This is a genomic window from Enterococcus devriesei (assembly GCF_001885905.1).
Classification (GTDB): domain Bacteria; phylum Bacillota; class Bacilli; order Lactobacillales; family Enterococcaceae; genus Enterococcus_A; species Enterococcus_A devriesei.
This window is the reverse complement of record NZ_JXKM01000011.1, coordinates 1-57671: the sequence shown is the minus strand read 5'-3', so window position 1 is coordinate 57671 and position 57671 is coordinate 1. Positions and strand designations below refer to the sequence as shown.

Here is a 57671-nt window from a genome sequence, read left to right as displayed (position 1 = left end):
ACGGGGCAACAGCTCCAAAATATAGCCTTCACTATTTTCTTCACTGCTAAATACTACTTCGTCCCCCACTAAGGGCGTCAATTTCTTTTTACGAAAATTTCCTCGTGCCCGTGTTTGATGAATTTTCCCCTCACTAGCAACATAATAAAAACCACTTAAAGCTTTACGAATCTGTCCTTCGATTCGTCTCATCTCCTTTTCTTCCAAAGCTTGTAACTCCTTACAGCTTATCCGTTTGTCTCATTGTAGCATACTTCATTTTTCGTTTCAGTACAAATGACCTAAAAAACCTTTCCTGATCCAAAATCAGGAAAGGTTTTCTTACGGAACAGTGATCGTTTCAGCTCCCGATACGTCACTCTTAGTAATAACTGAGTTGCCATTGCGTTGAACTTCAATGGTGGCTGGCTGATCCCCCTCCGTTGTAACCGACACGGTTCTTTCGGCGGATTGGGTATTTTTATCTACTGTGAAATCTAATTTTTGCGTGGCCGTTTTATTTTTTGCATCTGTCACTAAAACCGTCATCGTATCTTTCTGATCGCCTGAGCCGGTAAAGCTTGCTGCGATCGTGACATCAAAGGTTTTTGTGGTGGGCTCTTCTGACTCTTGCGTTTCTTCTGGACCTTTTGAAACGATAATGGTAACTGTGGAACCTTTTTTTACGGAACCCGCACTTGGATTCGTTGAGATGACTTTTCCAGCAGCAACTTCGCTGGAAAATTCTTGTGTTTCGAGATACTTCAGTCCTAAATTAGTAATCGTCGCTTCCGCATCGGCTTTGTCTTTTCCGGTTTGATCGTCCAGTTGGACATTATCTGAACCAGTACTTACTTTCAAAGTAATGGTATCTTTAGCCGTCAGCTCTGTTCCGCCGACTGGATTTTGACTGATAACTTCTCCTGCCGGAACCACTTCGTCACTCGCCGGAGTTTGATTAATCTGACTGTCTGTAATACCTAACTCCAAGAGTTCCTCTCGTGCGTTCTGATATTCCCAGCCAGTATAATTCCCGATCTTGATGGTTTTTGGTCCATCTGAAACTTGGAAAACCACTTCATCATTTTTCGGATCAACTTTTGTACCGGCTTTCGGTTCTTGACTAATAATTTGATCTTCAGGGATCGTATCGCTATTCACTAGCTCAATCCGAATATTCTTCGATAAAAATCCGATGTCTTGCAAATCATCTTGCGCGTCGCGGATTTTTTCACCTTTATAATCTTTGATAGCGACCTTTTGTGTACCAGAACTGACATACAGCCGAACCTGCTGGCTTTTTTTAATCATATTGCCAGCCGCAGGATTGGTTCGAACGACGCGACCTTTTTTGATCGTATCGCTAGGAACCTCATCTGCTTTACTCTCAACGGATAAGCCCGCGTCTTTTAACGCGCTTCGAGCTGCGGCTTCAGTCATATCCTCCACTTGCGGGATCGAGACTTCCGCCGAACTAGTCAACAGATACGCGGCAGCCCCGCCGATAATCCCTAAAAGTAAAATAAATAGAAAAATAAAACGGCGTTTGCGTTTTTTCTTTTTCGGCTTTTCTTCTAGCATCGGCTCTTCTTTTGTTTCTTCTTGCAGATTCTCCGGCTGGATCGGCGTCAATGCCTTTGTCTCGTCCAGCATCACTGTTGGCTGCCAAGGTAGCTCATCTACTCTGCTTGGCGAAAGGGCCGTAGAGAGATCTGCAGCCATTTCCTCCGCAGTTTTATAGCGATCAGCTGGCTCCTTTGCAGTCGCGTGCATCACAATATTTTCTAAAGCTTGAGGAACTTCCGGATCAAAACTTTTTACGGAAGGCATCTTGTCTTGGAAATGCTTCAAGGCGATCGTTACGGCTGATTCCCCATCAAAGGGCACATTGCCCGTTAACATTTCATACAAGATAATCCCTAATGCATAAATATCTGATTGCTTTGTGGCCATTCCGCCTCGCGCCTGTTCCGGCGATAAGTAGTGGACAGAGCCTAGCATTGAATTGGTTTGGGTCAAAGATGTCTCGGATAAGGCGATTGCGATTCCAAAGTCAGCGATCTTAACCACGTCTTCTTGGTCCATCAAAATATTTTGCGGCTTCAAATCACGGTGAATAATCCCATGAGCGTGAGCCAAACTAACAGCAGATAAAACTTGTTGCATGATATCAACGATCTTACTGTAAGAAATAGGATGTTTCGTTTGAATAAAACGTTTTAGATCCATCCCTTTGACATATTCCATGACCAAATACTGCATGCCGCTTTCTTCATCGACATCATAAACGCCGACGATATTCGGATGCACCAATTCTGTCGCTGCCAGCGCTTCTCGCTGGAAGCGGCGAATTGCCGTTTGATCATTTTGAAAGTCAAAGCGTAATATTTTGATGGCAACATCACGATCCAAAATCAAATCGTGGGCCAAAAAGACGTTTGCCATCCCGCCACTGCCGATACTGGCGATAACTTTATAACGTCCATTGACCAATTTGCCTATTTCGATCATGGACACGCAGCCCCCTCAAAGTGAATCAATAAAACAGTGATATTATCCGCACCACCAGCTTCATTGGCTGCGGAAATCAACTGTTTGGTTTTGCTTTCTAATGTTTGGTCACTAGTCACGACTGACAAAATATCCGCTTCACTCACCATATTGGTCAAGCCATCTGAACACAACAGTAAGTAATCATTCGCTTGGCAATGATGATGTGAAACATCTATTTTCACCTGTCCAGAGACACCCACAGAACGAGTCAAAATGTTTTTTTGCGGATGGGTAGCGGCCATCTCTGCGGTGATCTCGCCTGACTTCAGCAATTCATTTACCAAAGAATGATCATCCGTCAATTGCTTCAACTGATCGTTTTGAATCAAGTATGCTCGGCTATCTCCAACGTGAGCTAAAACAAATGTTTCATTCAGTAAAGCTGCACTGACGATCGTTGTTCCCATTCCTTGCATTTCTGGATGCGTAATTCCTTCTTGATAGATTGCTTCGTTGACTTTTTGGATTTCTTGCAAAAACCATTGGCTGGCTTCCTCTGGTTGTGAAATAGTTGAGGTCGACCAAGCAGCGCCTAAGCCGTCAACCGCCATCTTACTAGCCACATCGCCAGCCAAATGACCGCCCATACCATCTGCTAGTATAGCTAAATACATGTCTGCTTGATTCGTAAAAACATTTGCGTAATCTTGGTTCGTATGACGACGTCTGCCGATGTCTGATTGAAATTGGATCTCCATCTTTTGTCCACCTCATTTATCTATTTTTTTCGCATTGCACAAATAAAGAATCCATCTGTCATAAACATTTCAGGATATAAAATCAGCATTTGATCCTGGATCGCCGACTGTAATTTTATGTCTAGCGTCAGATCGATTTTTTCAAAATCAGGCTGCTCTGCTAAAAAGGCTTCGACCACCGCTTGATTTTCTGCTGATGTGATTGTACATGTACTGTATACCATAATCCCACGCGATTTCAATGTGGGAGCGCAATTTTTTAAAATTTCTAATTGGATTTTTGGCAGCTGAACAAAATCCTGTGGCTGCTTTTGATATTTGATGTCTGGTTTACGCCGCATCAAGCCTAGGCCAGAACAAGGGGCGTCAACTAAAATCCGATCAAAGCTTTCCGCTTCAAAATGTTGCGCGGCTTCCCGTGCGTCCATTTTTTTCGTGACGATTCGATCAGTCACGCGCAAACGTTCCGCATTTTCCTGAACTAATTTTAATTTGTGTTCATGGATATCTAGTGCGGTAACGGAGCCCTCGTCTTCTAATAAGGCAGCGATGTGAGTCGTTTTTCCACCAGGTGCCGCACATGCATCCAACACTTTTTGGCCTGGAGCGATTTGCATCGCTTGCGCCACTAGCATCGAGCTTTCATCTTGGATCGTCAGCCAGCCATTTTGAAATAATTCACTGCCGGCTAAGAAGCCGCGGTCAGCAACGATTCCATAAGGAGACAGCTCACTGACGCGAGCCTCGATCCCATCTTCAGCCAACGCTTCAATGGCTTCTTCACGGCTCAAATAGCGCAAGTCTACCCGAGCGCTGACTCGGCTAGGCTCTAATAAAGACAAGCCCAGCTTACGCGTTTCTTCCTCGCCAATCTCAGCTACAAATTTTTCGGTTAAAAATTTTGGCATACTGATCTCGGTCGCTAAGCGTTCGATTGGGTCTTCAATTAAATCTAATGACGGAACACCTGCCCGTTGGATTGAACGCAAGACACCGTTGACAAATTTCCCTGTTCCCGGATTGCCTTTGGCTTTGGCGATCTCTACCGCTTCATTAATAATCGCATGATCCGGCACCCGATCTAAATAAAGCATTTGATAAAGGGATAATTGCAATAAGCTTCTGACCCACGGATCCACTTTTTTGGCTTTTTTGATGAAGGGTTCGACCTCATATGCCAATAATAATTGTCGACTGATCGTGCCATAAACTAGTTCTGTTAACAACGCAGTATCTTTGCCATCAACTTTATTTTTTTGAATCAGTTCATTTAGTAATAAATTTGAATACGCACCGCCGCGATTGATCCGTTCGATAGCTTCTAAAGCCGTAAAACGCACTGAGTGTAGTAATTTTTTAGGAATTTTTGCCATCTAGCCCACCTGCTGTCCTTCTGTCACGGCTTGACCGCTGCCGTTTAAAAAGGCTTGGACCGCTTGCTTGGCTTTACCCGCCGGCTGCAATTCATCAATTGCCAAGACTGTGCCGCCGCCGCACGCAATGTGTAAGGCTTTTTTAGTCCGCGAAACGATCGTCCCTGGGGCCGCCGTCGTCGTTTCTACTAGTGGGGTCGTGTGGAAAATCTTCCAACGTGCACCTTCATAGGTCGTAAAAGCCACGGGCCACGGGTGCATTCCCCGTACTTGGTTATCAACCTCTTCCGCTGTTTTTTGCCAATCGATCGCTTCTTGCTCTCGACTGATATTCGGTGAAAAAGTCGCTTCCGCTTCATTTTGCGGCGTGGGTTTTAATTCTCCGGAAATAATTTTGGGTAAGGTCGCTAACAATAGTTCTTTACCTACTTGACTTAATTTTTCAAACATCGTGCCTACATCATCTTGCTTCGTGATGGCAATTTTTTGCTGGCTGAAGATACCGCCCGCATCCATCTTCTTGATCATTTCCATAATCGTGACGCCCGTTTCGGCTTCGCCTTCCATGATCGCGTAATGAACCGGCGCACCGCCGCGATATTTTGGTAATAATGAAGCATGGACATTGATGGCACCTAATTTAGGAACCTGTAATAATTTTTCCGGCAAAAATTGGCCGAATGCCGCCGTCACTAATAAATCCGGCGCTAGCTCTTTAATGGTTTCCATTTCTGGTGAGCCACTGATTTTTTCCGGCTGCAAGACTAACAGCTCATGCTTCAAGGCTGCTTCTTTTACTGGTGTTGGGGTAATGATTTTTTTACGTCCCACCGGGCGGTCTGGTTGCGTTACGACCGCGGCGATCTCGTAGCCCGCCGCAATCAAACTTTCTAGAATCGGCACCGAAAAGGCCGGTGTTCCCATAAATACAATTTTAGTCATCGATATGTTCCTCCATATAACGTTCTAAATCTTCTGGGGCAATCTGCTCGATCATTTGATCGATGAACAACTTGCCGTCTAAGTGATCGATCTCGTGTTGAAAGGCTCGAGCCAAATAGCCATAGGCGGTGACTTCCATCTCAGCCCCATCACGATCGTAATAACGTACCGTCACTTCATCGTAACGCTCCACCGTCCCAAAAGTTTCAGGGATCGACAGACAGCCTTCCACATCAATATCGGTTCCTTTACCCTCGATGATCTCAGGATTAATCAGATCAAAACGGTCGCCTTCTTCCACTTCAATCACGGCAATCCGCAAATTTTTACCGATTTGCGGCGCAGCCAGCCCGATTCCATCATGAGCCACCATCGTCTCATACATATCATCTAGCAAGGTAACAATCTCGTCGGAAATATATTCGATTGGCTCTGCCTTTTGCAGCAACCGCTTGTCAGGATGAATAATAATTGGATAACGCATATCCTCGCTCCCATCTCTTTTACTGTTTGAATGATTTAAATAAAATACATTGGTTCATTATCAATGGCAATCAATAGCCCTTGACGTTGATCTTTTTGGCTCACTTGTAAAATTTCTTCTAACGTTCCTTGTAAGTTCGGCTCGTGTTTATATTTAATAATCAGCTGATAGTAATAACGATTTTTGATTCGTAAGATTGCCCCCGGTGTCGGCCCTAACAAAATGCTTTGAGGACTTAATTGCTGCCGCAGCTGCTCCGCTAATTGGAAGGCTTTTTGTGCCGCTTTCATTTCCTCTTGATGAGAGACCGTGACTTTCACCGTGTAATAATACGGCGGATAATCGGTTTGATGACGAATCCGCATCTCCTGATGATAAAAATTTTCGTAATCATGATGCTGAGCTAGCTTGATCGTGTAATGTTCTGGATTAAAGGTCTGGATAACGACTTCCCCTGCCTTTTCTCCGCGACCCGCCCGACCGCTGACCTGAGTCAATAACTGGAAGGTCCGCTCGCTAGAACGAAAGTCTGGCAGATTCAACGCCGTATCGGCATTCAAAACACCTACTAAGGTCACGTTTGGAAAGTCTAAGCCCTTGGCGATCATTTGTGTTCCTAATAAAATATCTGCTTCTTTTTCACCAAAAGCCGTTAAGATTTTTTCATGAGCACCTTTACGGCGAGTCGTATCAACATCCATTCGTAACACTCGGGCTTCGGGAATCAATTGTTCCAATTCTTCTTGGACCTTTTCCGTTCCTGTCCCGAAGTAGCGGATCTTATCCTTGCCGCAGTTTGGACAACGATGCGGAATCCCCTCTTCATGACCGCAATAATGGCAGCGCATCGTTTTCGTATCCATATGCAGCGTCAAAGAAATATCACAGTTGGGACAAGGTAAGACAAAGCCGCAATCCCGACACATGACAAAGGAAGAATAACCACGACGATTCAACAACAGCACACTTTGCTCCCCTTTAGCCAAACGATTCCGCAATTTTTCTTCCAAGCTTTCAGAGAAGGAAGAATTCAAGCGACGCTGCATTTCTTCTCGCATATCAACGATCTCGACGGTGGGCAGTTTCGCCTGACTGTTCGCTCGCTCTGTTAAATGCAATAATTGATAGACACCTTTTTGTCCGCGGGCGCGGGATTCTAATGAAGGCGTAGCACTGCCTAAAACAACTGGACAATGATGGTATTTCCCTCGCCAGATTGCTAAATCTCGTGCATGATAGCGAGGCGACTCTTCTTGTTTATAGCTCGTCTCATGTTCTTCATCAATGATGATAACACCAAGATTTTCTAAGGGCGCGAAGATCGCTGAACGAGCACCAACAACTACGTGGGCTTCGCCACGCTCCAATTTTCGCCATTCATCGTATTTTTCACCTTGAGACAATCCGCTATGTAAAACAGCAACTTCACTGCCAAAGCGTGCTTTAAAGCGGATCGCCATTTGCGGTGTCAAGGAAATCTCTGGTACTAACATCATGGCCGTTTGACCTTTGGCTAAGACGTCTTGGATCACTTGCAAATAGACTTCCGTTTTGCCACTGCCCGTCACGCCTTCCAGTAAGAAAACTTGATGCTCGCCAGCAATATTTTTTTGGCTAATCGCTTCATAAGCTGCCTGCTGTTCTGGATTTAACTCTAAAGCCGCGGTTTGTTGGATCTCACGCTCCGCATAGGGATCACGGTATTTTTCCACTGCGACAAAGGTCAGCCAGCCTTTTGCTTCGGCTTGGTTCAAATTAGCTAAAGAAAAGTCCTCCGCCTTCATTTCTTTCACCGCAACCAGTTTCTCTTCCGCAAGAGCTGCTAAATAATCCAATAACTGTTCCTGTTTGTAGGAATTTTTCCGCAGTCCGGCTTTCAGCTCTGCTAATTTAGCTGGAGAAAAAGTTCGCTTGATGTAACGCTCGGTCTTGACTTTGTTTTTCGTATGGACTTCGTAACGTAACTCGACGATGCCTTGCTCCCGCAAAGCCGCCAATTCTTTCAACCAGCCTTGCGCTTCAGCATCCTCCCAGTCAAGCGAAGAACCACCCGCAAAATAGTTCGCTTGAACAGTGTCGACTTCTTTCAGCAAATAAAAGCTCTTTTGATAATTGGCTTTCATAACACTAGGCAGCATCGTCTGCAGACAAGTTACTTTAAAGGCGAAGGTCGTGGCTTTCATATAATCTGCCAAGGCTAATAATTCCTGATTCAAAACTGGCGCTAAGTCTAACACGCGAATAAGTGGTTTCAAATTATCCGGCAACGGTTCTGGTGCAGTCTCGAAACCAATCACAAAACCTTGCACATGGCGTGGCCCAAAACCAACTTCCACTCGCATGCCGACTTCTACTGCTAATTGAGGCGGGATCAAGTAACTGAAGGGTTGATCCGTCTGCATCGCAGGAACATCCACGATCACTTGTGCTAATTTCATTTCTTCCGCCTCCATTCTTTATTATTGTACTAAATTTCGACGCGGTTGGTCTAAATTAAGAAATGCTCTATGTACTTCGTAACAAAAAAGAAGGGATTGCGCCAAAAGTACTTGGTACAATCCCATTTACATTTGCGTGAAAAAATTCAGCGCTTAGTTTTGGTCGTTACGGATACGTGCTTCTAGATCTCGTTGATCGCGTTCACGTTGAAGATGGCGTTCTTCTTCTTCCATCTTCAAACGTTCCCGTTTGATTTCTGGATGTGGGTCATTGATGACCGCGCCGGCATCGATTTCTTCTAATGCCTGTCCCACACTTTTCACGGATTCAAATGAATCCAGTGTAGGTTGTGCTCCTGCATCTAATTCGTGGGCACGTTTGCTGGCTAAAATAACCAACGAATATTTTGAATTCACATGGTCTAACAACGTATCAATCGAAGGTTTTAACATCATAAGCTTAGATCTCCTTTAACATTTTTATATATTTACCAATCACTCGGTCAACTCGGTAATGCTCGCTAACAATTATATCTTTAATCCGATCAACCGCTTTTAACACTTGATCGTTCACAACTGCATAATCATAAAGAGCCATCATTTCGATTTCTTGACGGGCAACGCGCATCCGCTCATCGATCACTTCTGCACTATCAGTGCCGCGGCCAACGATTCGAGCTTTTAGTTCCGTTAAATCCGGTGGTGTCAGAAAAATAAACACGCCGTCGGGAACTTTATCTTTTACTTGCTGCGCCCCTTGGACTTCGATCTCTAAAAAGACATCTTTGCCTTCATCTAGCGTTTTATTTACATAGGTCAACGGCGTGCCGTAATAATTCCCCACATATTCTGCATATTCCAGCATTTCGCCGGCTTCGATCATCGCCTCGAACTCTTCTTTCGTTCGGAAATAATAATCAACGCCTTCGACTTCACCTTCTCGTTTTGGTCGGGTGGTCATTGAGACAGAATATTGGAATTCATTATCGTCTCGTTCAAAAATGGCTTTTCTAACGGTGCCTTTGCCAACGCCGGAAGGTCCCGACAATACAATCAACAGTCCTCGTTCAGACATACTAACGCCCTTTCATCGTCTTTTTCAGCTAACGCCTATTGTGCACTTTTTTTTTGAATATTTCAAGGGGCAGCGCAAAGCTCCTCCTTAATTCTTATAAAACACATGAACTACTCGACGTTTTGAATCTGTTCGCGAATTTTTTCTAGGATCGTTTTTAACTGAACAACGATGTCTTTGATTTGGATCGGGCTGGATTTTGAGCCGATGGTATTGACCTCACGATTCATTTCCTGCAACAAGAAATCCAATTCACGGCCGACTGGATCTGTCGTCTGCAGCAAGCCACTCATTTTTTCTAAATGAATCCCTAAGCGATCCAACTCTTCATGGATATCGCCCCGCTCTAATAAAATCGCCAGCTCTGTCAGTAAACGGTCGTGATCGACAGTACTACCTAGATACTCTTCCAGCTTCGCTTGGTACCGTTGCTGATAATCCGCTTCATACTCAGTCACAAAACTTGCCAATTCCCCCGTCAACTGTTGGACCTTCTCACTATATTCCGCCAATACCTTTTGGATACCAGCACCTTCTTTTTCACGACTGGTCGCCAGCTGGGTAAAGGCAGCTGCCGCAACTTCTCCCACTAATCCTTCTAACGAGTCATCTGCCGTCTGTTGATCAACGATCGTGACATAATCATCCTGTTCCATCGCTTTCACTAAGACTTGTTCCACCGGTAGATCCACCACACCAAAATGTTCTTTGCCGCCGCGTTGTAATTCTTGGACCAATTGGTTCAGCAATTCCCAATGAACGACTACTTGTTTATTGCCACTTTTCAACGGTGTCAGATTGATAAACACATCGACGCGACCTCGTTGGATCTTTTCTTTCGCGATTTGGCGGATCAATGCCTCATAAGGGTTTAATTCCTTAGGCATGCGAATCTGTAGATCTAAAAAACGATTGTTGACACTTTTTAATTCAATGTTCAATTCATAATTGTCATTGGTGCGCGCTGCTTGCCCATAACCAGTCATACTTTTCATTGCCGTTGTTCCCCTCTTTCGAAAAATAATGGACTACATCTTACTTAACGTTTCTTTTAACACCGCAAATTCTTCATTGCTTAAGGTTACGCCTTTGCCCATTTTTTCATGGTCAGGGGCCCAGTCTCTTAGATCAAACTTAGGTGGCCGTTCATTCCAGCTCACCAGATTCAATTCCTTGCGCCAGCCCTTCGGATTCTCCGATAGCACAGCGATTTCTTCGACGATTTCATAATTAAATTCTGCCATTATAATTCCTCCTGTAAATAACTAAAAAAAAGTGCCAGCAAGGTCTGGATCGGCCAGCGGCGATACCACTGTTCCCACGAGCCGGTTTGCTGATAAATTTGTAAGACTTGATGATAATCAGAAAAAAGATTGTGATGATTGATAAAATCCTCGATCTGTTCCTGTACCGAAATTCCCGGACCGAATTTACTTGGCGCCTCGATTTGACGTCGCAATACGACGATCAATTCTGACGGTGTAAATACTTGGACCGGCGAAATCTTCAGCCAATAAGCAAAAAATTCTAAACAAGCCAGACTCAGTAATTCCACCGGCACACTGCGCCGGAAAAATTTTTTCAATTCGGGATAAAGCTGATCCAGCTCAAGTGGCACCTGTTTTTTGACTTTTTGTAAAAAATCCTTCGTCAACCGTTGAAAATCAGACTGACAACTAAAAAAATAGCGTTCCCCTTGCAACTCACCAAATGCTCGCTTCGTTTCCAAATAGCCTAAATCAATATTGACTGACGCGCGATCACTGTGAAACAGTAATAAATCCCCTAGACTCCAGGGGCTGGCTAGAGAAAGCTCCGCAACCTCCGCCGGCAGACGATATTTTTTATCAAGGCCCGGTCCGTGAACATCCACTACGATGACTTCCGTGACCCCTTGCTGCAAAGCGACGTCCACTGGCAAATTATTCCGATAGCCGCCGTCAACATAAAAATCATTCCCGATCTTCGCCATTGCCATCATCGGGAAAAACGCCGACGATGCCAACAGCCAATCAATAATCTCCCCTTTAGGACATTGATTAAGTGAAACAATGATTTCTTGAAAAGCCGGTACCTTCGTTGTTACAACAGACAGTGGACAAGCCTGTTGAATTTTTTGCGGGTCAAGTCGCTCCTCTAACAAGCGTCTCAAAGGGGCCGAAGAAAGGCCTCGTTGTCGCAAAGATGTTTTAATAAAGGTTCGCAGCTGATCCACCTGAGCCGAAAAATCCAATTCTTCGACCTCCTTAAAGGTGATCTCCAACACTTTATCCGTTTCGATCTCTTCCCACAGCGCAACGGCCTGATCATACTCTCCCTGAGCGATCAAGGCGCCATTCAAGCCACCAACCGACGTGCCGCTGATCACAGCAAAAGAAATATTTTTTTCTAGCAAGGCTTTCCAAACACCGATTTGATACGCGCCACGAGCCCCACCTCCGCCTAAAACCAAGCCGGTTTGATAAACTAACTGTTTTTGCCAAACCTCTCCGACGAAGCGGTAGTCTTGGCTGATCAGCCATTGTTGAATGATCAGATTGGCCTGCAGCTTTAATTTTAACGTGTGCTTGAATTCACGGCGGGCCGCATTTTCTAATAACAAAAAAGCGGTCTTCCAGTTCAGCTCTGCTGTAATCAGCAAGTTATTGATCACCCACGCTTTTTTTTCCACGACTTTATCAACAAACAAGCAATCTGCTTTGTAACGCAACAAAAAACCATGGCCTTTTTTTACCGCTGAAAAATATTCCGTTCGTGCTTGACGATGGGAAGAATAGAAGGGAAAAAGCAAATGCGTCTGCTGAAAAATTGTCCAATCCGCTAATAGCTCAGAGGCGTAAATTCTTTTAAGCTCCATCATCGTCTCCTTCAAATTTTTGATTGAGGTAATTCGTCATACTTGTTTCAAGTATAGCAGAAATCCAAGCGGTTCCCTTAGCCAAAAGGGTCAATTCTTATAAAACAAAAAACTTCAAGGCTAGCCTCGAAGTTTTTTTGATTTTAATAGGTTCTCTGTTCCATCTCAAAAGCTTTCAACATCGTGTCCGTCGCATTTTTCACCGGAGTAACACCAACTAGCTCCCCTTGGACGATGATCCGGGTGATCCCTTCGATCTCGCCGCAGGTAATTAAAGTAAGCTGTTGTTTCCCTGGCTGGACGTCTAGATATTTTACTTCCGTCGGCTGGACACGCACTTTTAAAGTCGTTTTGTAAGTATAAACATTTTGCAGATCGGTTAAATAAATTAGATCATTCTCTCTGATCCCTTCAAGGGGTGTAAATAAAAGACCCGGTCGATCCGCCCGATGGCTCGCTAAGGCGTAATTTCCTTCACCCATTTTTTGATCAGGGGACAAGGTCCCAGCGCCATACAAAAGTACTTCATTGGATAACCCCTTGAATATCGGCAAATTGATTTCTACCGAAGGGATCGCGATGCCGCCGATAACCGGCAATCGCTTGTTGCTTAATTGTGCTTGCAGCACGGCTTCTGTACTAGCGGGCTCCACCGCATCAAAATCAAAAGAAGCCTCTTTGCGCATATTTTTATCGATTTCGCTTTTATCTACCTTCGCCACGGTATAACGCTCACCGTTATACTGCATCAAAAAATATTTGATTTGATTGTTGAAAATCAACGCTAATCCTACGAGCAGCAATAAGAAAAGAAAAATATTAATGAACCAATTCCTTTTTTTCTTCATCACAAGCCTCCTGAGTTTCCATCTAATAGTATCATACTCTGTTCCTTCACATGATACTACTTTCACTTAATAGAAAAAAAATTAAAAAAAGAAATAAACAGATTATCCATTCGTTATTTATTAAAGTGTTTTTAATTGTTAAAAAAGTGCTTTAACATTGCAGTTTTTAAGGCCTTTGTAATCTAATTTTAAAATAAAAGATACGAGCTTTTTTTTTATTATTGCGTTAAAATGATTGTGACAACTATTAGAAAGGGTGAAAATCTGTGCCAGAAACATTATTTACTTATATTGATTCAACAAGTAATGCCGTGCTCTCAAAAGGCCTTTCACCCAACGATTTTGTTGACGGAATCGTCCATCAGCCGAAGCATTTGTTATTACTAGATCCCGCATCCGAGATCGGTGAGTACGAAAATCATACCGGCTTGAAAATTCTTAATACACCAGATCAAATTCAAAATTTCTTTAGCAACAAAACCTTTAACAACTCGAAAGAAAGCAAGTGGATCGATTTTAATGATCTGACGATGTTGAAGGAGTTAACACCATTAGAAATTTCTGAATTGCTTTATTTTGGTCATATGCGGACACACCTGCATTCACCTTTCTTTTACAAACTACAAAACAACTTTGTTTATTTTAATCTAGGGAATGGAACAATGCGCGTCTATTATCGCTATCTCGATGAATTTTATCGGATCTTAGCCAGCAAATTGACTCGGATCGTTTTAGAAAAAGTTAACGATCGTCGTTCCTTTTTCCGCAAAGGTTCCTCCGTCGCTCATTTAGACGGTGAAACATTGAAAGAATTGTATCCGATTTTGCAAGAAGGCGCAATTTTTTGTTTTGGGCATTCCGAATTAATCAATAAAATCTACCATATCCCGATTTATTTATCTGACGAAAAAGGCTGGCGCCGTAGCTCCAAGAGTTATAAAAAGGAACAGCACGTCGCTGAACTTTCTTATGACAGCGCCAAACAAACTTGGCAGTTGAACATCGAAAACGATGATCCTGTCTTCTCATTCCGTTAAAAAAGCATTCGCCTCTGGAAAAGATTTCCAAAAGCCAATGCTTTTTTTGTATGACGGGGATTGCTCTGTCAAAACCTCGATTAATGGCTGTGCTTTTCAATCAAGTTGCCATCTTTAGGCAAATACAGCTGGGGTACTTTTTCTAAGATTAGAACGGCCACAATTGCCGTGATGATCGCTGTCGCCAATCCGCTGGCGCCATTCATGACAAAGGAAAAGATCCACGGATTCATTCCCCACAAGGCATAGCTGCCCCAGAAAACGACACCGGCAACAAAGTGCCAGAAAAATCTTGCTCCCGTTCCCACCAGCGCGCCATAAACGATATTTTTGCGAGCGGACCTCAAATCTTGGTCCATTAATGCTTGTTGAACTTTTTTCGCATAGAGTCCTGCGAAACCGGCGAATGTAAAGGCAATCGGGTATTCAATCAATACTTGAACGACGCTAAGAAAATAAACATCCCCCGCCGGAAAATGTAAAATCCCCCAAATAAAGGCCGATAATAGCGCCGGTTTCACCCCACGGCGCAAAGCGAACAACGTCATAGGAATCATTCCTAATGAAATCGTGAAGCTGCTGCCGATCGTTGTTGGAATCAGCGACAGCATAAAAGCCAATGCCGCTACGATCGTTCCTTCAATCATAATTCTTGTCTTACTCATAAAAAAACTCCTCCTTTTGAACATACAGTCCACAAAGGAGAAGTAATATCATTACTTCATCACAATTCCTACGCTCGAATGACCGAAACAGGTACTAGGGTTTAGAGTAATCTCAATCTCAGCCCGAAGGCTCCCCTTTGTGAAAGTACTATTCTATTTTTAATTACATTGAGAGTATAGCAGATATCTGCCTAGTCGTAAATGTATAAAATACTTTTATCGTGAAATACTTTCTTGATCACCGCTAGGCGACAAGGTCGTGACTTTTTTGATCCGATCGATCGTCAGCATCACTAGTTGATTTTCTTGTGTACGAATCACAATGGAATCATTGGTGACTACTTTCGGCAGCCAACCTGAGATCGTTTCAAATTTTTCTTCATCTTTTTCATCTTGAACTTGAAGGACGACTAAACTATTTTGCAAAGAAGCCATCTTCAACTTGAGAAAAATATTCTCATTAGCTTGCTCTTGCGCACGTTTTTCAGCAGAATCATTCAAAAAATCCGAGATGAAACGATATGATGAATTCGAAAACAGCTTAATTAAATTCTTTTTAGGCTTCTCGCTTTTAGTCATTCGGCTTCCTCCTACCAAGAGCATGTTTATGTAGTATGATTTTACTTAAATTTTTTGGAAAAAACAAGGAAACTAGCCTTTTTCAAAAAAAGTTAACCAATCATTTAATCCTTTTTGAATCAATTCATAAGTTTCCTCAAAATCACCCGTGTACCAGGGATCAGGAATACTTTCTCCCGCATGTCCGGGGACGCGATCCAAATATAAATAAATCTTCTCTTTCGTTTCCGCCGGTGCGATTGCTTTTAGGTCACGAACGTTTTCCTGATCCATGCCGATAATATAATCCGCTTCATAAAAATCAGTCGTACTTACTTGCCGAGCCCGCATCCCTTTCGTCGAGATATGATGTGTGGCCAAGATTTTTTCCGTGCCACGATGCGGCGGATTGCCAATCTCCCATTGACTGGTGGCAGCCGAGTCGACTTGAAAATTTTCTTCTTTCTGCTGTTCAAAAGCATCACGAAATATCGCTTCTGCCATCGGCGAACGGCAAATATTTCCCATACAAACGAATAGAATCTTTTTCATGTTATTCCTCCTGTGCTATAGTCAATTTATCAAATGAAATGAGGGATCGTAAATGAGTAAAATTTATCTTTCCGCCAAACTTCCTGAGCTTGGAACACAGCTATTAAAAGAAGCCGCGCTTGAATACAAGGTGTTTGAAGGCACTGGTTTAATCTCAAAAAAAGAATTGCTGAAAAATGTTGCGGATTGCGAAGTATTGATTTGTCCGCTATCAACCCAAGTGGATCGCGAAGTGATTGACGCAGCGCCAAATTTGAAGCTGATTGCTAACTTCGGTGCAGGCTTTAATAATATTGATGCCGCTTATGCAAAAGAGCAAAAAATCTATGTAACCAACACACCCGTGGTTTCAACAAACGCTACGGCTGAATTGACCGCTGGCTTAATCATCGCATTATCTCGCCGGATCGTTGAAGGTGATCGCTTGATGCATCATGAAGGCTTTGAGGGCTGGGCACCACTATTTTTCTTAGGACACGAATTAAAAGACAAAACCTTAGGGATCATCGGCATGGGCCAAATTGGGCAAGCCTTAGGAAAAATGATGCAGGCCTTTGGAATGAAGCTTATTTACAATCAACGCCACCCACTAGCTTCTGAAGTAGAAGAAAGTTTACAGGCAACCTATCTGTCACAAGCTGAGGTCATTCAGCAGGCCGATGTTCTAAGCTTACATGCACCCTTAACGGAAGCTACTCACCACCTGTTAAGCAGCGAGAGTTTTTCCCAAATGAAAGACAGCGCCTTTTTAATCAACGCCGCTCGTGGACCTTTGATTGACGAAGTCGCACTTGTTGAAGCCTTGAAGAATCATCAGCTTGCCGGTGCTGCTTTAGACGTTTATGAATTCGAACCAAAAGTCACCGAAGCCTTGAAAGACTTCGACAACGTCATTCTGACGCCTCACATCGGTAATGCTAGCGTAGAAGCCCGTGATCAAATGGCCGAGATCGTCGCGAAAAACGCGATTGCCTTATTAAACCAACAGCCAATCAAATACATCGTAAATGGACTGACATGAGCTTAGCTCTCATGCCAGTCTTTTTCGTATAAACGATACGCAAAAAATTCAATGTCTTTCGCAAAACGAAACAACTGCGCTGCGATCGTGATTGGCGGCTGCTCGGCTCCGGCTAATAACCAATCCGTTAAAATTCCGCCGCAGCCATACGCCAAAAAGCGGGCATAAAATTCTTTATCGGTCAAAGACAGCTCGCCTTCTTGATCGACATCATCAAACAAACGTACAAATAAGCTTTTGGCTAGATCAGTAAAATCTTTCGTCAAAACCTCTGACTCAGCCGTGACTGTATTCAAATAAAATTGATGACACTCCTGCATTTGCTTCAGCATCTTCAAGACCGCTTCTTCCCAATTTTCCAGTGACAGCTCACTGGATATCAGGTATTGCATGCCCCGCTGATAATAGGCGTAACGCAATAAATCATTCTTATCTTTAAAATGATAGTAAAACGTTTGGCGGTTCAAGCCGGCCGACTGACTGATGTCCTGAACAGTGATCTTGTCATAATTTTTTGTTTGGCACAAAGCAACTAGCGCCTTGACCAAAATTTCTTTGGTAGCTTTTCCTTCCGCCATCGATTCACCTTCTATGCTTGATAAGGATAATTAAAATGTTCATATGCTAAAGGGGTCGCCATCCGACCGCGAGGCGTCCGTTTAATGAAGCCTTTTTGAATCAAATAAGGCTCGTACATATCCTCCACTGTCTCGCGCTCCTCACCGATGTTGACGGCTAAGGTGCTTAAACCGATTGGTCCACCATGATACAACTCGATCATAGTTTTTAATAATTTCTGATCGATATAGTCCAGTCCCGCTTCATCTACTTGCAGTAACCGCAACGCTTGGTCTGCGATCTGCTGATTGATCACCCCATCCGATTGGACTTGCGCGAAATCACGGATTCGTTTCAACAAACGATTGGCGATCCGGGGGGTCCCTCGTGAACGGCGCGCAATCTCAACTGCACCTGTTTCCACGATCTCCGTTTCAAAAATATCCGCCGAACGCAAAACGATCTCCCGCAAATCTTCTTCCTCATAATACTCCATGTGAGAAATGATCCCGAAACGATCCCGTAGCGGTGCTGAGAGCATCCCAGCTCGCGTCGTTGCTCCTACCAAAGTAAAAGGCGGTAATGGAAAATGCACCGGATGAGCGGTTGGCCCTTGGCCCACCATGATATCGACATAATAATCTTCCATGGCAGAATACAAAGTTTCCTCCGCTACCCGTGGCAAGCGATGAATCTCATCAATAAATAAGACATCCCCCGGTTCCAACTCATTTAAAATCGCGACCAGATCCCCCGGCCGTTCGATCGCGGGCCCACTGGTAGAACGAATCTGTACATCCATTTCATTAGCGATCACCATCGCCATCGTGGTTTTCCCTAAGCCGGGTGGTCCATAAAGCAAGACATGATCCAATGCTTCCTGTCGATTTTTCGCCGCTTCGATATAAATCGACAGCTCCTGTTTGACCTTATCTTGCCCGATGTATTGTGCAAGGTAACGAGGACGCAGTGATTTTTCTAAACTTTTATCATTTTCATCCGCGTCAGGTGAAAGTAAACGCTCTTCATCCATTTATCTCGTCCTCCTATTTCTTCATCATTAATTTCAAAGCCGCTCGTAAATAATCGTCGGTGTTCTGTAATGTTTCTTTTTCCAACGCCTTTTCGACCTTCTTGATTTCCTTTGGACTGTAGCCTAAAGCCTGCAATGCTTCCATCGCTTCAGCCAAGGCCGTGCTTGAATCATTGCCACCTTCATAAAATAGCGACATTGGGTCATCCACTAATTCAGTCAGCTTGCCCTTCAAATCTAAAACCATTTGCTGGGCGGTCTTCTTCCCTACGCCTGGAAACTTCGTCAAATAAGTCACATCCCCGGCTTCGATCGCTTGGATCAAGCCTTGGTGATCGTCATTGGCCATGATTGCAAGTCCGCTCTTTGGTCCAATGCCCGATACGGAAAGCAGACGTAAAAATAATTCTTTCTCAGCCAACGTCTCGAAGCCATACAATAAATGGGCATCCTCACGAATGATCTGCTGCACATAAATCGTGATTGATTGCTCCATTTTGCTGCTATAACGATAAGGATTGCCTAACGCGATCTGGTAGCCAATACCATTTACATCCAGCACTACATAACTAGGGCTGATAAAGGTCAACCGACCTGTAATATATTCGTACATAATAAATCCTTTCTGGATTGAAAACTATTCTGTAGTTATCGTTTCATTAAAATCTGCAAATAGCTCCGCTTCAAACAACTTGAAAGAAAAATAAAAAGAAGCATTTCTGCACATACGTTCTCATTATTCTAGCATAAAAAACGGCGGTTAAAAACTCTTACCGCCGAAACCTTGTAATAACTGAAGCAGTGCCAAATAATCAGACATCCGCAGCTCTTGCGTAATCAACAACGTAGGCAAGTCTTGGGCTACTTCCGATAAAATACTTGTCGTTAAACACAAATCTCCTTCGCTTTTTCCCTCAACAAATAAGACTTGATACTCATTAGCTAAAAAACGACGCAGATCCTCTTTCAAGATTGTTTCTTCAAACTCCGGCAAATCGGTTTGCAAAAAAATCCGCAGCGTAGGACGCTTAATCAACTCGGTTAGCCGACGTAGCACTGATAGATAACGGCCAAACAAGATCGATTCGCTACCGTGCTCCGCCAGCACTTCCGAAACAAACGTAACTAGTTGCGGCTGTTGTTGAGTAATATTGGTCCAGAAAGCTTTCCCATTAATATTAAAATGGATCATGGGAAATAAACGGTGATACAAATGCCCACTGATCAAATAATCCTCCGCCTGCAAGTCGATAAATTTTTTCCAAACGGTGGGATCGGCGATTTTCTTTTTCAATCTTTGATTGATGGTCTCAACCTCTTGCATCACTAAAAAGGGCTCCTGTGCTAATAGCTGATGAATTTTATTCGTGATGGCGGGGACATGATAATATTCCTCCCGCGTCAAAAGATTTAAAAAAAGATTTCCCATTGCACCAAGTGTCTGAAAATATGCGGGCATTACTGGTCGCAGCTGAGTATGAAACTCTTTGAATAAGGGATCAGCTGCTAAGACTGCTTGACTAGCCAGCGGATCTTCTACCGCATAATGTTGCGCCTCTCGTAATAAATGCGCGCCAATTAAATATTCTAAGCGCTGTGCTTTAAGTGGATTCAACGCTACTTGAAAAAAGTCTTGAATCCCGCGGCTGATTTTTTGGATCATCTGATAGTGTAAAGGTGCAAAGGGCCAGATTTTCCCGCGGAACAAGCGCCAATAATAAACCGATAGATACATCCGCACGACCGATTCTGGCGCCTTAAAGACGACGCGTCCTCGTTCAACGGCCAGCTGCAGCGGTTCAAGTTTTTCTGCCAATTCTTTTAGTTTTCGGCGGATCGTGGACTCGCTTCGATACAATTTTTTACTGAGGTCTTTCACCGTTTTCCCTTGCCCGGCGATGACTAATTCCAGCAAACGAAAAGCCAGTGAGCGACGAATCAAATCAATCGCAAACTGCTCCTGTTCTAGAGCTTGATCCACAATCATCAACTGATAACGAGGTCCAATTTTTTTAAACAAAGGCAATTTCGTCTCGGTAAAACGATTGTAGCTTTTACTCAGTTCTTCAAATAACCGTTGGACACTACGGACATCAACGGCTAACAAATCGGCTAAATCTGTTTGCTTATATGCCTTGCCATCAGCCATCAATTCTAATAGACAAAGACTGTAATAAATATTTTTATCATAACTTTGAATTTCCACGGCTCTAATGTGCATAAAAAAACTCCTTCACTCTTTATTTTAGCAAAAAGAGTCAAGGAGTCGTTACTAAAGACCTTCGAACAATCGAAAGAGCAGCGGCAACAAGGCAACAGTCACCAGACCATTTACACAGATACATAGGCCCGCGAGAATTCCTTCAAGCTCACCGATCTCGATAGCACGGCCCGTTCCGATAGCATGGGAGGTACTGCCTAAAGCAATTCCTTGCGCCACGGGGCTTTCGATCTTAAATAATTTAAAAATCTTGGTTCCAACTAAAGCGCCAAAAATTCCGGTGGAAACAACGATCGCTAAGGTCACTGGCGAGATCCCCCCCATTTGACTGGAAAGATCCACTGAGATGGCGGTCGTTACCGACTTTGGCAATAGCGAAACGACGATGCCCTGATTAAGAGAAAATAGTCGACCGATCAACACACTGATCAAACAATTAAAGACTACCCCCACCAAGGTCCCTAAAATTACCGGTAAAAAATAGCGCTTGAGCTTGTCAAAATTTTGATACAACGGCAAAGCTAAGGCCACCGTTGCCGGTGTGATCATCATGGTAAATAAATTACCGCCCATATTATAAGCTTTGTAGCTGATTCCGCTGAGTTTCAATAAAACAATGATAAGAATGACACTTGCGATCAAGGGATTGATAAAGGGAATATGAACTTTTTTCAATAGCTTGTCCATAGCCGTATAAATCAACAACGTCAAAGCCAAGCCAAACAGCGGGTTATTCGCCAGCGCTGAAATCATCGACTTCACCTCGAATCTTCTCAACTTTTTCAACTAAACGAGCCTTTTCTTCCTGACTCTTCAACGTAATTTTTTCGACAAATTCGGCGGTCTTGCCGACAGCGACTAAGGAAACTAGCGAACAAAGCACTACCGCTCCCAATAAAATCGGCCAAATATATTTGATCGCACCGTAATACTGCATCAAGCCGACTCCTGCAGGTACAAATAAAATCGTCAAATGATTCAACAAAAAGTTCGCGGTATCTTCAATCGCCGATGTTTTTAACAGCTTGGTTTGGAAAGAAATAAATAAGAGCAAAATCCCAATGATACTTCCCGGCACAGGCAAATGCAAAAACATTCGCAACCCTTCACCAATAATTGAATACAATAATAATAAACTTAATTCCTTAAACATTTTCATTTTGATCGCCCTAACTAAAAAACTATGATGTTTCCAGTATAGCGAAAAAAAATGTTTCCTCCGCTCAATTTTTGCATATTTTTCATACATTTTCTGAAAAATACCAACAAATTAATTTCCTACGTAGATCATTTTTCTAATTACGCTAAAGCGCAAAGGAAAACTGGCAAAAAAAAAATACGCCGGGGTTGCCGGCGCATCTACTTCACGATTTCTTTATATTCACCATAGCCGGCGTCATCCATTTCATCAAACGGCACAAAGCGTAAAGCCGCTGAGTTGATGCAATAGCGTAAGCCGCCTTGATCTTGGGGGCCGTCATTAAAAACATGACCAAGATGTGAATCGGCTTCTTTGCTGCGAATTTCCACTCGATGCATCCCATGTGAAAAATCGGCTTTTTCTTTGACGCCACGTTTTTGGATGGGGCGGCTGAAAGCTGGCCAACCGCAACCAGCGTCGTATTTATCATTGGAAGAAAATAAGGGTTCGCCACTGACGACATCGACGTAGATCCCTTTTTGATAAAAATCATCATACTTGCCAGAAAATGGTCGCTCGGTCGCGTTCTCTTGTGTCACCGCATATTCCATTGACGAAAGTTTTTTCTTTAAAGCGTCTTGATCCATTGTGTCTCCCTCTTTCTTTATTTTTTTAGGAACAGGCTAAGCATACTCCGGTTAAGAAAAGGAAACGAAGAATTTGCTCAAAAAGGCGCGCCAACTGAATGGACGCGCCGCTAACTTAAAATTTTTTCAACATTTGATTCACAGCACCGACAGGGAAACCAACGATACTATAATAATCGCCTTCGATTTTTTCCACGAAGACCCCCGCCCCATTTTGGATACCGTAAGCGCCAGCTTTGTCTTTATAATCATCGCTGTCTAAATAGCGATTGATTTCTTCTTCAGTTAAAGGATAAAACGTTACTTTCGCAAAAGTCAGCTGTTCTTCGATTTTATTTTTTTGACGGATCACCACTGCCGTATAAACCAAATGGCTGCCGCCACTCATGCTTGATAACATTTCAAAGGCTTCTTCACGACTCTTCGGTTTGACGAGAATTTTTTCTCCTAGAACGACCGCGGTATCACTAGCGATGACAAGTGCTTCGGGATGCTCTTCAGCTACCACCGCCGCTTTTTGACGCGCCATTTCCATGACATATTCCTTTGGTGTGTATTGTTCCTTTACGTCTTCATCAATATCGGCTGGTTGAATCTCAAAGTCTGGGATCAACCAACGCAGCAATTCTTGTCTTCTTGGGGATTGTGAGGCTAAAATAACTGTCATTTAGTCACAGGCCTTTCTTCGTTTTTTTCTATTAATGAGGATCTTGGATGCGTTTGAACATATGCTCCATGTCGCTATTGCTAAAATGAATCAGCACCGGTCGGCCATGGGGACAGTTAAAGGGATTCTCACATTGAGCAAGATCCGTCAGCAACACCCGCGCCTGCGCTTCATTTAAATGATGATTGGCTTTAATGGATCGTTTACAACTCATCATAATCGCTGTCGCTTCACGGAATTTTTTGACACTGACTGAACCAGTGATCAACAACATATCGATCATTTCACGAATGATACTTTCTTCTTGTCCCGCCGGATACCAAGTCGGATGCGCTCGCACGATAAAGCTATTCGGACCAAACTCTTCTAAATAAATTCCGACTTCTTGCAGCAATTCCGTCTGCTCTTTCAGCTTGATGGCATCGTTATTGGGATAATCCAACACGAAGGGCACCAATAATTCCTGCAAATCATCAGAGACATCACCGATTTTTTCTCGGAAGTATTCATACTTGATCCGTTCTTGTGCGGCATGTTGGTCGACAATGTACAGGCCGTCTTTGCTTTGAGCAAATAAATAAGTGCCATGCATCTGACCAAAGTATTCCAACATCGGAAACCGTTCCTTTGGTTGTTCCTGTTCCAACTTGTTAATGGCTTGTTCGATCACTTTCTCACCAGATTGCGTACTTAGATCAAATTCTGGATGGTCGGCACTAGCCGCTTCGTCAAATATTTCCTCTTCATCAGCAATTTCAGCAACATGCGATGCTGGTGTTTCTTCCACCAGTGAAACGTGCTCCACTGCTGAACTCAAAGGCTCTGAATAGGTTGTATCCGGAATTTCCGATGAAATCGGCACCTCTGCCTCCAACGTTTCTTCTGCTTTTGGTTCAACATAAAAAATGCCAGTCTTTGGATCGTAATTCAAATCACTTTTTTTCTTCGACTGTTCTTCTAAAGGCAAATCTAATTGCTCTGTATGGATTCTTTCGACTTTCCGTTTGAAGCTGGGATTTTCCCCAACATCAGGAATCAAGTTGATTTGCCGCAAACTTTCTGCAATGGCTCGGCTGATCAAGTCCATCAATTCTTTTTCTTTGGATAAACGGACTTCTTGCTTGGTTGGATGGACATTCACATCAACCAATAACGGGTCCATCGTGATCTCCAATACTGCGATTGGAAAACGCCCCACCATTAATTTCGACTGATAGCCGTTGATGATCGCCTTGTTCAGCGCATAATTTTTAATATAGCGGCCATTAATGATGACCGATAAATAATTGCGGCTAGCTCGCGTGACTTCCGGTAGCGAGACGTACCCATTCAATGTGAAGTCTAAGTCTTTGGCTTCGACTTTCAGCATTTTTTTTGCCGTCGCCACGCCGTAGATACCGGCGATCGTTTGCTTCAACTCGCCGCTGCCGCTAGTACTTAACATTTTATGTCCGTCATGGACTAAACGAAAAGCGACCTGAGGATGACTCGATGCCATCCGATTGACGATGTCGCCGATATTCGATAATTCAGTTTGTAGGCTCTTGACGTATTTCAAGCGAGCCGGTGTATTGAAGAAAAGATTTTCCACCGTGATCTTCGTACCTGTCCGCAAAGAAGTCGGGCGTTGTTCTTCGATCTTACCGCCTTTTAGAAAAAGAAACGAGCCTTGCGTTTCATCCGCGGTCGCCGTTTCCAATGTCATCTCGGAAACAGAGGCGATCGACGGCAACGCTTCACCACGAAACCCCAGCGTTCGAATTCGGAACAAATCATCGCGGTTGTGGATCTTACTAGTGGCATGCCGTTTAAACGCATTCTCGACATCCCCTTGCTCGATTCCTTCGCCGTTATCAACGATCTGAATTTTTTTCAAGCCGGCCTCTTCGATCAAAATATCGATCTGTGTTGCTTTGGCATCGATGGCATTTTCCACTAATTCTTTGACGACTGACGCAGGGCGTTCCACGACTTCCCCTGCGGCAATTTGATTGGCTAAACGTTCAGATAATTCTTGGATTTTTCCCATCGACTTCCACCTCGTTTTCCTTTGTCACTCTTTAGGATTAAATCCGTTTTTGCAATTCATACAGGAAGTTTAATGCTTCCATTGGGTTCATTTCAAGCAGGTTGGCTTTCTTGATGCTGTCCACCACACCTAATTCAGCAGTCGAAACTTCGTTGAACAAGGACAACTGTTCATTTTCTTCAGCAATCTCCACATTTTTTTGAACCGGCGTATCCGCTTCTAAGGCGGATAGGATCGTTGCCGCCCGCGACAATAATTCGGTCGGCATGCCGGCGATTTTCGCTACGTGAATCCCGTAGCTTTTATCAGCGGGACCGTCCATTAATTTATGTAGGAAGACGACTTCACCATTTTGTTCCACCGCACCGACATGTACATTTTTTAATTGCGGCAAGCTTTCTTCTAAAACGGTCAATTCATGATAATGGGTCGAAAATAACGTCTTAGCCTTCACGTTTTTATGGATGTACTCTATAATCGCTTGCGCTAAAGCCATCCCATCATAGGTCGCCGTTCCACGACCTAGTTCATCAAATAAAATCAAACTGTTTGGCGTCGCATGTCGCAGCGCTTGATTGGCTTCCATCATTTCCACCATGAAGGTCGATTGACCAGCGATCAAATCATCGCTGGCTCCGATCCGGGTAAAGATCTGATCAAAGATCGGTAGCTGGGCGCTTTCCGCTGGAACAAAACAACCCATTTGCGCCATGATCACCGTCAGCGCCAATTGACGCATATAGGTACTCTTACCAGACATGTTTGGCCCAGTAATCAGCAGCAACATTTCATCGGGGCTCATGTGAACACTGTTTGGGATATATTCTTGATGGCCCAACACTTTTTCTACAACTGGATGACGGCCTTCTTTGATTTGTAAATTATGGGTTCCGACTTCCATCGTTGGCTGAACATATTGATACCGTTCGCTGACTACCGCAAAACTTTGCAAAACATCCGTGGCACTCAAACTTTTCGCTAATTTTTGCAGGCGAGTGATGGCTTTTTTAACTTCGTTCCTTACACCTAAAAATAAATTGTATTCTAAGGCCACTGATTTTTCTTCTGCTTCTAAAATCAAGGTCTCTAATTTTTTTAGCTCTGGTGTGATAAAACGTTCCGCATTGGCCAACGTTTGCTTCCGCTCATACTTGCCTTCTTCTAAGTTGGCAAGGTTTGATTTGGTGATTTCGATATAATAACCAAAGACACGATTATACCCGACTTTTAGCGTTTTGATACCCGTTTCTTGACGTTCCCGCGCTTCCAATTCCGCCAGCCAGGTTTTTCCGTTGGTCATCGCTTCACGGTATTGGTCTAATTGCTCATCGTAGCCATCTTTGATCACATTACCTTCTGTGATTTGCAATGGTGCTTCATCATTGATCGCTTTTTCAATCAACTCAACTAAATCATCCATCGGCTCCATATCGATTAAAAGATCGTTCCATTCTCCTTGATTGATCCCACTTAGTAATTGACGAATTTGAGGCACTTGCATCAAAGAAGTTTTCAATTGGATCAGATCCCGGCCGTTGACATTCCCAAAAGCCACGCGACCCGCTAAGCGTTCCAAGTCATAGACTTTCGTCAACGCCTCATTCAAATCCATCCGCTCGAAATAGGCGGCTAATAAAGAAGCTACCATTGCTTGGCGGGCATTGATTTGACGTTTTTGAATCAGCGGACGATCGATCCATTGTTTCAGCAAACGACCACCCATCGCAGTTTTGGTTTCATCCAATAGCCATAAAAGCGTGCCTTGTTTTTTGCCAGTCCGAATTGAGCGTGTTAATTCTAAATTGGTTTTTGAAAAATAATCCAGCTTCAAAAAATGTTCCGGCTGGTATTCCTCCGCCTTTTGGATATGACCGAGACTACGCTTTTGCGTCACCGACAAATAGGTCAACAACTTGCCTGTCGCTTCTTTTTCCAAATCCTCAGTGATATCTGCGGTCAAAAAGCTAAACTCCGCATTGTCTTCGATCGTTTCTTGCTTAGAAAAAACCAAACCTAATCGTTCAGCTAGATTTTTTTGCAGACCTTCAGGAATCTCACTGCCTAAGACGATCTCCTTCGTTTGCAAGGCGGTGGCTTCATTCATGACCGCTTCTTCATCGTGTAATAATGCGGTCTTTAGCTCACCCGTAGAGAGATCCACGTAAGCAAAGCCAAATTGATCGTTTACTTGAGTGACCGCCGTCAAAAAGTTATTGGTTTTGGCTTCGATGCCTTTGCCGTCCATTAAGGTTCCCGGCGTAATCAGTTGAACAACTTCTCGCTTAACCATGCCTTTTGCTTGCTTGGGATCTTCCATTTGTTCACAGATCGCGACTTTATAGCCTTGCTCCACTAAAGTGTCGATATAGCCTTGAGCAGAATGATGGGGCACGCCACACATAGGAATTGGATCATCCGCATTACGATTACGACTGGTCAATGTCAATTCCAATAGCTGCGAAACCTTGATCGCATCTTCGTTAAACAACTCATAAAAGTCGCCTAAACGATAAAATAAAAATGCGTCTTTGTATTGTTCCTTGATCGCCAGATACTGTTCCATCATTGGCGTATTTTTCGTTTTTTGAGGCATGAATGCTCCTCCTACTTCGTTTTAATGAATTTATTTTTCTTAATGGAAAAATAAGTCTGATGCTCAGCACGTATACCATTCTACTATCCTTGCTAAAGCAATAAGAAGAACTGGCATCCTACTTCGTTTTAATGAATTTATTTTTCTTATGGAAAAATAAAGTTGCTACTTACTCCGACTTGTCTGTTTCAAAATCATCTGCTTCAAGAGTATCATTGACTTCTTTTTGGATCATGTGCGTCAAATGTTGCAACAGGTCATTGGCTTCCACTAATTGATCTCGGTAAGCCGTAACTAGCGGGTGCTGGTCGAATTCCTTCGTCAGCCGATCTGCTTCCTTTAAGGCAGCCTTCTCTGCTTCCGGTTTGCCATAATGGGCATACTGGACCGCAGCTTTTTGCGCTTCCTTGATTTCGTCTTCCAATTGTTTGAGGGTGTCGCTTTCTGCTACTCGCTTTTGCACCCGCTGATAGTCAATGATGACCTCATTTTCTTTCAATAATGCGGTTAAATCATTTAAAGCCGCTTCAACGGCGGCTTCTTTTTCCAAATTCATTTCATACCTCTTTATTTTTTATTCTCTAAAAGGGCGATCCTCATTGATTAGGATCGTTTCGATTTTTTTCCCGTGACCATTTTTATCAAGGTCGATCACACAAGCAGATAAGATACCGCGACCATCTTCAACTACTTCAAAGCGACGAGGCATTGCGGTCATGAATTTTTCGATGATCGGCTCTCTTTTCATTCCTAAAATACCATCATAAGGGCCCGTCATGCCGACATCCGTTAAATAAGCCGTCCCTTTCGGTAAGATCCGTGCGTCATTCGTTTGAACATGGGTATGGGTCCCGACGACTGCGGATGCACGACCGTCCAAAAACCAGCCCATCGCTTGCTTTTCACTAGTGGTTTCGCCATGAAAATCAACGAAGATATAAGGCGTGCGTTTTTCTGCTTCAGCAATCAATTGCTCACCAATTCGGAAAGGATCGTCTAGGTCAGCCATAAAGGAGCGGCCTTGTAGATTAATGATCGCCAGCTCTAGATCATTCACCTTTACGTATAAATGGCCCATTCCCGGTGTTCCCACTGGAAAATTCGCCGGCCGAATCATTTTCTTCGCATCGCCGATAAAATCAAAAATCGCTTGATTGTCCCACGTATGGTTGCCCATGGTAACGACATCAACACCATCTTGTAAGAATTTCTTATAAATTTTTTCTGTGATTCCGCGACCCGCTGCTGCATTTTCGCCGTTAACGATTGTTAGCTGCGGATGGTATTTCTTTTTCAATCGTGGCAAATAATCACTCAACATCTGCCGACCTAACGACCCAACAACATCCCCGATAAATAGTAAGCGCACTTTTTTTCCCCTTCTCTAGTTAAGCATCTTGTCTCATTATAGTTGTTTTTGCTTGAAAATAAAAGATTCCTTCGTTGCTCCATAAAAAGTTTTGCTGATCGCGCCTTTTCCTTTGAAAAAAATTAAAATGAGGACCGTGATTCTCGCTTGATGCACAAAAAAACTGCGGTCTCCCACAGTTTTTATACGACATTGCCGCCGCTAGTTTTACTCCATTGCGCCGTTTTCTCAGCTTGACCACGATAACTTTTCGATTGTTCCCATTTTTCCGGATCTTGCTGAAACGTATCAAAGATTAGTTCATCGATCAGCCATTTTTTCTGCTCCTCATCATAAAGAAAGTGAGCGATTGCGTTTTGTTTGTCGGAAACCAATGCTTCATCAATTCCGGTTTCTTCGATCAATTTCATTGAACGTTTAAGATCCACATACAAATCCAACTGTACTTTTGTTTGAGCTCGGTTGACAGCGATCGAATCACAATCAATTTGGATGGTTTGGAAGCTCTGTTGGAAATTCTCCATATAGGGCTTCAGCTTTTCAAAGCTTTGCTGCAGCTTTTCTTTATGCTCCTTTGAGGCGGCCATTCGGGAAACGTTTAAATCATTGCGGATTGCTTCATTCATGGAATCAAAATAATTTACCGCAGAAGCCAGTAGATGCTGTTGAAACGCCGCGTTGCCATCATAGAGATTATTTTCCTTGATAATCACACGCTGATCCGTCTTTTTCAAATCAATCCTTTCCTTGGTTTTGTGCCGCCCAAATTTAGGATGCGTCAATTCGTAAGTTAATTCATATTCACCAGATAAAAAAGGACCAAAAGTAACCTTACGCCAATCCTCGTCATAGTTGCCAACGATCGGACGTCCTTGCAGTCGCGCTTTTAAGCTCGCTTCTTGCGGTAGCTCTAACTCGATCGTGCGGGGAATTGGGTAGATTTTTGCCGGTTCAAACAACGATGCTCCTTTTTTAATTGAAAAATGATCTTCATCCTTTAAGAAGGCGACGACTTGTTCTTTGCTTTTCAGTTTGCGAATCTGGTGTTGGAACATTTTGCGGGTCCCAGTCGAAATTTTTTGCTTCGTTGAAAAAGTCGGCATGGATTTTTTGATCATCGTCTGATCATTCTTTAGTAACGCCTGCGCTAGGCGCTCAACAGTGGCTTCCTCACCATTTTTGTAACTGGAATAGCCGGTCACAGCAGCTGCGATACCTAGTACAATCACAAATGCGATGACCAGCGATCCCCTGATTTTAGTCATTTAACCCGCCTCTAAAGGTCTCCTTCATTGATTGGAAATAATAATTTCGGCTCTCATTAGATGAATTGAGTTCCCATTTATCATCCTTTTTCTCTAGCTTGACTTGATAGCCTTCACCACTCATATTGTCGTCGGTATTGATCGGGGTCTCGTTGATTTTTGCCGGCAACTCCTGCAGCAAATATTTTTCCGCATCTCGCCGAACACTGGTGTAGTCGGTGTACTTGCCTTTATTTTCTTCAACAAATTTCTCCGTGATCGCCTTCGTATCCACATCATCTAAGAGCACCACTTCTGGCCGTACATAAACAACCGCCGAGGTCGGGAAAAATTCTTTGAAGCTGTATGTGACTTGGCCTTTTTCTTTATTGGTGTTTTGCAGCTGGGTGATCACCTTTTCTAATTCTGCGGTTGACGGCTCGTAATTTGAAAAGGACTCCTTCAACGCCTTCACGCCCTCTTCTTTGAAGGTTTTTTGCTCTTGTTCCAAATCATTGGCTAATGTCAATTTGCCGGCGGCTTTTTTGTCCGCCTCTTTGACTTCATCAGAGCCATAAAAAACAGCTGTGACATATTGATTGGTCAACGCTTCTACCGCTTTCGTATCATCGGTATATTCTTTCGTGTTTAATTTTAATTCGATACCGTCATCCTGCTCTTCATCGGAATAATAGGTCGGCTTGTAATGAAGCTCGTACTCGCCCGCCTTTTCCACCTCAAAAACTAACGGCGACGTAAAGCTCTTATCCTCTGATAAACTCTCACTGCTCATCACCTTGAAATGATCGTTAGAATCATAGACATGTTCGGAAGAAACCTTCTTGCCCTCTTTATCGTACAATGCAAAATCATTCGAGGAGACCTCTAACTTGTCCTTCGATTTGTTCTTGACCTTCACCTCTAACGCTAAAAAGCCTGTCTCATCATCGACCTTCTCACCATCAGGAATGATGTAGTTTCCACCTTCCACGCTTAATTCAACTTTTGATGTCTGCGCCGTGCTTGCTTTTTTCTCCGCTTTTTTTGTTTCGCCCCCGGAACATGCGGTGAAAGTGAACAACAAACTGCTTAATAAAATCAATCCCGCTAACACTCGTTGCTTCTTCATTTTTTCTCCTCCTTTATGCCTAAAATCCCACCTTAAAAAAACACTCCTTATTTATATGATAAACGTTGGATATCGGTTCAGTCAATATGAATAAAGAAATTAACAGTGTGAGGTGATTTCTTAAAAAAACAAGGAAAAGAAATAATTTTATAAGCTGGATATCTGCTTAATTTGTCATATCTCTCAGCTCGCTGCTGGGTATTTTGGGGAAAACTAATGCAAATCGTCTAATAAAACTTTATTTTCGACTTAATCAATGGATTCAATTTTGAAAAAACCGCAACGACTCCAAACAAAAAAAGAACCGAGACTTCTCTCGATTCTTTTTAATGCGGATTAGTGGACCAATTCTAATTGGCGTAAAGCTTTATAGATGCCATCGCGGTCATTGGTATCCGTCACGATATTCGCTGCTTCCTTTACGTGAGCAGAGGCATTTCCCATCGCTACGCCGGTTCCGGCTAAATTCAACATTTCAATATCATTGTTGCCATCCCCAAAGGTTACAATGTTTTCCGGCTTGATCCCTACTTTTTTCGCTAAAGCCATGATTGTTTGCGCCTTAGAGCCTGGATTTGGAATGATATCCACACTATGCTCATGCCAACGAACCAAACGAAATTCTGGAAAGGCTTGCGAAAATTCTTCATCCATCGACTGATCATAAAAAGCACAGCCTTGATACACTTCATGTTCGGAAAAATAATTGGCGTCATAACCTGGGGCTTTTTGACCAAAAGATTCCATCGCGTCTAATACTGTCGGTACGTCGAATTTTGTCACACGCGCAAATGAATCCAAGCCGAATAAGGCGACATCCACTTGACGTTCACTAGCAAACTCAATCATTCGCGTCAACGCTTCACGATCAAGTGTGTGCTTGTAGACTTGTTCGTGATCGAGAAATGCTGCCGAGCCGTTGCAAATAATATAATTCGAACAACCTAACTGATGGATCACGTCGCCTGCCAACAAGCGTGAGCGGCCTGTCGCAATAATCACTAGATGCCCAGCTTGACGCAAAGACTTCAAAGCTTTTACGGTGCTGTCCAAAGGTTTTCTTTGACTACTCAACAAGGTACCATCAATGTCTAGTGCGATTAATTTTCTTTCCAAAATTTATCTCTCCATTTATATATGTATTTGTTGTCCGCTTACGGACGAACTACTGGTGAAACTTGCAAATTAAACAACTCTCACTCTATTGATACTAGATTCCTATTGCCAACAGATCGTTTTACGAAATAATCTCTGTTAACCACTTCATTGTAGAGAAATTTCAGAGAATTTGCAAAAAAAGATTGTCTTTCTTATATTCAATAATTTCGCCTTCATCGAAAAAAAGTAATCGTTTTTAGTCAGCCCCCAACAATTAACACATTTTTCCCGAAAAGGCAATAGCCAAGCTTGACGCAGCGACCCTTTATCGGTTATACTGACGATTGTGTAAAATAATGCAGCAGAAGAATAATAGCCCGTCCCCAGTTCGTTGCCAGTAATTGGTTCAATTGCGTAACCGCGGCTGCGAAGGCGAAGATTGAAGAACGAACTACACGGATATGAATTTTTCAACGGATTATTTTACTCCAAAACAATTTATTGGAGGAATTTTTAATGTCTCGTTATACAGGACCATCATGGAAACAATCTCGTCGTCTTGGTATTTCATTATCAGGAACAGGGAAAGAATTAGCACGTCGTCCATACGCACCAGGTCAACATGGACCAAACAGCCGTGGCAAGAAATCTGAATACGGCTTGCAAATGTCAGAAAAACAAAAATTACGTTTCATCTACGGATTAAACGAACGTCAATTCCGTAACTTATTCGTACGCGCTAGCAAAATCAAAGAAGGTAAACACGGTGTTAACTTCATGATCTTACTAGAACGTCGTCTAGATAACGTTGTTTACCGTCTAGGTTTGGCTTCAACTCGTCGCCAAGCTCGTCAATTAGTAAACCACGGTCACGTAACTGTCGATGGCAAACGTGTTGACATCGCTTCATACGAAGTTGAAGTCGGCCAAGTTGTCGGTGTTCGTGAAAAATCTAAAAACATGGTTACTGTTAAAGAAGCAGTTGAATCAGCAGTTGGCCGTCCAGCTTTCGTAAGCTTCGACGCTGAAAAACTTGAAGGTTCATTATCTCGTTTACCAGAACGTGATGAAATCAACCCAGAAATCGACGAATCATTAGTCGTTGAATTCTACAACAAATTAATGTAAGACTTCTTACAGACACTCAAGTTCTTAATTGGACTTGAGTGTTTTTTTGTATAACAACACAAAGAGGTTGGGACAGAAGTGTTCAGCTTCAAGAAATAAGAAGGAATTTCCGAAAATTGCTCCTCAAATTTTTGTGAAATTTCGGCTTATTTCCGAAGAAGCTACTTCTGTCACACCGTTTATACGGGAAAAGGAGCTGAGACAAATTAATGTCCCAGCTCCTTTCTATTTCTCTGTCTTTACTTGCCGGTTTTGATAAATTTGTTTACAGACATAGATGGCGATAAATAAAGCGAACATACTCAACAGGCCAAACATAATCGTCTTAGTATTGCCAGTCAGATTACTACCGACATAAGAATAGACGATCGTCGCCGGTAATTGCCCCAAGCCGGTAGCGATTAAAAATGGAAGTGGTTTGATTGCCGTTAGCCCTGCGGCATAACTAATAAAATCAAAAGAAATGAAGGGCAGCAAACGACAAATCAAAATCGTATGGCGACCATATCGATCAAAGTATTCATCAATTGTTTCCATTGAAAAATTTTTGTTCATTTTTTCAATGATATCTCGCCCGGCGATCCGAGCGATGTAAAAGCACACCAAAGCACCAGCCATCGCGCTGGTCCATGACAACAACGCTCCTTGCCACCAACCAAAAACCGTGGCATTTGCGAAGGTGATCAAAAAAGCCGGCAATGGTGCGATGATTGATTGGAACATCATCAATAAGAACGAGATGACGACTGCCCAAATTCCAAAGGAGCGCAGATAGCCGATAATACTATCGACGTTCATGGAACGAAACAGCATTAAAATTTGAGTTACCTTCGTACGAAAGGCTGGTATGAAATAAAAACTCAGCACCACTAAAAGAATAACTACTATCAAAAAAATCCGCGCGCTTTTCCTTTTGTTCATTTTCCTCATTATTTTTCAACGTCCTCAACTTTGGCCCAACGATAATAGGAGCCGTCATAATTTTTTACTTGTTTGAAACCGCACATTTCCATCACTAGCTCCATATAAGCGGAACGAATTCCGGCTGTACAATAAGTTACGATCTTATCTTCTTTTGCTAAGCCCGCGTCTTCAAAAAGTTGGGTTAATTTTTCTTTACTCTTTAATTTACCATTTTTAGCAAATAGGTCTGTATAGCGCAAATGGATCGCGTCGGGCAAGTGCCCGCCTTTAGCTTCGCCATAAAGTACTTCGCCTTTGTATTCTTTATCTGCTCGAACATCAACTACTTTGTATTCATCATAATCCTTTTTCAATTCCTCTGTCCGAATAAGATGTTCTTGATTAATCGAATCGATCTTCACTTCCACAGGTTTTAGGATTGTACTTTCAAAATCCTTTTTAAGACCAGCTTTTGCCAAAGCGGCAAAGCCACCATCGACTAGCTTGACATCCTGATACCCAGCCGCCAATAATTCCCAAGCAATCCGTCCGTCATCACCCCAGCCTTTAGCCGCATTTGCAAATAGAATGATCTCTTTATCCTTCGCTATCCCTTTTTCCCCCAAGCGTTTGCTAAGCTCGGCGGGTTCCAAGATTAACCCCCAATTTTCATCGCCAGAAGCCCCCTCCTCAACAGAGGCGAGGTTTTGCCAGCCAATCGCTGTTGCTCCTTTAATGGTTCCCTTACCGGCTTCTTCTTCGCCGCGAGCATCGATTAAAATAAGATCATCTACATTTTTCTTCACATAATCGGCATCTACAATGTATTTTCCCGTAAATGCTGCACTCTCTTTTTTGGCTGCTTTGCTGGCATCAGTTGACCCTCCGCTGCCGCTGCACCCAGTTAATCCTAATGTTACTAGTACCAACAATCCTGTCAAAAAATTTTTCATTTTTTTCTCCATTCATTTGTCATTTTTTACTAGAGGCCCCCTTGAAGCAAAAAAATCCACAAAAAAGAAACATACCCCCGTATGCTTCCAAATGGCTTCTAAAAGTGAAAAAGATCACACATATACCTAAAGAAGACCGTTTGGAGGGAAGAATTCTGCATCTACTTTCTTAGAGACTCTAAGATTGCCTACTACGCATAGTCACCTATGACCTATCATTCTTCTCTCCTCCTCTCGACCATGCTCTTCATTCAAGTATATAAAACGCTTTCGCCATTTACAATATGATTTGCCTAATCTAATCAATGATTCATTATCCAAATTTTTTATTGTAAATATGCATTGATAAAACTAGAAAAGCCGTCCGCAAATTTTTCGTTTGTGGACGGCTTTTTAATTGAATCAACGTAACAAGGAAACGATATCTTTTTTCGCAGCACTTTTGGCTGGCAGCCAACTAAAGACGATCCCAATCACGACCGATAGACCAAAGGCCAGCGTAACTGTAAACAAATCTGGCCGAACAGCTAGTGGGGTGAACAGACTGATTGCAAAGCCAAGTAGCATCGCGATCAAATAGCCGATCGTTCCACCGATTAAAGTCAGTGAAATACCCTCCAGTAGAAATTGCATCATAATATTTCCCTTTGTACCACCCATTGCTCGCCGAACACCGATTTCTTTCGTCCGTTCAGAGACGGAGATATAAATCATGTTCATGACTCCGATCCCTGAGATAAATAATGAGATTCCGCCAATCACCGAGATTAATAAAGTAATACTCGTTAGCAGCATGCGCAACTGATCGACTTGTCCGGCCAAATCCTCTGTCTTATAGCTACCTAGTTCCTTCCAAGTACCATATTTTTTCAGCGTGTCCTCAGCTTCTTTGGAAATGCTCTTGACGTTGGCGCTCTGATTTAATTTCACTTGGATCATGCTGCGATCTTCTGAATTGAAATAACTTTCAAAAATATTTTCCGGTACTTCAGCCACCACATAATCTTCTTGCGTCGAAACGATTGAGCCGCCATTACGATCTTCCATGATGCCCACGACTTCGAATAAATGACCGCCGATCGTGACGCTTTGACCGATTAAGGATTGTGGCTCGTCCTTCTGAATCGTTTTTGCGGCAGTTTGATCGATCACGACAACTGGATTTTCATTATAATAATCACTCGGCTGGATTGATCGGCCATAAACCACTTTGCTGCCATGGTCTTTTAATAATTTAAAACAATTCCAACGGCCATCGTTCCCAACTTCGTCAAAGTTCTGATCCGCGTATTTAACGCCGTTACGAGAATTATCATAGTAACTGACGGACTGCACGCCAGGAATACTTTCTACCCGACTGATATCTTCTTCCGTAAATCCATCCAGGCCATTTTCGCTGAACTCATCCGTTTTAGGGGAAAAAGTATAGCCGACACTGCCATCAAATTGATCCAAGCCGATAAATTCAGAAGCGTAATTTTCAAAGGCCCGACCGATAGAAAAGACGGTAATCACCGCCGAAACACCAATGATCAAACCGATCATCGTTAAAAAGCTACGCCGTTTATTTTTACCAATAGCTTTGAAGGCGGTTTTCCAAACTTCGCTAAATCGCATGTGCAACACCTTCTTCCAAGATCTCGCCATCCTTCACCGTAATGACTCGTCGACAATAAGCCGCCGCATCTGGATCATGGGTCACCATCAAGATCGTGACTTTTTCTTCTTCATTCAACTGTTTAAATAATTGCATGATTTCTTCGGACGTATGACTGTCTAAGGCCCCCGTCGGTTCATCCGCTACAATAAATTTTGGATTGCCAACGATCGCCCGAGCAATCGCCACCCGCTGCTGCTGGCCACCGGAAAGCTGCTTCGGCAGTTTATTGTATTTATCGGCGATTCCGACTTTTCGTAACGCCTCCATCACCAACGATTTCGTTTGCTTCTGCTTCATACCGCCGTACAGCAGCGGCAGCGCTACATTTTCCATCACCGTATTGTTTTCGATCAACTGGAAGGCTTGAAACACGAATCCCACCGCTTTATTTCGCAATGCTGACAGCTTCTCATCATTAAAGCGATAGGCATCCTCTCCTTCAAAGCGGTAAGTTCCTTCGAAATCACCGTCTAAAAAACTGATCGTATTAATCAAAGTCGATTTGCCTGAGCCAGACGGTCCCATGACCGCCACGAATTCATGCTCATCGATTGTCAGACTGATATCCTTTAGAACATGAATCTGTTCCTGATCGGCTGTGTAAAATTTGTTGATTTTCTCCATCACGATCATTCAACGGTCACATCCATCCCGTCTTTGACGTCTTCCGCCGCTTTGATAATTTTGTCATTTTCGTTTAATCCTGCTCGTAAAACGTAATAACCGTTACCCTTTTCAACAGTTACTGTCTGTTTTTTGGCTTTATTATTTACCACCGTATAAACAAAGTATGCCCCGTCCTTTTCTATCACACTTTTCAATGGCAGATGGATCTCATTTCGGGAGATCAATAATTCCACCGAATAGCCGACCGGGATCGTCTCATCTGGAACAGCGGTAAAATTATACGTTACTAAACTGGTTTTTTCTTCTTTCGACGGCTCGTTGTTCATTTCCGCTAAAGAGGTAATCTTGCCTTTGACCGTCTTCTCGTTGTTGGCATATTTAATCTCGATTGGTTCATTCAACGCTACTTTGGAACGATCATACTCAGTCACTGTTCCTTTAATCGCCGATTCTTCGCTTTTTAAAACCATCAAGGCTTGCTGCGGATCATTTTTCGCGTCTTCGTTCAAGGAAGTCACGACCGAATCATTGGCGGCACGGATTACTTCACCCCAACGATAAGTTACTAAAATTGTGCCTTTTGTCACATGATCGCCTTCAGCTACGTGAATGGTTTGAATCGGTCCCTTTTCAGAGTTCACTAGAACGGTTTGTTTTTTGGTTGATTGCACCTGTCCCTTTAAATGTAACGGTGTTTGTTTGCTGACTTGATACATTTCTACTGCGGTGTCTTCCTTCGCTTTCGCTTGGGTATTCTGATAGAGCAAAAAGCCCGCCCCCGCAACAACCAACACACCTATACCGATAACTATTTTTTTCATTTTTCGACTCCATTCCTTTCGTTAAAAAAATTTCGTAATCGCTTTTACTCTTTAAATTTTAGAGGAAAGCATCGTGCGCTACTTCCAACGAAAGTATAAAGTCTGACTACTACTTTAGACCGAAGAACATTTGTTTTTTTATATACGTTTATTTTTTTGTTTACATGTGATTGACCTTGTACTATACTTTCGTTAACCAATTAAAAATAATATGTTAACGAAAGAGTGAGTTTATGAAATTAAGTAGTCGAGAAATTGTTTTGGCCGGATTATTTGCGGCAGTAATTAGTGTTTTAGCTCAGTTTACCATCCCATTGGGTCCAATTCCTTTGACCCTCCAGACCTTCGCGGTTGGCTTTGTGGTCACCATCTTAGGCAAAAAAACCGGAACGATAGCTGTTGCGATCTATCTATTGATGGGAATGATCGGGTTACCTGTCCTAGCAGGTGGTGCTGCAGGGATCGCTAGCTTTTTTGGACCAACTGGTGGCTTTTTGGTTGGCTTCATTTTTCAGGCCTATTTTACCGGATGGATTTTAGAGAAGGCACAATTTAATTATTTCTGGTCAATCTTAGCCAACGTGATTGGTGCTTTCATTACACTGATCTTCGGTTCCCTCTGGTTGAAATTTAGTGGAAACTTACCGTGGGATGCTGCCTTTTCCGCAGGAATGATTCCTTTTATCTTGCCAGGAGTGATCAAAGCCTTGGCCGCAGGCTATCTCGGAGTGCTGCTTGGACGCAGATTGTCATTTACAAATTTTGTGTATCGTTAAATTCTCAGCAATGGGAATTTTTTTCTTGACTTTTTAATCAGGTAACCTTATTATATTTTTCCGTAAGGTAACCTGATTAATCATGAAAGAAGCGAGACTTATGACAAAAGTTTTATTTTTAAATGTAACTACTCATGGACATGTAAACCCATCTTTAGGTTTAGTAAAAGAATTAAGCACTCGAGGTGTAGAAGTCGTTTATTTTTCTAGCGAAGAATTTCGTGAGAAAATCGAAGAAGCAGGGGCCTCTTACCGTCCCTATCATTATGATCTGAATATTTTCAAGAATGGTTTTAACGTTTTATTGGATCACGGTTTGGATCTGATTCAAGATATTCTGCAACAGATTGAGGATGAGACCTTTGATTATGTGATCCATTCCATCGCGATGCCCTTTAGCAAACAAATCGCAGAGTACTTGATGCTCCCTGCTGTCTCCATGCTGGCGGTCTTTATGGGTATGAAGAATTTTATGGAGCCAGATAAAACACCTTTAGCTGGAAAATTTAAAGCAATGAATGATGCCTATTTGTTGGAAGCAAAAAAGATCGCAGAAACACTGAATGTAAAGATGCCTCCTCGCTTTTTTGATTTGATTTTTAATGTCGAGCCCTTAAATCTAGTCTTTACTTCAGATTATTTTCTACCTGAAGAAGATCGAGCCTTCTTTGATGAGAAATATGTTTTGGTTGGTGCAGACAGCTACCAACGCTTAGAAGATCTCACAGACTTTCCAATTGAGCGCTTGAAGTCTGCTAAAAATGTTCTGTATGTTTCTTTCGGAACAATCTTTGGGGATTTTGCAACAGAAATCTATCAAGAAGTATTTGAAGCGTTTGGGGATTCTGATTATTTAGTAGTGATGGCGGCCCATCAAGTTGGTTTGGCAAACTTGGAGATTCCTGAAAATTTTATCGTGCAAGATTATATTCCACAAAATGAGGTCTTGAAATACGCCGATGTCGCGATTACTCATAATGGCCTGAACAGTATGAATGATTTGATTTTAAATGAAGTGCCTTTTGTTTCCTTACCAATGGGGGCGGATCAGCCGGCACTAGCAAAGCGGTTGGTAGAACTCGGCGCGGGGATTTCTCTAGATTATCAACAGGTGGATAGTTTGGAATTGAAAACGGCGGTGGAAAATATTCAGGTAGAACCTGAATATTTATCCAATTTAAAACAGATCAAGCAATCCTTCTTGGCTGCTGGCGGCTATCAAAAAGCGGTGGATGCCATTCAGAAATATGCGGAATAAAACGAAGCCGCGCTCTTAGCGATTAAGAGCGCGGCTTTGCTTTTAGTTTTGTTCGTGTCTCCAAGGCTGTATACTTTCTTTACGATAAACAGCGGCTTGACCGATGGAATTAAAAAGTTCCATCTTCTGTTTAACGACAGCTTTCGCCGCATCGATACATTCGGGATAGATTGCATTCGGGTCCCATAATTCAGTCGTCGAAAGAATCTCCCGACATTTTTTATAGAAAGCATATTTGTAATCCGAAGAAATATTGACTTTTTGGATGCCGATTTGAACGGCTTTCGCGATTTCTTCATCTGGATTTGCTGACCCACCATGTAAGACTAGCGGGATATCGACTTTATCTTTAATTTCTTGCAAGACATCCATTTTTAATTCTGGTTTGATATTTTTTGGATAAATGCCGTGGGCTGTTCCGATGGCTACGGCTAATGTATCAATCCCAGTTTTTTCAATAAATTCTTCGGCATCTTCTGGTTTTGTGTAAATCACTTCTGACACTCCGCCTTCAACAGAAGTTCCGGTATTACCGATCGTTCCCAATTCCCCTTCCACCGAAACCCCGATCTTATGACAAACGTCCACAACTTCTTTTGTAACTGCGATATTTTCTTCAAAGGGCAGTAACGATCCGTCGATCATCACCGAGCTGAATCCACAGTGGATAGCACGCATGATGCTGGCTAAGTTATCCCCATGATCCATGTGGATAACAAATGGAACAGAACTATTTTTAGCACGAGATACGGCATATTGGAAAAATTCATCTTTTGTAAAATCTAATTCGGTAGGATGTACGGCGATGATCGCTGGCGCGTCATTTTCTTCCGCCGCTTCGATGACTACTCGTAAAAAATTACTATCTGCGACGTTGAAGGCTCCTACCGCGAATTTGTTTTCCTTGGCGATTGCTAACATTTGCTTCATATTAATTAACATTTGACTTGATCTCCATTCTTTTATGCTTTATTTTTAGAACCCGAAAGTTCGATGTACCGTTTGACAACTTCTTTTCCTGCAGCCATTGATTGATGAACCAGCGTTGGATAATCCACTTCTGGCTGTTCAGTTAATTGTTTTTGAAGGAAATCCTTTTGCGCCTTCATAAAATCCGAACCGACATTGATCTTGTTGATGCCTAATTCGATCGAGCGCAAAATATTTTTTTCTCCAGCTCCTGATCCGCCGTGTAAAACTAACGGCAACTTAGTAGCGGCTTTGATTTTTTCCACAATATCGAACCGGAAATCCGGTACATACCCCTCTGGATAGTCCCCGTGACTGGAACCATAGGACAGCGCCAAACAATCAACACCGGTCTCTTTAATGAAGCGGATCGCATCATCTGGATCGGTATACATCTCGTCATTGGTAAAATGATCCCCGGCTACCGCCCCCATATCACCAACCTCGGCCTCTACACTGGCATTATAGATTTGCGCCAGCTCCACCAGCTCTTTCGTGATCCGAATATTTTCTTCCAGCGGATACATCGAGGCATCCATCATGACACTGGAAAATCCCTCATGGAGACATTGCTTCACAAACGCGACATCCTGTCCGTGATCTAAATTGATCGCGACCTCGACTTTGGTGTTGTTTGCCATCCGAATGATTGGTTTAGTCAAATAGCGAATATCTAAGTGCTCCTTCAAATGGTCTTGCAGCAGATCGATGATGATAGGGGAGCGCATTTCTTCCGCCGCTTCGATCACAGCCTTCGCTGTTTCCAAATTGAAGCAGTTGATCGCCATTACCGCATAGTTTTCACGATTGGCTTTTTGCAGCATCTCTTTCATTGAAACGTACATTCAACAAGTCTCCTTTTTTCTATTTAAGAAATCTTGATCGAAGAAAAATCTACCTCTTCCTCTTCTTCGTCATCCTTAACTTCGTTTTCAACCGGTGCTTTCTTCAACGCGAATAGTAGAACGCCGGTAATCGCCGAACCGATCAATAACGCTAAAGTAAATCTCATTGGATCAGTCATGGCTGGGATAATGAAGACACCGCCAGAAGGAACTGGCGAGCCGACACCCCATGACATACTTAATCCACCACCGATTGCGGCACCAACGGTACAAGAAAGAATCACACGCAACGGATCCACTGCCGCGATTGGAATAACGCCTTCTGTAATCATGCAAAGGCCCATTGGAAAGGCGATCTTGATATTGTCTTGCTCTTCTTTTGAATATTTCGGTTTGCGGAAAATTTTAGATAAGACCCAAGAGATCGTGACACCAAAGGGTGGGACCATTGAAGCCAGTACCTTCACCGCTTCTGGTTCTTGCACTCCTTCTAGTAGCATCCCATCGGCAAAAAGTGATGCGACTTTGTTGACAGGACCACCGAAATCGAAGGCCGCCATCCCGCCAACGATCGAACCAAAGAGGAATTTCCCAGAGCCTTGCAAACCAACTAAGAAATCTGTCAGTGCTTCGGTTGCCCAAACGATTGGCACACCAATGACGAAGAACATCAATAGCCCAATAACTAATGTAGATAAGAGCGGAACAATCATCATCGGCATCAATCCTTGTGCCCAAGTAGGAACTTTCAAATTTTTCACTAGGAACAATACAAAGAACCCAACCAAGTAACCACCTAACATCCCACCTAGGAATCCAGCGCCGATAGAATTAGCGATTAATCCCATGAACAAACCTGGTCCAATTCCGGGACGATCTGCAATTGAATACGCAATCGCGCCTGAGATTACGGGAGCCAATAGCCCCATCCCCAAGACACCCAAGGAAACTAACGCATCTGGAACAGAGTAAGCCGCTTTGTAATCCTCAATGACCCCACCGCCAGTTAAGTTTCCGATCGCGATCAACAACCCAGCTGTCACAACAACCGGCAGCATGTACGAGATTGCCGTCAGAGCATGCTTTTTCAATTGAAGCTTCTTAAACATTTCATTCATCTCCTTATTCATATTAAAAATTGATACTTACGCTTTCACGATTTCCTCTTCGATCTTATTGATTAAACCTTTGGGTGCTTTAATCACCATGCTGGTTGGGATATCAACTACTTTTTTCCCTTCAAAACGATCTCTCCCACCGATCTTGATATCGGCTGCAATAATGACAACATCAGCTGCTTTAATTTCCTCCATAGACAATTCATCTTCCGTCCCAATCGTCCCCTGGGTCTCAATGTGTACTGTGTGACCTAACGCTTTAGCTGCTTTTTCCAATTTCTGTTTGGCAATGTACGTATGAGCGATTCCAGACGTACAAGCTGCGACTCCAACAATTTTCATCATTTATTCCTCCATATTCTATTTATTCTTCTTCCATTGGGTCTTTTGATAATAATTCCAGCATTTCGGCCTTCGTCTGAGCATTGATCATGTTTTCAATAAAGTCTTCGTCTGCAAGTAGCATCGCGACTTTTTGCAGCAACTTGATATGCATCGTATTGGCGTCTGTATCTTTTACCGCGAATAGAATGACTACTTGAACGGGCTTTTCATCGATTGATTCCCATTCGATCGGCGCGATCGCTTTACCGACTACTAACGAGGTTTTGATCACACTATCTGATTTTCCGTGAGGGATCGCGATCCCATTCCCGATTCCGGTCATGCCCTCTGCTTCCCGTTGAAAAACATCGGCCGCAAAGACATCTTCGTCCTCAATATCGCCATTTGCCATCAATAAACGTGTCAATTCGTGGATTGCTTCTTCCTTTGTTTTCGCTTTCATTTCTAATTGGATCAGTTCCTCTGTAATCACATCACCAATACTAAAATCATCCATCATCTTCTCTGCTGTCATCTCATATCTCTCCTAACATCTCTTTGACTCTTTTTTCGTCTTGTTTGGTAAATACGGAGTTCACTAAAATCGTTGGTATCATCAATTCGATTGTTAAATTAACGGTCGTGAGAATTAAATCAATATTCTGATATTTTTCTGGTGCCTTTGAGAATTTCCGAGCCGATAGCACGTCTACGATCTCCAACTCTGGAAAAGCTTTGCGAACCTTTACTTTTAACAACTCCGATGTGCCCACACCGCTGCTACACATGATTAACACGCGTTTTTTTGAATGTAGCATCTCTTTGTATTTCACAAAATACAAGGTCAAAAAGCCGATCTCATCTTCCGAAATTTTATTCAGTTGATACGTGTGTTCTGCGGCTTGACTGACTTGTTGGACCTGTTGAAAAATTTCTGGATACTCTAGCTTGATGTCTCCCAATAAGTCATTTTTTACGATGATCTCATTTTTTAAACGATACAATAAAGGATCAATATGCTCATATAGATCTTGCCGATTGGGCTGATGATCCACTTTCATACCCATTAAGCAACTCATCTCGCTGGCAAAAAAATCAGTGATCGTCAATGCTTCTTTGGATTTCCGACTCAAATTGATTGGCTCCTTTTCCATTCGAGAAGAAATCAGATATTGAAATAAGTAGAACGTCTCGCTTTCTGGTAACACGATATTTAAGTAATGGTTCAACTTCACGATCACCATCCGCGAAAGTTGGTATAGCTGATCATATTGCGTAATCAATTCTTCTTCATCTGGGTCCAATAATTCGGCACACGTGTCTTCATGGATTTCTCCTTCGCGGACTCGCTTGATTAGAATATAGATGTGAGAAAAAATATTACTGTTATAAGGATAAGCAATCCCGTTTTGCAATTTTCGTTCGATGTATTCCAATAATGAGGTAATAAAATTGATATCGTAGGAACTAATTTTTTCTTGTTGTGTGGAAAAGTCTTCCTCCCAAACACGAGTCGCGCTGATCAAATGATTGACCGCCTTACGAATATTTTTTTCCGTTCCTTCAATCGAGATTCTTTGGTCTTTTCGAATCAACGATAATTGATGCTCCAGCAAAAATGCATTCATCCGTACCAAATCATTATTGATTACCGTATCGCTGATATAATATTTTTCAAATAAGTCCTTAACCAAAACCTTCTTCGGCGATTTAAATAACAGCTCTAACAAAATTGTATTTCGTCTTTCTAAAGGACCTTGGACGATCTCTTCGCCTCGTTTACGAATGCTTTCTTTTAAATAATTATCATAATCTAAACAAAAACCCTTCCCGACCTCAGCTGAGACAAGCTCACCTATATCGGAAGCTTCATTAATTCTTTTGATTGTTCGATAAATCGTTTTCGTAGAAACATTGGCAAATTCAGCTAATTCTTGAGCGGTGAGTGTCATCCCATGTTTGATAAACAGTTCGATCAATTGTGTTTCGCGTTTGCTTAGCTGCATTTTGTCAACCTCCTTGTCCTTAATATAGCCTTTTTTCGTGGAAATAAATTTTTTCTTATGTCCATTGAAATGGACATTTTTATAAACCGCTTTCAATAACCTCTGTGAATATTTTTGAAAATAACTTCTCCTCGGTATAACCGGTCTCTTTTTAAAGAGTTTACAAAACGCTTTAGCTTAACCAATTCTATTGAAAAGCTGTTCCCGGCCTTAATCGATAAAAAAAACAGCGAAAAAATCGCTGTCCACTGCAACTGCTCACTACATCCACAAAAATACTTTTCCTCAATCCTATTAAAACAATCGTCCTTATTGGCCAGATTAGTTTTCCACTTGTGCAAAACTCGCTTGCTTGGTCATTTGGTAGATCGGCACTAATTGTTTATAAGTATCCACCATATAGGCTTGGGCTGCTTCAGGATCTTGCCATAATGGATCGTCTTTTTTGATGATTCGCCCAACTTGAAATTCACCCTTTTTCACATCTCGGAACCGTTTCAACAGCTTTTCTGTATTTTCTGGTGACAGCTCCATGATGTTCGGCTTCGTATGATCGCCAGACAAAACAAAATCTGGTGATAACGCAGTAAAGAGTTTTTGGTTATCTAATAGGCTCTGGGCGATTGCTTGTTCATTTTTTGGCTGATCGATGCAGGACAGCCACATGAAAACATAGTCTGGCCAGATCCCTAATTGAAAATGCGGCTCCATCTTATAGCCGCGTTTTTGTCGGCTTAACGCCGACCACGTATTTTCAGGTGGGTTGGTCGTACGGCGACGATGTTGCGCGATGTGGATAAATAATTTTTCAGCTAACAACGGCTCCAAGACCTGTTGAAAAACTTCATTTAATTGTTGAAAAGTCGGTTGGATCTCTTTTCGGATTTCCGCCATTCGCTGATCTAATCCAGCTACTTCAAAAACTTTAAAACTTTCTTCGGTAAACAATAATACAGCCTCCTCGTTTTCAGTAATCGCTCATCGTTAGTATATCAGCTAACGAAGCAAACAACTATTCGAAAAATTCACAAAAAAAGTTGCAAACTTTTTTATTTTTAAAGAAATTATTTCCCTCTCCTTGTTAAATCAAGTATATTATAGGTAGTAATTTGGTTAGTAATGAATCAGAAATTTATTTCTGAGGAGGGTGAAACGAATGATTTCAGACGCCATTGGGTTCGAAAAAAAATTTCGTTTAAAAGAAGACAAAAAATTTGAACACTACAAAATCATGCTCCCAAAGCTGCGGGAAAATGATTTAATGATAAAAATCGCCGCTATTTCTATCAGTACGCTAGACACGCAGATCAGACAGCACATCAAAGGACCAAAAAAACCTTATATCCTTGGCTTCGGTGGTGTTGGCATCATCACCCGCATGGGCAGTACCCATCCCCATTTGAATGTCGGTGATCGGGTGCTGTATGTGAACAAGGTAGGAAAATACGGAAGCTACAGTAATTTTCAGATCGTCGATGGGCGTTCCGTTGTGAAATTACCTGACTCTTTTCCCACAGATGAAGCCGCCGCTTTTTCTTATAGTTTTTTCCTAGCCTTTGAGGTACTGTTCAAGCAATTAAAATTAACTCCTAAGCCCGGAAAAAATCAGGGAAATTTATTAATTTTGAACACTTCTGACGGACTAGGGGCAACGATCATTCAGCTAGCAAAGTGGGCGGGGTTGAATGTCGCCGCTACTATCGACAAAAATAATTCTGAGATCTGGATCAAGAATATGGGGGCCGACACGGTCTTTTCTCAATCCACCAATCTTTCGCAGGAATTGACTGCAGCAGAGCTGACACCGATCGATTATGTCATCAACCTAGATACGGAAAAAGAAAAAAGCTTTGATCAATTAGGAGAATTTAAAGACTCCGCCAAGATCTTGTTGCTGCATTTCGTGAAAAGAAAATACAAAGACCTCGACCCTGATTTTCTAAATTTTTATTGCGAGGAATTTTTAGATACGACCTTCGCCAGTGATGAAGGCATCAATTATTCCCGTGAAATTATGGAGCTCTTAGTTTATATGTGGGAAAAGAAACTGCTGCGATCGATTCTGACCGCACAATTAAATGGGTTCTCCGATAAGAATTTTTACGGTGCCCACAAATTGATTGAAAACAATCCCAACTTCCGCCACCTTGTCTTAGTGAATGAATAAAATCTCGTTTTCCAAAACGAGATTTTTTTATGTTGTCTTTTAGAGTGTCAAGCCGAACTAATCCTCCTTTCATACCTGTTAATCTCCTCAATTTTCAAGATTTTTTTGACCTAACGACTAAAACGTTTTTTTATTCACATTATAATTCGGAAATTTCCTATTTTTTGGAGTTAACATTTGCTAATTCAACGAAATGGTATTAAGATATAAACTGAAATTTTCATTTACATTTTCATTTTAAAAAAAATTAGGAGGTTTTTATGGATTATTCACTGACTACTCGCTTAGCGGCTGAGTTTTTAGGGACTGCTCTGTTGGTTATGTTAGGAAACGGTGCAGTTGCCAATGTTGATTTGAAAGGAACAAAAGGTTACGGTAGTGACTGGATGTTGATTGCTGTGGGTTATGGATGTGGGGTTATGATTCCTGCAATGATGTTCGGTGGTATTAGCGGTAACCACATCAACCCAGCGTTTACGATTGGTTTAGCAGTTAGTGGCATGTTCCCTTGGTCTGAAGTTCTTCCTTACATCGCCGTTCAAATTATTGGTGCGATGGTAGGTCAATTGATTGTTGTTGCGTGTTACAAACCTTATTACGATCAAACAGAAGATAACTTACATGTTTTAGGAACATTTTCTACGATCAACAGTGTGGGTTCTAAATTTAACGGATTCGTGAATGAGTTCTTTGGTTCATTCATTTTATTCTTAGGAGCTTTAGGAATCACCAAAGCGCCTTTCTTCCAAAATAATTTAGGAACGGCTCACTTAGCTCTAGGTTTCTTAGTATGGACATTGGTTGCTTCCTTTGGTGGACCAACTGGACCGGGATTAAATCCAGCTCGTGACTTAGGTCCGCGTATTATGCACGCGTTATTACCATTGAAACACAAAGGCGATTCACAATGGAGTTATTCTTGGGTGCCCGTATGTGCGCCGATCTTAGCTTCCATCGTTGCCGTTGCTTTATATAAATTCTTATTTATCTAAGAGAGGTATCGTTTACTCGTAAAACCAGGCCACTGACATCTTATTGTCAGCTGCCTGGTTTTTTGTTTTTCTATTTTCATTAATGTTCTGCTTTAGCATCCTGCTTGCTCTTTTTGATCGCTGACTTTTTTTCCAGATCAATCGTCCACGGATCGGTAAAGACTATTAGCCGCTCCTCCGCTTCTTTATGCTTGATTGGCTTAATTTCGAGGCGGCGGGGTTCTTCAGCTGAATTGTGTTGAGCGGCTTGCTGAGTGGCCGTTAGCGGGTCGATAAAATCAGTTGGCGGAATCGGCGGGACAACATCGTGTTTACTCATCGTAGGGCCTCCAAACAAAAGTTGTTAGAATCAGTATACTCACATTTTAGTACTCCAGCAAATTCTTCTCTCAGTAGTCTCAATAAGAAAGCCTTTCGCGAACTCCCTCAGCTTTTTGCCAGTTTTTCTGCTCGCTTGATTGAGATTAGAGAAATGGTAGGCGTAACGACAATCAGAATCATTTTTCGTGTTTTTGGAAAAATGATTTCCTAATTAGGAGTCAGCTGAGCAATCAGACCAAAGTTTTGATAAATGACTGAGAAACACAAAGTTCTAACTTTGATGTTGAACAGTTCCTACTTGGTGCTGCTCAAATTTCGCAATCGTTTGGCTTATTGCCGATAAAGCTAGTTCGCGAAGCCAGACATGAACATGCCTGCTGTAAAGTGATTTATTCATGTTGAAAATTTTATCCTTTCTTTATAGTTAAAAAACAAAAAACCGTGTTTGGAATACATTCCAAACACGGTTCTCCCAGTATCAAATAAAATTTGATAGAAAGGTTCTTCGTCCACTAAGCTTCTTTCCGACACGCCTGAAATCCGACAGGTGACATACGTCTTGTGCCTCTGGATCGAAGGATCATAAATTGCAGATCCGCTCGACTCGTCGCATGAGACACACTATAGCACATCGACAAGGCTTTTACCATTTATTTTTGATTTTGTTGATAGATCGCTTCAGTGATTGCCACCGTCTGTAGTGTTAACTCTTTTGTTACCACTGGACTTTGCAGCAATCCTTGCTCTAAGCACTGATTGACATGTTCCACTTCAAAAACAAACTCACTCGCTTGCTGACTGTGTAGTTTTTCCGTTTCTCCATTTTCATACTGAACTTCTGCATGGTCCGTCTTCCAAAAATCCGGTATCACGATCTTACCTTTTTCACCATAAACAATCATTTGTTTCGTTAAGTCCAATTCCACCGTTAGAAAAATCGTACCGATTACACCATCAGGAAATCCCAATGTTACTTGTGCTTGCGCGTCAGATTGTCCTGCTGGAAAATACAAGGTTCCCTGCGCGTTTGGCACAGTATCTAGCAAGTGCTGCATATACTCTAATGGATAGGTCCCCGCTCCTCTTAAAACACCGCCACCGGCACTCAAATCACGAAACCAAGAGATATGATCGATATTCGGATAGGCAGTGACTGAATCCAGCCAACGGACTGTTCCGATTTTTCCTTGTTGGATCACTTCTTTTACTTGTTGGGTGATTGGCAAAAACAACGCCTTTTGCGCTTCCATCAGAAATAACTGACGCTCCTCGGCTAAGGCAAATAGTACTTCCGCTTGCGCCAAGGTCATCGTAAAGGGTTTTTCTAACAACACATGCTTATTATTCATTAACGCCAGCTTAGCTGCTTCATAGTGGCCTTTATTGTAGACCGCAATATATACGATATCTACTTCAGCACTTTGGCACAAGGCTTCATAACTGCCAAACGCATTAGGGATATTCAATTCTTTCGCCATTTTCTGAGCTTTCTCCAAGCCGCGAGAGGCGATTGCCGTTACGATCCCATCTTTACTTTCTTTCACCCCTGCGACAAAACGGGGAACAACTTGAGCCGTACTTAAAACACCATAACGAATCATTTCATTTCCTCCTAAATAAAAAGCCCCTCATCACTTTCTCGATTAGTGAATCAATCAGAAACAGTCTGAGGCGCTTTTTTTAATTAAAATCGGGCCAAGGTCTTGTCTAACACGAAAAGACAAACATAGCCGTATGAAGCGACCGACCATAGTTTGAAGATCATAATGATCTGAACATATTCTCTGAAAGACAAATCCGTCATCCCAGCTACCAGACAAGTCAGATCATCTGGTAAAAATGGGAAAATGAAGCAGACGATCAATAATCGCTTAATATCTTGGGTATGGGTTTGTAAGGTGGTCTCGAATTTATCAAAATTTTTCTCCGATAACACCAGCCGGGCAAAGCGCGGCCCGAAGCGGCGAACCAATAAAAATAAACCAATCTCACCAATTACTAAACCGATGTAGCTATATAGGATGCCAGGAATATTCCCGAACATCAGCATCCCCACGATCGTCGCAAATCCGCCGGGCAAAAAAGGAATGATCGGCTGGATCGCCTGAACGATCACAAAGGCAAAAATAGCAAAGCTGCCAAAGCTCTTAATAAAATGCTGCAAATCAGACACCGAACTGAACATGCCCGAATGACGGATATAAATCAATATAAAAACAAACGTCGCTAAGCCGATAACCGGCAAGACTTGAATCATCTTTTGATGCCACGACGGTCCGTGTTTCGTTTTTTGCTCCATCCTTTCCCTCCTAACCGGTTAGCTGAGTCGCTATTGATAAAATTCGCCGATTTGATCCACATACGGCAATGATTCTCTCAGAGGATAGACGACAAAATCATGCATCATGCCTTCGACGATTTCTAAACGCATCGTGGTCCCCTGACTGCGCTTGATTCGCTCTTGCAGCCGTAGAACATCGGGATACAAAATTTCATCCGTTCCCGCTACAACTAATAATTCTCCAAGGTCATCAAAGCTGCCGTAGATCGGCGAAACCAGCGGATCTGTCAAAGACAATTCGCCCGCATAATTTTCGCCGGCCTCAGCCAAGAGATCTTTTTCTAATAGTACATCTTTTTCTTGAAGTTCCTGTGAACGTGGGTCACTTAATGACGCATCCAGCCACGGAGAGGCTAGCGCGATTTTTTTCGGTCGCTTCGGCAAATCGATATTCCGCAAATGCTGCGCTAAGCTCATCGCCAAGCCGCCACCAGCGGAGTCCCCGAATAAACAAAACTCGTCGTCAGGATAGAGATACGCCAATTGCTGAAAGGCTTTCTCCGTCAAAGGGACCGTTTTTTCCGCCGTATTTTCCGGCGCCAAAGGATAATCAAAATAACTTACTTTTAAATTATAACGCTTCACAAAGCGTTCTTGTATTTCTTTATGAAAAGGAGAGGCTTCTAAGGCATAACCGCCGCCATGAAGATAAAAAACATGACGTTTGGTGGGATGCGCAGGAAATAACGTAATCAGCTGATGCCCAGCGATTTCAGCTATTTTTTGCGGAATATCGGTTTGAGAAAGCTGCCGACTGATCAAGCGGCGTCGCTTAGGGGGATCGACCATCGTCGCCCCTACCAGTTTTTTCATATTGATTACTTTAAAGACATTTTTTACAAATTTCGCTGAATAACGCATCGCCATCTCCTTATTCAAATTCATCTCAGATTGGGTGTTGAAAAATAAGTTTTAGTTATTTGTTCCCGTTTCTTTCATTTAACTAGAGTGTACAGGAATTTGTTCCTTTTTTCATTTTTTATGCAACGACTCGTCTGAATTCGACTTGCCCAAAAATCAAAAAAGCAGGACCAATGATTGTGGCATGGGGGGCCGATTTTATGATGATCTTAACTAAACGAACACGCCTTTTCATGCTACAATAGACAGGTGGATCATCGTAGTCTGCTTCTTAAGCATAACGGAATCTGAAGGAGGTGTCCACAATCACAAAACCAAATCGCGAATACCTGTATGATAATATTCGCGGCATTTTGATTCTACTTGTCGTCTTAGGACACGCCTTGGAATACTTTCGTTTAGATAACAAGGTGGGTGAATTTATGTATGTCTTCATCTATCTGTTTCACATGCCAGTATTTATTTTTATTTCCGGCTACTTCTCGAAAAATTTAGCCAAAGGCCGAGCCACCGCGGTCGAGACTTTTCTCGTCCCGTACCTGCTCTTGAACCTGATCCTGTCCTTCATCATGTTGGCGATTGGAAAAATTGATGAATTTATGATCTTGAGCCCAGGTTGGACGCTTTGGTATTTATATTGTATGTTTATCTGGCGTTTATTGCTACCAGACCTAGTGAAAGTTCGGCGAATCTTAATTATAAGTTTCATTATTGGTATTTTTTCCGGTTTTCTAAGCGAATTTGGAACGTACATGGCGATGGCACGAACTTTAGGATTCTTGCCTTATTTTTTAGCCGGTTATTTTATGGATCGGACTTTGCTGGAAAAAATCCATCGTTTACGCTGGCGCAAATTTTTCAGTATCGGAATTATTTTAGCTGGACTAGGAATCGCTTACTTTTGGGTCCAGACGGATCTGCCAGCCGAGATCTTATGGCGGGATCGTTCCTTCTTACTATTCAAATTGCCGTTGTATCAAAATATTTTAAATAGTGTTCTTTTGTACTTGGTGGGCTTCGCCTTTGTTTTTGTTTTTATCAGCTTGGCGGCGCCTAAGCCGCACTTCTTTACTTCCTGGGGCCAAAAAACGCTGGCGATCTACTTACTGCATGTGTATTTAGTCGCTCCTTTAGTGCAACTGACCCAAGCAGTAAACAATCCCCTGCTGCATTTGATTTTATTAGTCGCTGGGACTTTCTTGATCCTGTATTTATTGTCTCGACCAAAAGTCACCACGACCTTGCAAAAAACGCTCTCCCGAATTTTACATTTTATTATGCCAAATGGCTGAGACTACTTGTCCCAGCCATTTTTCTTTTTATTCAAATTGTTTTAGTCAAAGCTACTTTCAGTTAAACAAGCTGTATAGATTGCTTTGACCGCCGCTTCATCCAATGGGACAAAAGCATCGGTTTTGATCGTGCTGTGAGCCACCGCTTGCTTGGCCATCTCATCAAATTTTTCTTCTTCGATCCCAACTTCTGGCAAGGTCATAGGAATTCCGCAAGCCTTGAAGTAGTCGTATAATTTTTGAATCCCCATGCGCGCCGCCATCATTGGAACACGTTCCTCTACGCCCCAGACGTTCCAAGCAAAGCTAGCAAACTTATCAACTGTTTCATCATTCAAGGCATATTCCATCCAGCGAGGGGTCAAGATCGCTAAGCCGACACCATGAGTGATATCGTAAAAGGCACTCAATTCATGTTCCATCGGATGACACGACCAAGCGCCAGGTTTGCCGTTCCCCGTCAAGCCGTTCAACGCTAACGTGCTGGCCCACATCAAGTTCGCCCGGGCATCGTAATCTTCAGGATATTTCAAAGCGATTGGACAATTTTTGATAACCGAACGCATTAAACCTTCAGAAACAGAATCTTGAACGTCGGTTCCTTCTGTCTGTTTGAAATAATTTTCGATCAAATGACTCATGATATCCGCTGAACCCGCCGCTGTTTGATACTTATTGACGCTGAATGTATTTTGCGGATCTAAGAAAGAAACTTTTGGCAACATCGCTTTACTACCGGTACCTAGCTTTTGATGAGTGTCAAGGTTTGAGATCACGGCTCCACTGTTCATTTCACTCCCAGTCGCAGCTAAAGTCAAAATCGTCACTAACGGTAGCGCGCCACCTGTATATTTCCGACGTTGCAACACAAGATCCCACGCATCGCCGTCAAATTTTGTCGCCGCCGCAACTACTTTGGCACAATCAATCGTTGACCCACCACCGACAGCAAGAACCACATCGACCTTTTCTTTACGACAAATGTCTGCCCCGCGGCGGACCGTTTCCACTCGCGGATTGGGCTCGACACCGGCTAATTCAAAGACTTCGTTGCCATTGGCTTTCAGCTGCTCCATTACTTTATCGTACAAACCGATTTTTTTGATACTGCCGCCACCATAAACGATTAGAACCTTTTTCCCAAATTGGTTCAAGACCTCTGGTAATTCCGCTAAACGGTCTTTCCCAAAACGAATATCCGTCGTTACATGAAAATCAAAATTCTCCATTGCTATTTTCCTCCTCAATTCACTCTATCTATTTATCATAAGCCAAAGTTTTTCAGAATGAAACTAACTTCCCTTTTATTCACTGAAATTGTCCGCAAAGAAATCCGTAATCTGATCCATTGTCGCAATCTCTACAAAGTGCCGCTCCTGTGCACTGACAAAGGTAATATTGTTCTGCTGATTGGCTTGAATAAAATCCGCCGTATGGGCATAAGGGATTTTTTCATCCTCTGTTCCATGCCAGAAAAATAATGGGCGACCTGCCACTTTTTCCGGTGCTAACGATAAATCATACTCATTAAGCCACGAAGTCAACTGGCGATAATCCGGCGGTAAATAGAAACCTAACTCACTGGCATGCTGATTGATACGTTCCCGATATTTGATTGGCGCCGGCGAACCCATCACACAAGCCGCGACATCAATCTCCGGATGCTGTGTCAACAGCATGCAAGTCGTGATCCCACCCATCGAGATGCCGCCAACACCAATTTTCCCCATGACCAAGCCAAGATTTTCAAAATAATCTACCAAGAAACCAAACTCATAGAGATTCGTTTGGATACTGTCCCAAAAAGTCAACGAAGGAATCTCCGAAGTTTTTGTTTTACGCTCCCCATGATTCGCCGCATCCGGCAATAATACGCGAAAATTCTGCGCGGCTAATTTCCGACCTTGAGTCAGCACCAGTTCTTTGGCCGTTTGCCAGCCATGATAATAAATAATCAGTGGCAGCGGCTCATAGACTTTGTCCTCTGCAACAACCTCTAGTAAGGGAATATTACCTATCAAGCGCTTCCGAATTTTTATTTTCATCATCAACCTCCCAATAGAACACAGCGTAATCAATCATTCCTATTCTAGCATGAAAGCACAAATTAAAGCTTTGATGAGCATGTTCTAGACAAAGATCATAAAAAAAGCATTAAGAACCTGAAAAGGTCTTAATGCTTCTTAAGAGTAACTAACTAAATCAGACTATTTATTTTTATAGCGACGATAGCCGACGATTACTATGGTAGCTAAAATTAAAATTCCTAAAATAATCATGCTATAGTTTTTAACATCATTTGTTTGCGGAAGCTTTCTCGTTTCCTTAGCATCGTTTATTACAGAGTTTACTGATTTTATTGAATGGTTCGAATGTTTAGATTGCGGTTTATTCGTTGGTTTTTTTGGCTTTTCAGGTACTAGTTGATTGATGAATTTACCTGATTCAACAATTTCCGGCGCATCTTCTGCCTGAGATTGGATAACAAATTTTTTCACTTCGTTGCTTAATTGATATCCCTTTGGCGCTTCCGTTTCAACAAATTGGTAGTTGCCAGGTGCTAAATCGGTAGCTAGAACGACTCCGATCTTGCTACTAATTAAATTCTTTTGGACACCTGCTTTTAATACTTTGCCCTGAGCATCTAATTGATCTACCCGGAAAAGCGCTCCAGCTAAATGATTACCTTGTTCATCTTGCTTAATTAGTTGCGCACTCCCTTGGTAATTAACAAAGTTATCACTTGCTACTATTGTTTTAGGTTTATCAGTAGTTTCAGCTTCGATTGTAAATGAAACTTTTTTAGTATTCAGAATATAGCCACTTGGTGCTTTNAATTAACAAAGTTATCACTTGCTACTATTGTTTTAGGTTTATCAGTAGTTTCAGCTTCGATTGTAAATGAAACTTTTTTAGTATTCAGAATATAGCCACTTGGTGCTTTCGTTTCGACAAATCGATACTTGCCGGGCGCTAAATTATGAACTTTTACTACACCTTTTTTATTTGAAATTAAATCTTTTTGAATCGTATCCCCTTGTTTATCAATCACTTTAAACTCAGCTCCAGCTAAGGCATTGCCTTTTTCATCTTTTTTGATTAATTGGGCACTTCCTTGGTAATTAACAAAGTTATCACTTGCCACTACAACTGCTGGTTTATCCTTAGATTCGGTTTTTATTGTAAATAAAACCTTTTTAGTATTCAGAATATAGCCTTTTGGTGCTTTTGTTTCGACAAATCGATACTTACCGGGCGCTAAATTATGAACTTTTACTACACCTTTTTTATTTGAAATTAAATCTTTTTGAATCGTATCCCCTTGTTTATCAATCACTTTAAACTCAGCTCCAGCTAAGGCATTGCCTTTTTCATCTTTTTTGATTAATTGGGCACTTCCTTGGTAATTAACAAAGTTATCACTTGCCACTACAACTGCTGGTTTATCCTTAGATTCGGTTTTTATTGTAAATAAAACCTTTTTAGTATTCAGAATATAG

The 57671-nt window shown here is 42.4% G+C and carries 59 protein-coding genes and 1 riboswitch (1 of these 60 running past the window's edge); of the genes, 8 read left to right on the top strand and 51 right to left on the bottom strand.

Annotation, left to right across the window (positions count from 1 at the left end; genetic code table 11):
• The 13 genes from rsgA to RV00_RS13020 form a co-directional block, all read right to left on the bottom strand.
• Positions 1-192 carry the beginning of a ribosome small subunit-dependent GTPase A gene (gene rsgA, locus RV00_RS13080; RefSeq protein WP_071863028.1) on the bottom strand. Its footprint begins 687 nt before the window's first position, so 192 of the gene's 879 nt are visible here — the first part of the coding sequence; its start codon is at positions 190-192; its stop codon lies beyond the left edge, outside the window.
• Positions 193-321: 129 nt separating this feature from the next.
• Entirely contained in the window at positions 322-2490 is a 2169-nt protein-coding gene (pknB, locus tag RV00_RS13075; RefSeq protein WP_071863001.1) for a Stk1 family PASTA domain-containing Ser/Thr kinase, read from the bottom strand.
• Positions 2487-3230 carry a Stp1/IreP family PP2C-type Ser/Thr phosphatase gene (locus tag RV00_RS13070; RefSeq protein WP_071863000.1) on the bottom strand — a complete coding sequence of 248 codons (744 nt, stop codon included), beginning with the start codon at positions 3228-3230 and terminating at the stop codon, positions 2487-2489. Before RV00_RS13070 ends, pknB begins: the two co-directional genes overlap by 4 nt.
• 20 nt (positions 3231-3250) lie before the next feature.
• The gene (rsmB, locus tag RV00_RS13065) at positions 3251-4603 is read right to left on the bottom strand and encodes a 16S rRNA (cytosine(967)-C(5))-methyltransferase RsmB (protein ID WP_071862999.1); all 1353 of its coding nucleotides are present in this window, start codon (positions 4601-4603) and stop codon (positions 3251-3253) included.
• Positions 4604-5545 (bottom strand): methionyl-tRNA formyltransferase, encoded by a 942-nt coding sequence (gene fmt / locus RV00_RS13060; protein ID WP_071862998.1) that lies wholly within the window; start codon positions 5543-5545, stop codon positions 4604-4606.
• The gene (gene def / locus RV00_RS13055) at positions 5538-6029 is read right to left on the bottom strand and encodes a peptide deformylase (RefSeq protein WP_071862997.1); all 492 of its coding nucleotides are present in this window, start codon (positions 6027-6029) and stop codon (positions 5538-5540) included. The genes fmt and def overlap by 8 nt, the downstream gene beginning before the upstream one ends.
• 35 nt (positions 6030-6064) lie before the next feature.
• Positions 6065-8467, bottom strand: a complete 2403-nt coding sequence (gene priA, locus RV00_RS13050) for a primosomal protein N' (RefSeq protein ID WP_071862996.1) — start codon at positions 8465-8467, stop codon at positions 6065-6067.
• A 153-nt stretch (positions 8468-8620) separates the two neighbouring features.
• Positions 8621-8923: a DNA-directed RNA polymerase subunit omega gene (gene rpoZ, locus RV00_RS13045; RefSeq protein WP_071862995.1), complete on the bottom strand. Its 303-nt coding sequence runs from the start codon at positions 8921-8923 to the stop codon at positions 8621-8623.
• Positions 8924-8927: 4 nt separating this feature from the next.
• A complete protein-coding gene (gene gmk / locus RV00_RS13040) occupies positions 8928-9542 on the bottom strand; it encodes a guanylate kinase (protein WP_071862994.1) in 615 nt (204 codons plus the stop codon).
• A 110-nt stretch (positions 9543-9652) separates the two neighbouring features.
• Complete coding sequence (locus RV00_RS13035; protein WP_071862993.1) at positions 9653-10537, bottom strand: YicC/YloC family endoribonuclease; 885 nt, start codon at positions 10535-10537, stop codon at positions 9653-9655.
• Positions 10538-10570: 33 nt separating this feature from the next.
• Entirely contained in the window at positions 10571-10786 is a 216-nt protein-coding gene (locus tag RV00_RS13030; RefSeq protein ID WP_071862992.1) for a YdbC family protein, read from the bottom strand.
• Positions 10786-12399: a patatin-like phospholipase family protein gene (locus RV00_RS13025; protein WP_071862991.1), complete on the bottom strand. Its 1614-nt coding sequence runs from the start codon at positions 12397-12399 to the stop codon at positions 10786-10788. Before RV00_RS13025 ends, RV00_RS13030 begins: the two co-directional genes overlap by 1 nt.
• Before the next feature lie 143 nt (positions 12400-12542).
• Positions 12543-13247 carry a class A sortase gene (locus RV00_RS13020; RefSeq protein ID WP_071862990.1) on the bottom strand — a complete coding sequence of 235 codons (705 nt, stop codon included), beginning with the start codon at positions 13245-13247 and terminating at the stop codon, positions 12543-12545.
• Positions 13248-13513: 266 nt separating this feature from the next.
• Here RV00_RS13020 and RV00_RS13015 point away from each other — a divergent pair, with 266 nt between their 5' ends.
• Positions 13514-14284: a hypothetical protein gene (locus tag RV00_RS13015; RefSeq protein ID WP_071862989.1), complete on the top strand. Its 771-nt coding sequence runs from the start codon at positions 13514-13516 to the stop codon at positions 14282-14284.
• Positions 14285-14364: 80 nt separating this feature from the next.
• Here the strand turns inward: RV00_RS13015 and thiT are convergent, their stop codons facing one another.
• The 3 genes from thiT to RV00_RS13000 form a co-directional block, all read right to left on the bottom strand.
• A complete protein-coding gene (gene thiT / locus RV00_RS13010) occupies positions 14365-14949 on the bottom strand; it encodes an energy-coupled thiamine transporter ThiT (RefSeq protein ID WP_071862988.1) in 585 nt (194 codons plus the stop codon).
• 48 nt (positions 14950-14997) lie between these two features.
• Positions 14998-15096, bottom strand: a riboswitch (TPP riboswitch).
• 69 nt (positions 15097-15165) lie between these two features.
• Positions 15166-15528, bottom strand: a complete 363-nt coding sequence (locus tag RV00_RS13005) for a hypothetical protein (protein WP_071862987.1) — start codon at positions 15526-15528, stop codon at positions 15166-15168.
• Between the two features lie 72 nt (positions 15529-15600).
• Positions 15601-16059, bottom strand: a complete 459-nt coding sequence (locus RV00_RS13000) for a low molecular weight protein-tyrosine-phosphatase (protein ID WP_071862986.1) — start codon at positions 16057-16059, stop codon at positions 15601-15603.
• Positions 16060-16111: 52 nt separating this feature from the next.
• Here RV00_RS13000 and RV00_RS12995 point away from each other — a divergent pair, with 52 nt between their 5' ends.
• Positions 16112-17080 carry a 2-hydroxyacid dehydrogenase family protein gene (locus RV00_RS12995; protein WP_071862985.1) on the top strand — a complete coding sequence of 323 codons (969 nt, stop codon included), beginning with the start codon at positions 16112-16114 and terminating at the stop codon, positions 17078-17080.
• A 2-nt stretch (positions 17081-17082) separates the two neighbouring features.
• Here the strand turns inward: RV00_RS12995 and RV00_RS12990 are convergent, their stop codons facing one another.
• The 15 genes from RV00_RS12990 to RV00_RS12920 form a co-directional block, all read right to left on the bottom strand.
• Positions 17083-17658 carry a TetR/AcrR family transcriptional regulator C-terminal domain-containing protein gene (locus RV00_RS12990; RefSeq protein ID WP_071862984.1) on the bottom strand — a complete coding sequence of 192 codons (576 nt, stop codon included), beginning with the start codon at positions 17656-17658 and terminating at the stop codon, positions 17083-17085.
• Positions 17659-17669: 11 nt separating this feature from the next.
• Positions 17670-18671, bottom strand: coding sequence for a Holliday junction branch migration DNA helicase RuvB (ruvB, locus tag RV00_RS12985; protein WP_071862983.1), 1002 nt, complete (start codon positions 18669-18671; stop codon positions 17670-17672).
• Between the two features lie 13 nt (positions 18672-18684).
• A complete protein-coding gene (gene ruvA, locus RV00_RS12980; RefSeq protein WP_071862982.1) occupies positions 18685-19284 on the bottom strand; it encodes a Holliday junction branch migration protein RuvA in 600 nt (199 codons plus the stop codon).
• A 147-nt stretch (positions 19285-19431) separates the two neighbouring features.
• Positions 19432-20892, bottom strand: a complete 1461-nt coding sequence (locus RV00_RS12975) for a helix-turn-helix domain-containing protein (protein WP_071862981.1) — start codon at positions 20890-20892, stop codon at positions 19432-19434.
• Positions 20893-20943: 51 nt separating this feature from the next.
• The gene (locus RV00_RS12970) at positions 20944-21642 is read right to left on the bottom strand and encodes an LrgB family protein (RefSeq protein ID WP_376716832.1); all 699 of its coding nucleotides are present in this window, start codon (positions 21640-21642) and stop codon (positions 20944-20946) included.
• Entirely contained in the window at positions 21623-22051 is a 429-nt protein-coding gene (locus RV00_RS12965; RefSeq protein ID WP_071862979.1) for a CidA/LrgA family protein, read from the bottom strand. Before RV00_RS12965 ends, RV00_RS12970 begins: the two co-directional genes overlap by 20 nt.
• Before the next feature lie 200 nt (positions 22052-22251).
• Complete coding sequence (gene msrB, locus RV00_RS12960; protein WP_071862978.1) at positions 22252-22680, bottom strand: peptide-methionine (R)-S-oxide reductase MsrB; 429 nt, start codon at positions 22678-22680, stop codon at positions 22252-22254.
• Between the two features lie 115 nt (positions 22681-22795).
• Entirely contained in the window at positions 22796-23347 is a 552-nt protein-coding gene (locus RV00_RS12955; RefSeq protein WP_071862977.1) for a Maf family protein, read from the bottom strand.
• Positions 23348-23378: 31 nt separating this feature from the next.
• Positions 23379-25376, bottom strand: coding sequence for a DNA mismatch repair endonuclease MutL (gene mutL, locus RV00_RS12950; RefSeq protein ID WP_071862976.1), 1998 nt, complete (start codon positions 25374-25376; stop codon positions 23379-23381).
• Positions 25377-25413: 37 nt separating this feature from the next.
• Positions 25414-27969: a DNA mismatch repair protein MutS gene (mutS, locus tag RV00_RS12945; protein ID WP_071862975.1), complete on the bottom strand. Its 2556-nt coding sequence runs from the start codon at positions 27967-27969 to the stop codon at positions 25414-25416.
• A gap of 169 nt (positions 27970-28138) precedes the next feature.
• Positions 28139-28525: a YlbF family regulator gene (locus RV00_RS12940; protein ID WP_084133304.1), complete on the bottom strand. Its 387-nt coding sequence runs from the start codon at positions 28523-28525 to the stop codon at positions 28139-28141.
• Between the two features lie 18 nt (positions 28526-28543).
• Entirely contained in the window at positions 28544-29338 is a 795-nt protein-coding gene (locus RV00_RS12935; RefSeq protein ID WP_071862974.1) for a TIGR00282 family metallophosphoesterase, read from the bottom strand.
• A gap of 182 nt (positions 29339-29520) precedes the next feature.
• Positions 29521-30603: a zinc ribbon domain-containing protein gene (locus RV00_RS12930; RefSeq protein WP_071862973.1), complete on the bottom strand. Its 1083-nt coding sequence runs from the start codon at positions 30601-30603 to the stop codon at positions 29521-29523.
• A complete protein-coding gene (locus RV00_RS12925; protein ID WP_071862972.1) occupies positions 30596-31711 on the bottom strand; it encodes a DUF4352 domain-containing protein in 1116 nt (371 codons plus the stop codon). The genes RV00_RS12930 and RV00_RS12925 overlap by 8 nt, the downstream gene beginning before the upstream one ends.
• A 336-nt stretch (positions 31712-32047) precedes the next feature.
• Positions 32048-32827 (bottom strand): Cof-type HAD-IIB family hydrolase, encoded by a 780-nt coding sequence (locus RV00_RS12920; protein WP_071862971.1) that lies wholly within the window; start codon positions 32825-32827, stop codon positions 32048-32050.
• Positions 32828-33325: 498 nt separating this feature from the next.
• Between RV00_RS12920 and rpsD the strand changes: the two genes are divergently transcribed.
• On the top strand, positions 33326-33937 hold the full coding sequence (gene rpsD / locus RV00_RS12915) for a 30S ribosomal protein S4 (protein WP_071862970.1): 612 nt from the start codon (positions 33326-33328) through the stop codon (positions 33935-33937).
• Between the two features lie 225 nt (positions 33938-34162).
• On the opposite strand, the gene RV00_RS12910 is transcribed toward rpsD, so the two are convergent.
• The 5 genes from RV00_RS12910 to RV00_RS12890 form a co-directional block, all read right to left on the bottom strand.
• Complete coding sequence (locus tag RV00_RS12910; RefSeq protein WP_071862969.1) at positions 34163-34867, bottom strand: TVP38/TMEM64 family protein; 705 nt, start codon at positions 34865-34867, stop codon at positions 34163-34165.
• A complete protein-coding gene (locus tag RV00_RS12905; RefSeq protein ID WP_071863026.1) occupies positions 34867-35793 on the bottom strand; it encodes a sulfurtransferase in 927 nt (308 codons plus the stop codon). Before RV00_RS12905 ends, RV00_RS12910 begins: the two co-directional genes overlap by 1 nt.
• Before the next feature lie 402 nt (positions 35794-36195).
• Positions 36196-37410, bottom strand: a complete 1215-nt coding sequence (locus RV00_RS12900; protein WP_071862968.1) for an ABC transporter permease — start codon at positions 37408-37410, stop codon at positions 36196-36198.
• Complete coding sequence (locus tag RV00_RS12895; protein WP_071862967.1) at positions 37400-38086, bottom strand: ABC transporter ATP-binding protein; 687 nt, start codon at positions 38084-38086, stop codon at positions 37400-37402. The genes RV00_RS12900 and RV00_RS12895 overlap by 11 nt, the downstream gene beginning before the upstream one ends.
• Positions 38083-38901, bottom strand: a complete 819-nt coding sequence (locus RV00_RS12890; protein ID WP_071862966.1) for a hypothetical protein — start codon at positions 38899-38901, stop codon at positions 38083-38085. Before RV00_RS12890 ends, RV00_RS12895 begins: the two co-directional genes overlap by 4 nt.
• A 233-nt stretch (positions 38902-39134) precedes the next feature.
• Between RV00_RS12890 and RV00_RS12885 the strand changes: the two genes are divergently transcribed.
• Both RV00_RS12885 and RV00_RS12880 read left to right on the top strand, forming a co-directional pair.
• Positions 39135-39677: a biotin transporter BioY gene (locus RV00_RS12885; protein ID WP_071862965.1), complete on the top strand. Its 543-nt coding sequence runs from the start codon at positions 39135-39137 to the stop codon at positions 39675-39677.
• Positions 39678-39777: 100 nt separating this feature from the next.
• Positions 39778-40935: a macrolide family glycosyltransferase gene (locus RV00_RS12880; RefSeq protein WP_071862964.1), complete on the top strand. Its 1158-nt coding sequence runs from the start codon at positions 39778-39780 to the stop codon at positions 40933-40935.
• 42 nt (positions 40936-40977) lie between these two features.
• Here the strand turns inward: RV00_RS12880 and RV00_RS12875 are convergent, their stop codons facing one another.
• The 7 genes from RV00_RS12875 to RV00_RS12845 all read right to left on the bottom strand — a co-directional run bounded on the left by RV00_RS12875 (position 40978) and on the right by RV00_RS12845 (position 47145).
• Positions 40978-41877, bottom strand: a complete 900-nt coding sequence (locus tag RV00_RS12875; RefSeq protein WP_071862963.1) for a ketose-bisphosphate aldolase — start codon at positions 41875-41877, stop codon at positions 40978-40980.
• A 20-nt stretch (positions 41878-41897) separates the two neighbouring features.
• Entirely contained in the window at positions 41898-42749 is an 852-nt protein-coding gene (locus RV00_RS12870; RefSeq protein ID WP_071862962.1) for a class II fructose-bisphosphate aldolase, read from the bottom strand.
• Between the two features lie 23 nt (positions 42750-42772).
• A complete protein-coding gene (locus tag RV00_RS12865; protein ID WP_071862961.1) occupies positions 42773-43858 on the bottom strand; it encodes a PTS fructose transporter subunit IIC in 1086 nt (361 codons plus the stop codon).
• 36 nt (positions 43859-43894) lie between these two features.
• The gene (locus tag RV00_RS12860; protein ID WP_071862960.1) at positions 43895-44209 is read right to left on the bottom strand and encodes a PTS fructose transporter subunit IIB; all 315 of its coding nucleotides are present in this window, start codon (positions 44207-44209) and stop codon (positions 43895-43897) included.
• Between the two features lie 22 nt (positions 44210-44231).
• Entirely contained in the window at positions 44232-44726 is a 495-nt protein-coding gene (locus RV00_RS12855) for a PTS sugar transporter subunit IIA (protein WP_071862959.1), read from the bottom strand.
• A gap of 1 nt (position 44727) precedes the next feature.
• On the bottom strand, positions 44728-46197 hold the full coding sequence (locus RV00_RS12850) for a BglG family transcription antiterminator (RefSeq protein ID WP_071863025.1): 1470 nt from the start codon (positions 46195-46197) through the stop codon (positions 44728-44730).
• Between the two features lie 321 nt (positions 46198-46518).
• Entirely contained in the window at positions 46519-47145 is a 627-nt protein-coding gene (locus RV00_RS12845) for a DUF1054 domain-containing protein (RefSeq protein WP_071862958.1), read from the bottom strand.
• A 208-nt stretch (positions 47146-47353) separates the two neighbouring features.
• Between RV00_RS12845 and RV00_RS12840 the strand changes: the two genes are divergently transcribed.
• Together RV00_RS12840 and RV00_RS12835 are read left to right on the top strand one after the other, a co-directional pair.
• On the top strand, positions 47354-48364 hold the full coding sequence (locus RV00_RS12840; RefSeq protein ID WP_071862957.1) for an alcohol dehydrogenase catalytic domain-containing protein: 1011 nt from the start codon (positions 47354-47356) through the stop codon (positions 48362-48364).
• Between the two features lie 260 nt (positions 48365-48624).
• Positions 48625-49356: an MIP/aquaporin family protein gene (locus RV00_RS12835; protein WP_071862956.1), complete on the top strand. Its 732-nt coding sequence runs from the start codon at positions 48625-48627 to the stop codon at positions 49354-49356.
• Positions 49357-49435: 79 nt separating this feature from the next.
• On the opposite strand, the gene RV00_RS12830 is transcribed toward RV00_RS12835, so the two are convergent.
• The 4 genes from RV00_RS12830 to RV00_RS12815 all read right to left on the bottom strand — a co-directional run bounded on the left by RV00_RS12830 (position 49436) and on the right by RV00_RS12815 (position 52879).
• Positions 49436-49675 carry a hypothetical protein gene (locus RV00_RS12830; RefSeq protein WP_071862955.1) on the bottom strand — a complete coding sequence of 80 codons (240 nt, stop codon included), beginning with the start codon at positions 49673-49675 and terminating at the stop codon, positions 49436-49438.
• Between the two features lie 652 nt (positions 49676-50327).
• On the bottom strand, positions 50328-51278 hold the full coding sequence (locus RV00_RS12825; RefSeq protein WP_071862954.1) for a Gfo/Idh/MocA family protein: 951 nt from the start codon (positions 51276-51278) through the stop codon (positions 50328-50330).
• Between the two features lie 83 nt (positions 51279-51361).
• Entirely contained in the window at positions 51362-51976 is a 615-nt protein-coding gene (locus RV00_RS12820) for a TVP38/TMEM64 family protein (protein ID WP_071862953.1), read from the bottom strand.
• Between the two features lie 30 nt (positions 51977-52006).
• Complete coding sequence (locus RV00_RS12815) at positions 52007-52879, bottom strand: alpha/beta hydrolase fold domain-containing protein (RefSeq protein ID WP_071862952.1); 873 nt, start codon at positions 52877-52879, stop codon at positions 52007-52009.
• A gap of 296 nt (positions 52880-53175) precedes the next feature.
• Between RV00_RS12815 and RV00_RS12810 the strand changes: the two genes are divergently transcribed.
• Positions 53176-54171, top strand: coding sequence for an acyltransferase family protein (locus tag RV00_RS12810; protein ID WP_071862951.1), 996 nt, complete (start codon positions 53176-53178; stop codon positions 54169-54171).
• 41 nt (positions 54172-54212) lie between these two features.
• Here RV00_RS12810 and RV00_RS12805 read toward each other — a convergent pair whose 3' ends face one another.
• The 4 genes from RV00_RS12805 to RV00_RS16900 form a co-directional block, all read right to left on the bottom strand.
• Positions 54213-55400 carry an iron-containing alcohol dehydrogenase gene (locus RV00_RS12805; protein ID WP_071862950.1) on the bottom strand — a complete coding sequence of 396 codons (1188 nt, stop codon included), beginning with the start codon at positions 55398-55400 and terminating at the stop codon, positions 54213-54215.
• A 75-nt stretch (positions 55401-55475) separates the two neighbouring features.
• On the bottom strand, positions 55476-56216 hold the full coding sequence (locus RV00_RS12800) for an alpha/beta fold hydrolase (RefSeq protein WP_071862949.1): 741 nt from the start codon (positions 56214-56216) through the stop codon (positions 55476-55478).
• A gap of 162 nt (positions 56217-56378) precedes the next feature.
• On the bottom strand, positions 56379-56876 hold the full coding sequence (locus tag RV00_RS16905) for a SpaA isopeptide-forming pilin-related protein (protein WP_420889687.1): 498 nt from the start codon (positions 56874-56876) through the stop codon (positions 56379-56381).
• A 130-nt stretch (positions 56877-57006) separates the two neighbouring features.
• Positions 57007-57601, bottom strand: a 595-nt coding sequence (locus tag RV00_RS16900) for an MSCRAMM family protein (RefSeq protein WP_420889686.1), incomplete at its 3' end; no start/stop codon positions are given.
• Positions 57602-57671 lie beyond the last annotated feature (70 nt).

Excerpts from the sequence above, each read along its gene's own strand:
- RV00_RS13030 (WP_071862992.1), bottom strand. The coding sequence starts at position 10,786 with ATGGCAGAATTTAATTATGAAATCGTCGAAGAAATCGCTGTGCTATCG.
- RV00_RS12850 (WP_071863025.1), bottom strand. The coding sequence starts at position 46,197 with ATGCAGCTAAGCAAACGCGAAACACAATTGATCGAACTGTTTATCAAA.
- RV00_RS12800 (WP_071862949.1), bottom strand. The coding sequence starts at position 56,216 with ATGAAAATAAAAATTCGGAAGCGCTTGATAGGTAATATTCCCTTACTA.
- RV00_RS12820 (WP_071862953.1), bottom strand. The coding sequence starts at position 51,976 with ATGGAGCAAAAAACGAAACACGGACCGTCGTGGCATCAAAAGATGATT.
- RV00_RS12955 (WP_071862977.1), bottom strand. The coding sequence starts at position 23,347 with ATGACAGTTATTTTAGCCTCACAATCCCCAAGAAGACAAGAATTGCTG.
- RV00_RS12835 (WP_071862956.1), top strand. The coding sequence starts at position 48,625 with ATGGATTATTCACTGACTACTCGCTTAGCGGCTGAGTTTTTAGGGACT.
- RV00_RS12965 (WP_071862979.1), bottom strand. The coding sequence starts at position 22,051 with ATGAAAATGTTTAAGGAATTAAGTTTATTATTATTGTATTCAATTATT.
- RV00_RS12895 (WP_071862967.1), bottom strand. The coding sequence starts at position 38,086 with ATGATCGTGATGGAGAAAATCAACAAATTTTACACAGCCGATCAGGAA.
- RV00_RS13035 (WP_071862993.1), bottom strand. The coding sequence starts at position 10,537 with ATGAAAAGTATGACTGGTTATGGGCAAGCAGCGCGCACCAATGACAAT.
- RV00_RS12805 (WP_071862950.1), bottom strand. The coding sequence starts at position 55,400 with ATGGAGAATTTTGATTTTCATGTAACGACGGATATTCGTTTTGGGAAA.
- RV00_RS13020 (WP_071862990.1), bottom strand. The coding sequence starts at position 13,247 with ATGAAGAAAAAAAGGAATTGGTTCATTAATATTTTTCTTTTCTTATTG.
- RV00_RS12940 (WP_084133304.1), bottom strand. The coding sequence starts at position 28,525 with ATGAATTTGGAAAAAGAAGCCGCCGTTGAAGCGGCTTTAAATGATTTA.
- RV00_RS13025 (WP_071862991.1), bottom strand. The coding sequence starts at position 12,399 with ATGGAGCTTAAAAGAATTTACGCCTCTGAGCTATTAGCGGATTGGACA.
- RV00_RS12825 (WP_071862954.1), bottom strand. The coding sequence starts at position 51,278 with ATGATTCGTTATGGTGTTTTAAGTACGGCTCAAGTTGTTCCCCGTTTT.
- gmk (WP_071862994.1), bottom strand. The coding sequence starts at position 9,542 with ATGTCTGAACGAGGACTGTTGATTGTATTGTCGGGACCTTCCGGCGTT.
- RV00_RS12910 (WP_071862969.1), bottom strand. The coding sequence starts at position 34,867 with ATGAGGAAAATGAACAAAAGGAAAAGCGCGCGGATTTTTTTGATAGTA.
- RV00_RS12840 (WP_071862957.1), top strand. The coding sequence starts at position 47,354 with ATGATTTCAGACGCCATTGGGTTCGAAAAAAAATTTCGTTTAAAAGAA.
- RV00_RS12815 (WP_071862952.1), bottom strand. The coding sequence starts at position 52,879 with ATGCGTTATTCAGCGAAATTTGTAAAAAATGTCTTTAAAGTAATCAAT.
- RV00_RS12855 (WP_071862959.1), bottom strand. The coding sequence starts at position 44,726 with ATGACAGCAGAGAAGATGATGGATGATTTTAGTATTGGTGATGTGATT.
- msrB (WP_071862978.1), bottom strand. The coding sequence starts at position 22,680 with ATGGATCAAGACGCTTTAAAGAAAAAACTTTCGTCAATGGAATATGCG.
- RV00_RS12865 (WP_071862961.1), bottom strand. The coding sequence starts at position 43,858 with ATGTTTAAGAAGCTTCAATTGAAAAAGCATGCTCTGACGGCAATCTCG.
- RV00_RS12930 (WP_071862973.1), bottom strand. The coding sequence starts at position 30,603 with ATGACTAAAATCAGGGGATCGCTGGTCATCGCATTTGTGATTGTACTA.
- RV00_RS12875 (WP_071862963.1), bottom strand. The coding sequence starts at position 41,877 with ATGTTAATTAATATGAAGCAAATGTTAGCAATCGCCAAGGAAAACAAA.
- RV00_RS12905 (WP_071863026.1), bottom strand. The coding sequence starts at position 35,793 with ATGAAAAATTTTTTGACAGGATTGTTGGTACTAGTAACATTAGGATTA.
- priA (WP_071862996.1), bottom strand. The coding sequence starts at position 8,467 with ATGAAATTAGCACAAGTGATCGTGGATGTTCCTGCGATGCAGACGGAT.
- RV00_RS12885 (WP_071862965.1), top strand. The coding sequence starts at position 39,135 with ATGAAATTAAGTAGTCGAGAAATTGTTTTGGCCGGATTATTTGCGGCA.
- rsmB (WP_071862999.1), bottom strand. The coding sequence starts at position 4,603 with ATGGCAAAAATTCCTAAAAAATTACTACACTCAGTGCGTTTTACGGCT.
- ruvB (WP_071862983.1), bottom strand. The coding sequence starts at position 18,671 with ATGGATGAAGAGCGTTTACTTTCACCTGACGCGGATGAAAATGATAAA.
- def (WP_071862997.1), bottom strand. The coding sequence starts at position 6,029 with ATGCGTTATCCAATTATTATTCATCCTGACAAGCGGTTGCTGCAAAAG.
- rpsD (WP_071862970.1), top strand. The coding sequence starts at position 33,326 with ATGTCTCGTTATACAGGACCATCATGGAAACAATCTCGTCGTCTTGGT.
- RV00_RS12870 (WP_071862962.1), bottom strand. The coding sequence starts at position 42,749 with ATGTACGTTTCAATGAAAGAGATGCTGCAAAAAGCCAATCGTGAAAAC.
- rpoZ (WP_071862995.1), bottom strand. The coding sequence starts at position 8,923 with ATGATGTTAAAACCTTCGATTGATACGTTGTTAGACCATGTGAATTCA.
- RV00_RS13070 (WP_071863000.1), bottom strand. The coding sequence starts at position 3,230 with ATGGAGATCCAATTTCAATCAGACATCGGCAGACGTCGTCATACGAAC.
- RV00_RS12860 (WP_071862960.1), bottom strand. The coding sequence starts at position 44,209 with ATGAAAATTGTTGGAGTCGCAGCTTGTACGTCTGGAATCGCTCATACG.
- RV00_RS12975 (WP_071862981.1), bottom strand. The coding sequence starts at position 20,892 with ATGCACATTAGAGCCGTGGAAATTCAAAGTTATGATAAAAATATTTAT.
- fmt (WP_071862998.1), bottom strand. The coding sequence starts at position 5,545 with ATGACTAAAATTGTATTTATGGGAACACCGGCCTTTTCGGTGCCGATT.
- RV00_RS12995 (WP_071862985.1), top strand. The coding sequence starts at position 16,112 with ATGAGTAAAATTTATCTTTCCGCCAAACTTCCTGAGCTTGGAACACAG.
- RV00_RS12880 (WP_071862964.1), top strand. The coding sequence starts at position 39,778 with ATGACAAAAGTTTTATTTTTAAATGTAACTACTCATGGACATGTAAAC.
- mutS (WP_071862975.1), bottom strand. The coding sequence starts at position 27,969 with ATGCCTCAAAAAACGAAAAATACGCCAATGATGGAACAGTATCTGGCG.
- RV00_RS12830 (WP_071862955.1), bottom strand. The coding sequence starts at position 49,675 with ATGAGTAAACACGATGTTGTCCCGCCGATTCCGCCAACTGATTTTATC.
- RV00_RS12890 (WP_071862966.1), bottom strand. The coding sequence starts at position 38,901 with ATGAAAAAAATAGTTATCGGTATAGGTGTGTTGGTTGTTGCGGGGGCG.
- RV00_RS13000 (WP_071862986.1), bottom strand. The coding sequence starts at position 16,059 with ATGAAAAAGATTCTATTCGTTTGTATGGGAAATATTTGCCGTTCGCCG.
- RV00_RS13005 (WP_071862987.1), bottom strand. The coding sequence starts at position 15,528 with ATGACTAAAAGCGAGAAGCCTAAAAAGAATTTAATTAAGCTGTTTTCG.
- ruvA (WP_071862982.1), bottom strand. The coding sequence starts at position 19,284 with ATGTACGAATATATTACAGGTCGGTTGACCTTTATCAGCCCTAGTTAT.
- mutL (WP_071862976.1), bottom strand. The coding sequence starts at position 25,376 with ATGGGAAAAATCCAAGAATTATCTGAACGTTTAGCCAATCAAATTGCC.
- RV00_RS12900 (WP_071862968.1), bottom strand. The coding sequence starts at position 37,410 with ATGCGATTTAGCGAAGTTTGGAAAACCGCCTTCAAAGCTATTGGTAAA.
- RV00_RS12990 (WP_071862984.1), bottom strand. The coding sequence starts at position 17,658 with ATGGCGGAAGGAAAAGCTACCAAAGAAATTTTGGTCAAGGCGCTAGTT.
- pknB (WP_071863001.1), bottom strand. The coding sequence starts at position 2,490 with ATGATCGAAATAGGCAAATTGGTCAATGGACGTTATAAAGTTATCGCC.
- thiT (WP_071862988.1), bottom strand. The coding sequence starts at position 14,949 with ATGAGTAAGACAAGAATTATGATTGAAGGAACGATCGTAGCGGCATTG.
- RV00_RS12925 (WP_071862972.1), bottom strand. The coding sequence starts at position 31,711 with ATGAAGAAGCAACGAGTGTTAGCGGGATTGATTTTATTAAGCAGTTTG.